Below are 57,671 nucleotides of genomic sequence, written 5' to 3' on the forward strand. Positions count from 1 at the left end.
CCTCGGGGTAGTAGAAGCAGGTATCCGCGATCTGGAGGCCGGCGATCGGAGTCTCGACCGGCGGGATCTTCGCCGCAAAGCCCGGCTCGCAGACCGGCTGGGCGTGGCGGAGGCGACCGACCTGGGTGGCGATGACGTCATCCTCGGTGAGGGCGGGCTGGATCCGCTTGAGATAGCCGAAGGCTTCCTCGGCCAGGCGCGCGTCCGGCCAGGAGAATTTGGGATGCGTGACGGGCATGTAATAGGGCACGAACACCACCGTCTCGCCGACCGGCCGAAGGTTGGAGAATTCGATGATCCCCGGGATCTCGATATCGGGCTCGACGATGTTCACCCAGAAATGCGGAGTGACCTGCTTGCGCAGCTTGAAGAGCAGGCACGCCACGCCGATGTTCTCGATCGCATCGTACTTGTCCTTCCATTCCTGGGGCAGCGCGGGGACCATGCGCGAGATCAGCGGCGTCGGCACCGTGGAGATCACTGCGTCCGCCGGAAGGAATTCCTCTCCCACGCGCACGCCGGTCACCTTGCCGTCGGAAGCGGTTATCTCGCCGACCGGGCTCGAGAGGCGCACGGTGCCGCCCAGGGCCTCGATCCGGTCGACCAGGCGATCCACCAACGTCTGGCTGCCGCCTTCGATATAGCCCAGTTCCTCCTGAAAGATCGACTTGCGCGACCGGCCTACACGCTTGACGCGCGTCCATATCCAGGCGGCGGAGACATTGTCCGCATATTCGAAGAACTTGAGGTCGAAGAGCGGCTTCCAGAGTCGGTCATAGACCTTACGCCCGCTCCATCGCTCGATCCATTCGCGGGCGGATTGCTTCTCCAGCGCATCCCAACGCTCGCGCCGGGTGGAGACGAAGGCAAGCAGACCGTATCGCAGGCGCGAGATCAGATCGATCCCGGGGTAGCGCAGCAGCGCGAGCGGATTCCCCCAGGTGTGGAGGCGACCGCCGGTGAACAGGCCCATGCTCGTGTCGCGCCAGCGCATGCTGTCGCCCAGCCCGAGTTCCTCCATCAGGTCGAAGGTCGGCTGATCGGCCTTGCACACGAAGTGGTAGAAGCGCTCGATCGAAAGGCCGTCGAAATCGAAATGCGCGGCCATCCCGCCGGGCTCGGCTCCGGCTTCCAGCACCGTGACGCGGTGCCCCGCCTTGGCGGCATGGTACGCGGCGGCGAGCCCCATGGCTCCTGCGCCGACCACAATGACAGATGCCATCCCGCCCTTCCTGGCCTAAATGCGTTGTCGGCTGCCCGCCTATCGGCACACTCGGTGCCGGTTTCGGCAAGTCCATAGCCGGATTATTCCGCATTGCAACCGAACTGGTTGCGCAACGTCAGCAATAAAGGCAGGAACCCCAGGAAGATATAGTCGGCCGACGGTCACAAATTCGTGCGCAGCCCGAGAGGCCCGGCGGGCTTTGCGTGGCTGCTGCATGAGCCGCGGCGTCCTTGGGGGGCTTGATGGAGATTTTGGCAGGAAAGGCTCCGCGCGGGGCGGTGCTGACCTTGGTGGCGTTGGGGCTGCTGCTGCAGCTTCCGGCGCCCATGTTGCCGAGCATGGACCTGGACCCATCGTGGATGCTCGCGGTCGAGCATGCCGCACGAAGCGGGGCGATATTCGGCCGCGATTTCATTTTCAGCTACGGCCCGTTCGGCTTCCTCGCCTCGCGCTTCTACGATCCGCAGACTTACGCCTTTACCCTCCTCGGCGACTTCCTGCTGACGCTGCTGTTCTTCGTTCCCTTGCTGTGGAATCGCAGCTGGGCAGTGCTCGCCTTCTATCTCGCAGCGATCGTCGCCGTGGCGCTGGACCGGCTAAGCATCGACGCGCGCTTCACAGCGGCGCTGCTGGGCATCTTCCTCTGGAGCCTGCGCAGCCGGCGCATGGGGCCGGTAATCGCGACCGCGCTGATCGCCCCCTTCTTCCTCTCCAAATTCTCCTACGCCATGGCCGCCCTGCCCTATCTGCTGCTCGCGGACGCCTACCGGCTGCTCGCCTTCCGGCGGTTTCCCCTGCTCACGATCGTAGCGGCGCTGGTGGTGCTGGCGGGGGCGCTGCTGACTGGCCACACGCTATCGATGCTGCCGGCGCTGCTGGCCAACATCGGCGAGATCGTCGGCGGCTATGATGGCGCGATGCAGTCCGATTTCGGTGGGATATATCCGATGCTCGCCGCTTATGCCGCGATCGCCGTGATCTCCGCGGCGTTGGGGTGGCTCTGGTTCCGGCGCCGTGACGGTTGGAATTCGACCGAGCGCGCAGTCGCGCTGCCGGCGCCAATCGCGGCGCAACTCGAATCTTTGTTCCTGGCGGGCGCCGTGGCCTGGACGCTGTTCATCGCGTTCAAGATGGGCCACGTCCGCCAAGACCTGCACATCCTCAACACGTGGTTCACGCTGGTGCTGATGACCCCCATGCTGCTCGCCTATCTCGGCGCGGTGCGGCCATTGGCGAAAGTCGAGCAACTGGTGTTCGCAGTACTGTTCGCGGGAACGCTGGTGCCTGCCGCCGGCGTCAACGCAGCGATCTATTTCCATCGGAACGGCCTGAAGCCGATTGCATATGCCGGACAACTCGCCAGCCGGCCGTTCGAAACGCTTGCCTGGCTGCTACCGAGCCATTGGAACGCCACAACCGAGGCGCGCCGCGCGGCGGAGCGCGCGATCGCGAACGAGCTGCCGAGCGGCGTCAGAGGCTCGGTCGACGTGATCCCGACCGAGATCGGCCCCGCCGTCCTCGGTGGCGCGCACTATCAGCCGCGCCCGGTTCCGCAGAGCTATTCCTCCTACACGCCGCGCCTTCAGGCTCTGGATGCCGGGCATTTCGCGAACCCGGCAACGGCGCCCGACACCGTGTTCCTCAAGATCGGCGACATCGACAACCGGTTGCCCACGCTCGCCACCGGGCCCACGCTCCCGGTGCTGGTGCGCTGGTACGACGCAGTCGCCACGAGCCGGCTGGGACTGGTGCTGCGACACCGCGCCGCCCCGCGCAAGGAAAGCGCGATCGACCTCGGCAAACGCGCGTTCTCGCTGGGCGAATGGGTGCCGGTGCCGAAGGCGGAAGGCGCGACGATTACCGCCAGCATTGCAGTCGACCGCACGCTCGCCGGGAGGATCATCGCCTTCGCGGGCCGCGAACCGATGCTGACGATCACGCTGCGCTACGAGGACGGCAGCGAAGCCGGCTTCCGCTTCGTCCCGGGGATGGCGCGCACCGGATTCGTGATTTCGCCGCTCGCCACCGACCTGAGCCCGGACAATCTCGCAGGTGCCGCGGCGATGTTGGAGCCGACCCGCGCTCCCGGCGCGGTTCGCCGGGTGGTGGCGTTCCGGATCGGCGGAAGCAGCATCGCGGCGCCCGCCTTCCGCGCGGATCAGGTGGCGTTTCGCGCGATCCGCTTCGAACCGGGGTTCGCCGCGGCGCTGGCCAGGTGATCCCGGCCTAAAAGCGCAGAGTCACGCTCGAATAGACCGGATGCTGGAAGGTCTCTTCCAGCGCTTCGGCGAGCGGCGTTGCCCGTACGCCGAAGATCCCGGGCCAGTCGATAACCTCGAACACGTCGGGCGTGGCGAGCGCCTCGAGTTGCTTTGCGGTGAAGGGAGGATTGCTGCTGAAGAGCGCATAGGTCTTCAGCAGCAGCCAGAACGCGCGATAGGGAATGCGCACTATCCGGGTCCGCGAGCGCACCGCCCGCTTCACCGCGCGCACGAGATCGATATAGTCGATCTTCTCCTGGCCCGAGATGTTGTAGCTGCCCGTGACCCGGCGATCGAGCGCCGCGATGATGATGTCGCAGAAATCGCCGACGTAGAGCGGCTGACGGAGATAACGGCCGCTGCCCGGCACCGGGAAGACGGGCGAGCGCTGCATGAAGCGCGCCAGCCAGCCCAGATGCTTGCGGTCGAACCAGCCGAACATCAGCGTCGGCCGCAACACCACCTGCTCGATGCCGGACGCCAGGACGAGCGCCTCCTGCGCCTTCTTGGTCTCGGTGTAATTGTCGATCGCCTGCGAATTGACCACCGAGGAGGAGATGTTGACGAGGTAGCCGATGCCATTCGCGCGGGCGGCCTCGATCACCAGCCGGCTCGCGTCGATGTTGTTCCGGATGAACTCCTCCGCCTCGAGCCCGCCGATCTGCGCGTGGCAGGAAATCAGCGCCTCACACCCGGCGAACCGCTCTTGCCACGGCCCGGACTCCGCCAGATCGGCGACCACGACTTCGACCTGCGGGTGCTGCTGCGCGAGGATGGCGGCATTATGCTCGTTCTTGTCGATCGCTACGATGTCGATCCCCCGCTGGAGCAGCCGGTGAACCAGATTTTGGCCGACGAGACCTGCTGCGCCGGTTATCACGACTTTCCGAACCTGCTGCTCCACGCCGATCTCCAGATTGTTACGCGTGCCCTCTAGGACGCCAGTCGTGCATCGGCTAGAGGCTGCCCTCCGGATCTTCCGACCGCCCCGGCACTGCCGGCGACGTTCGGCGCTCAGCCGCCCTTGTGAGGAGAAGATGACTCAAGCCCTTGCGCGCGCCGAGCGGCCGCAGACGACGATCCGTTCGATCGCACTGGTCACCAGCTACGGCCTGTCGCTGCCCAATTTCCGCGGGCCATTGATCAGCGCGCTCGTGGCGCGGGGCATCCATGTCTATGCGCTTGCGCCGGACTTCGACGAAAAGACGCGCGCTGCCGTCATCCGCCTCGGTGCGGAAGCCATCGACATTTCGATGGAGCGCACCGGCATGCGCCCGGCGCGCGATTTCATCGATGCCGTGCGCTTGTGGAAGCAGTTGCGCCAGCTCAAGCCGGACGCGACCTTCTCCTACTTCATCAAGCCCGTGATCTACGGCAGCCTGGCAGCGCGCTTCGCGGGCATCCCGCGTCGCTTCGCCATGGTCGCGGGGCTCGGCTATGTATTCACGCCCGATGGAACGCGCGAGACGCTCAAGCGCAGGGTGCTCAAGGTCGTGGCCTCGGTGCTCTACAAGGTCGCCTTCTCTGCATGCCGGCGCGTGTTCTTCCAGAACGAGGACGACGTCGCACAGTTCGTCGACGCCGGCCTGATCGATCCCGATAAGGTAGTGCGTCTCAATGGCACGGGCGTCGATCTCACCGCGCTTGCCGTTTCGCCACCGATCGAATCTCCGCCCACCTTCCTCCTGATGGCGCGGCTGCTGCGCGAAAAGGGCATCTACGAATATGCGGCCGCCGCGCGCATCGTCCGCTCGCGTCATCCCGAAGCGCGCTTCCTGTTGCTGGGGGATGTAGACCCCAATCCCGGCGGCCTCTCACGCGACGAAGTCTCCGACTGGGTTCGCGACGGGATCATCGAATGGCTGGGCCATGTCGACGATGTCAGGCCCTGGATCGCCCAATCCAGCGTGTACGTTCTGCCCTCCTACCGCGAAGGAAAGCCGCGGAGCACGCAGGAAGCGATGGCGGTCGGCCGCGCAGTTATCACGACGGACGCGCCCGGATGTCGTGATACGGTTATCGAGGGCGTCAACGGCTTCCTGGTTCCCGTCCGCGACGCGCAGGCACTTGCTCAGGCGATGCTGCGCTTCATCGAACAGCCGGATCTGATCGCGCGCATGGGTCACCAGAGCCGGGTGCTGGCGGAGGAGCGTTTTGACGTAGTGAAGATCAACGCAGTGATCCTGGGTGAGCTGGGCCTTTCCCCGGAAGTTCCTATGGAATCCGCGACTACCGGCGCGATTGCACCGATCCCGGCGCAAGGCTAACGAGGCCCAATCGTTCGAGTTTTGTGGAGACCAAGCGATGTCCGTGCTGATGCTCGAGCTCAACGAGGTCAACTTCGACCAGGTGCGTGAGTATGCCGATCGAGGCAAGCTTCCCACGCTGGGCAAGATGATCGCGGAGCACGGCGTTACCGAAACAGTCTCCGAGACGCGCTACGACGAGCTCGAACCCTGGATTCAGTGGGTCACCGCACACACCGGGCTGAGCTTCGCGGAACATGGCGTGTTTCGGCTGGGCGATGCCGTTGGCAAGGATCTCCGCCAGATCTGGGAAACGCTGGAGAACCAGGGGCTCAAGGTTGGTGCGATCAGCCCGATGAATGCGCCAAATCGCTGCCGCGACGCTGCCTTCTTCGTCCCCGATCCCTGGACTCCCACCCGGGTCACCGGCTCCCCCGTCCTCACGCGACTGTATGACGCGATCGCTCAAGCGGTGAACGACAACGCGCAGTCACGGTTGACCCCCTCCTCTGCGGCATGGCTGCTGGCGGGCATGGGCACCTATGCCCGACCGGCCAACTATGGCGTCTATCTCTCGCTCCTCGCGTCGGCGGCGCGCCGCCGTCCCTGGGCCCGCGCGTTGGTGCTCGACCAGCTTCTGGCCGATGTGTTCCTCGGCGAGGTCAAGCGCAAGCGGCCGGACTTCGCGTCGCTTTTCCTCAACGCGGCGGCGCATATCCAGCATCACTATTTGTTCAATTCGGCCGTCTATTCGGGACCGCACAGCAATCCTGACTGGTATGTGCCCAAGAACGCCGATCCTGTCCTCGAGGTCTATGAGCTCTACGACCGGATCGTGGGCCAGGTCCGCAACTTGTTCCCCGAAGCGCGCCTGCTCCTTGCGACCGGCCTGCATCAAGACCCCCATCCGGAAGTGACCTTCTACTGGCGCCTCAACGATCACGCGGCCTTTCTGCGGAAGGTCGGCGTGCCGATGGAGCGGGTCGAGCCGCGGATGTCGCGCGACTTCGTCGTATATTGCACGGACGCCGACCAGGCGCTGGCGGCGCAGCGCCGGCTCGAGGCGATCAAGACCAAGGACGGCGTGCCGCTGTTCGAAGTCGACAACCGCGGCAACGATCTTTTCGTCGTGCTCACTTGGCCGAACGACATCGGGGAAGGCTTCGAATACCGGGTCGACAACGTTCCCCATGCGGACCTGCGCAGCGAAGTGTCCTTCGTCGCGATCAAGAACGGCGGCCACAATGGGATCGGCTACATGCTCGATACCGGAAGCCCGAAGGCGACGCCGGAGCGTATTCCTCTATCGGACATTCCCCGCCTGATCGCCAACGCGTGCAATGTCCAATGGACCGCCGCCGCCCACTAGCCTCCCGACGAGGCGCCCGCGTTAACTTTGGCGTCAGGCGGATTTCGCTAACCGCAGCAAATGCATATCCAGCGCCGCACCTTGATCGTCGGAGCCGTTGCCGCATCGCTCGGAGCGGCGGCGAGCGTTCGCACCTGCCGAGCAAGCGTGGGCGCGGCACGGCTTTCGACGTTTCGCGGCGCCGGGGACAAGGACGACAATGCGGCGCTGCGACGCGCCTTGGCGACCGGCCGTCCGGTACATTTGGCGGCCGGTGAGGGGGCAGGTCCAAGCGGCGAATATCTTCTCGGCAGCATCGAGCTCGGCCCGGGGGCAGTGATTACCGGCGACGGGATCGGACGTACGATCGTCCGCCCCGCCGCGACCGAAGCGCTGCGTCCCAACATCTTCTTCTGCGACAGTGGTTCGGGCGCGACGACGGTTCGGGGTATTCAGATTTCCGATTTGACGCTGCGAGGCTGGTCCGTCGAGCGCGGTTTTGCCGAACACGAGCATCTGCTCAACTTCAACGGGGTGGAGGATCTCTCGATCGCGCGGGTCGCCTTCGAGGCATTCCGCGGCGACGCCTTGTATCTCGGCTCGGGCACGCTCCCAGGACAGGAGCGGCACAACCGCGCGATACGTGTGACCAACTGCACCTTCGACGGTGTGAATCACCAGAACCGCAACGGGATCTCGATCATCGATGCCGACGATATCGCGATCGAGAACTGCAGCTTCCGCAACTGCACGCGGCCGGATATGCCCGGCGCAATCGACATGGAGCCGGACCAGACACCCCTCGCGCGCGTGCGCAACATCCGAGTCCGGAATTGCCGATTCGCGCGGGTCGGGGGCAATTTCGCGACGATTGCGCTCAGCACCTCGGCGGCGGTCCGAACGCTTCCGTCGCAGATCCTCATCGAGAACAACATCTTCGAGGATTACGCAGGTGTCGGAGCCGAGATTTCGCTCGATGTCGGCCGGCGGCTGAGCAGCGGCGATCCCGATATGGGCGTTATCGTGCGTGGTAACCGCGGTCGTGGTGGACGCAGCATCTATGCGTTCTACGCGGCCAAGGGCGTACGCGCCGAAGGCAATGAGTGGCGCGACTATGCCGCCGGATCGATCATGGGCTTCGACAAGCCGCACCAGTTGCTACGCAACGCGCGCATCGCCGATCGCTTCATGCGCTGCGGCCTGTCGTCGAAGGTCGGCCTGGGGGTCTTCAACGTCTCCGGCCTTGCGCTGGACGGCAGCGAGTTCGTGGATTGCGGGGACGGCGGGCCCAATGCCTATGCGATCGATTTCGATCGGGGGGCATCCGAGTCCGTCTCGCTCCGCGGCGTGCGCGTGCTTTCGCCGACCGGTCGCACACGCCACGCCGTGATGCGCGAGGCCGCGCACCGGTTCAGCCCCCGAAGCAATGTCGAGAACGGCAATGATTTCGGCGGCCTATCAGCGATCTCGATCTCCAGATAGGCTATTTCGCGCCGAAGCCGGTCAGCACCGTCATGAAGGTCTTGCCCAGGATAAGCAGGTCGAGCGAGGCCGAGAAATTCTTAATGTAATAGAAGTCGTAATGCAGCTTCTCATTCACTGCATCGAGTTCTGCGACATGGCCCTGATTTACCTGGGCCCAACCGGTGATGCCCGGTCGCACGATGTGGCGATAGGTGTAGAAGGGTAGCTCCGCCGCATACCAGTCGGACAGTTGGAGCGCCTCGGGACGCGGGCCGATCCAGCTCATCTCTCCGCGGATGATGTTCCAGATCTGGGGCAGTTCATCGATGCGGGTACGCCGCAGAAACTGGCCGAACCGAGTAATGCGCGCGTCACGAACAACGGTGATCGCCTGGTCCTTGCTGTCCTCGGCAGAATCCGGCCGATGAGTCATCGTCCGGAACTTGATCACTTCGAAAACTTCCCCGCGATAGCCGCGGCGGCGCTGCCGGAACAGCATGGGGCCCGGACTCTCCAGTTTGATCACGATTCCGACGATCAACCCCAGAACCAATATCAAAGGCAAGGCGAGCAGGGCGCTGGCGAGGTCCACCAACCGCTTGACCGACCGATAGCTGAGATTCGGCACCAGTGACCCGAAGCTGTTCTCAGACAGATGCTCGATCTCGACCCGACCGGTGAGGGACTCGCTGATCTGCTTCACGTGGTAGACTGGGAACCCGGCGACGGCAGCTTCGGCGATCAGCCGTTCCCAGGCGTCGCCGAGATCGGCGCGCAGATCGGCAATGAAGACGGCATAGGGATCCTGAGGAAGTACGGGTTCCGAAAGCACCATCCATTGGGTCGAGGGGTCTGCGAGCAGCGTCTGGGTTGCCGGCGATGGAACCAGGTAGAAGCGCTGCCCTTGGCTGCGCCGGAGATAACCGCCGACGAGGAACAGGAACATCACCGTGCCACCGAAGCTCGCGAGGAAGGTGAGCCGGCTGTAATCGAAGCGGAATGCGAAGAAGACCGCGACGATCGTCCCATAGCTAGCGACGCTCGTCGGAAGGACGTGCCCCAGCACGCCCACACCGGGAAAGGTTGCCACCCGTCGGAACAAGTAGAGGCTCGCGAGGAAGGCGAGCAATGTCCCAACGAAGGTCCAGACACTGCTCGGCTGGGACGCTGCATCGCTCAGATGTGGAAGGTTGTACACGATGGTCGGGCAGATGACCCCCACCGGAAGGCCGAACAAAAGTTGATAGCGGAGCCGGGCGAGGAAGCGTTTCGGCTGAACCGAATGCAAACCGCTGTTCACGGTACGCTTCCGGGATACCGTCGCACCCGATCCGGCGGTACCCGCCGCCGAAGCGGGGGACGTCCGGCTGTTCTTATAGGCGGTTCGGCCTAGCGGAGTGCGCGCGGACATGTTTTTTCCACCCATCGTAATAACTGGCCGCTTCGCGGCGTTAATGCTCGCCACCGGCGAAGGGACGAGCCGGCGGGTTCGCCCCTATCAAAACGACCATCGTTGAACACTGGCAGGCAAGGCGCGATCGCGCCAGACGCCCTTGAGGTCGGCCAGCAGCCCGCCTTCAGCCACCAGTCCCGCCAACGCCTCGTCCGCGATCCCCCGATATGCATCGTGCGCGACTGCACAAACAACGAGATCGTAGGTTCGATCCAGCGCATCCGCATCGAGTTCGAGTTGATACTCGTGACGCACCTCCTCGGGATAAGCGAGCGGGTCATGCACCGTCACGTCGAAACCCTTCGAGCGCAACCCCTCGACTACTCCTATCACCTTGGAATTGCGAATGTCGGGCACATTTTCCTTGAACGTCATGCCCATCACCAGAGCGCGGCGTGCGGATCCGGCGTGCCTCTCGGCCAATTGCTCCACGATCCATCCGCTCATGCCGTCATTAATGTTTCGGCCGGCAAGAATGACGTGCGGCTGATGACCGAGGGCCTGGGCTACGTGGCTAAGATAGAAAGGGTCCACTCCGATACAGTGCCCGCCTACCAAGCCGGGCTGGAAGCGCAGGAAATTCCACTTTGTTTGGGCGGCTTCCAATACGTCCCAAACCGAAAGGTCGAGCTTGGCGAAGATCCGGGTGATCTCGTTCATGAAGGCGATATTGATGTCGCGCTGCGCATTTTCGATCACCTTGGCGGCTTCGGCCACTTTGATCGAAGCGGCGCGGAAGACACCTGCTGACGTGACCGCCGAATAGATCGCCGACAGCGCATCGGCGACCTCGGGCGTCTCGCCTGCCACAACCTTGACGATACGATCGACCGTGTGTTCCCGATCGCCGGGATTGATCCGCTCCGGACTGTAGCCGAGCCAGAAATTGGTGCCGCGAACGAGGCCATGGCTCTCGAGGATCGGGCCGCAGACATCCTCGGTCACACCGGGATATACCGTACTTTCATAAACCACGATCGCCGGTCGCTCCGGGTCGATGATACGGCCCACGGTGTTGCTCGCGGAGACGATCGGGCGAAGGTCAGGCTCATTGTCTTCGCGCACCGGCGTCGGGACCGTGACGATATAGATGTCCGCCCCCCGCGCCTCCGCCTCATCTGCGGTGTAGACAAGGCGAGACGCAAGCAGGCGCTCTGCGGTCACTTCCCGCGTGCGGTCATGCCCTTCGCGAAGTTCGCGCACCCGGTTTGAATCGATATCAAGGCCGATAACATCGAAGCGTTCCGCCAGAGCAACGGCGAGCGGCAACCCGACATAGCCCAATCCCACCACAACAATCTTTGGGTCAGTAGCAAAATTCATGACTGGTCCGGTTTCGTATCTGACGAGAATCTAGCGGAGAGAACAGGAAAACAGACCCTCCTGTGCGCGGCAAAGATGCCGCCAGACTTAATATCTTATCTTCACTTCAACGATCACGAACAACACTCCTTGAACTATTCTTTCCGCACCTCGGCAGACGGCAAGCGGCGTCATTTTGGGCAAGTTCGCTTCGGACGAGGTCCGGTTCGCACGCTCCGCCTATGGTGGCAAGTTTTTTTGCAACCGCACATGGTCAGCAAAATCAATGCCTATCCAGGGCATGACGGTAGTCCAAAACTCGCATTCGTGCTGCACGCGCTTAGGCAATCCCGACACGGCCTGCCCCACCGGGGGAGCTTCCGAAGTTCCTTGCGGCGGCTATAGTGTCCACAATGCACGAATTCAGATCCGCCCAAGGCCACCGCCTCCGCTCCATCCTCGGCGGTTCCGCCGGCAACCTCGTCGAGTGGTACGACTGGTACAGCTATGCGGCCTTCACGCTCTATTTCGCGCCGCACTTCTTTCCCAAGGGCGACCAGACCACGCAATTGCTGAACACCGCCGCGGTGTTCGCGGTCGGCTTCCTGATGCGGCCGATCGGCGGCTGGCTGATGGGCGTCTATGGCGATCGCTACGGGCGCAAGGCCGGGCTCACGCTTTCGGTGTCGCTGATGTGCGCGGGCTCGCTGCTGATCGCAGTGACGCCCGGCTATGCGACGATCGGGGTGGCGGCGCCGGCGCTGCTGGTGCTCGCGCGGCTGATGCAGGGGCTGTCGGTGGGCGGCGAATATGGTGCGAGCGCCACCTACCTCTCCGAGATGGCGGGCAAGAGGCACCGCGGCTTCTTCTCGAGCTTCCAATATGTGACGCTGATCTCAGGCCAGCTCATCGCGCTGCTGGTGCTGCTCGTGCTGCAATCGACGATGAACGAGGCGGCGCTGGAGGCATGGGGCTGGCGCATCCCCTTCGCGATCGGCGGCGTGCTGGCGGTGCTGGTGTTCTGGATGCGGCGGCGGCTGGCCGAGACCGAGAGCTTCCACAATGCCAAGGCTTCGGGCCGCCGGTCGAGCTTCTGGGCGCTGTTCACCGAGCATCCGCGCGAGGCGGCGGTGGTGATGCTGCTGACCGCGGGCGGCACGCTCGCCTTCTATGCCTATTCGATCTACCTGCAGAAGTTCCTGGTCAACACCTCGGGCTTCAGCCGCGAAGTGGCGTCCCAGATCAACGCGGGCGCGCTGTTCGGCTTCATGCTGCTCCAGCCGATCGCCGGCGCGCTGTCGGACCGGATCGGGCGCAAGCCGCTGATGGTGGGCTTCGGCGTGCTGGGCGTGCTGCTCACCTATCCGATCTTCACGGCGCTGGAAGGCGTGCGCGACCCGTGGATCGCCTTCCTGCTGATGCTCGGGGCGCTGGTGATCGTGACCGGCTATACGTCGATCAACGCCGTGGTGAAGGCCGAGCTTTTCCCGGCGCATATCCGCACCCTGGGCGTAGCGCTGCCTTACGCGATCGCCAATGCGTTGTTCGGCGGGACTGCCGAATATGTCGCCTTATGGCTGAAGAACGCCGGGTGGGAGCGCGGCTTCTATTGGTACGTAACCGCGATGATCGGCGTGTCGCTGATCACCTATCTGAGGATGCGCGACACGCAGAAGCACTCGAAGATCGCGGAGGACTGAGCCCACGCCCCTCAGGCGAGGATGCCGCCGCCGCGGATCGCGAGCACGCGACCGATCGAATCGAACAGCGCGTCCATCGCCACCGGCTTGAACAGCACGTCGTCGGCCCCGATCGCGAGGCAGCGCTCGCGCAGGTCGATGGCGGTGTCGGCAGTGACCACAATGATCGGCAACTCGCCCTTGGCGTCGCCGCGCGCGCGGATGCGGCGGATCGTCTCGAAGCCGTCGGTCCCCGGCATGCGCAGGTCGACCAGCACCACGTCGAAGGTGTCGGCGTCGATCATCGCCAGCCCCTCCTCGGCCCAGCTCGCCTCGGCCATCGTCGCGCCCGCGACGTCGAGCATGTCCTTCACGACCCGACGGTTCATCGGGTCGTCTTCGATGAAAAGCACGTTCATCGCGCGCCGCCGGAGCGGTTGGAAGAGAGCGAGGCGACCATATTATTCATATATAGTGTGCTATCGCGCTAAGCCGCCTGCGAGACAAGCGAGTCTGCGACGTTCGGAGCCAAATTTTGTTGGTCATCCGGAACAAAAGCGGCGAGCAGCGCTACCGACGCGACAGGCTTTTGGAGCACCCGCACGCGACCGCACGCTTCCAACCGGCCACGGGTTTCGGCGTCGGGCGCTGCCCACAAGACCGTCACTTCGGAGCCCGACGCCGCCGCGGCGAGCGCCTGAAGCGCGGCGAGCGCATCCCCGGTGCTCACCTTGAGCGTCGCCTCGTCGGCGAGCAGGCGCGCGGGCGGGTACGCGGCGATCATCGCCAGCGCCTCGTCGAGCGAGGCCGCGAATCGCGGTTCGAGATGGGGCTGGAGCAGCGTGCGGATCATGCTGCGCGCGATCGGGTTGCGCTCGACCACGAGCAGCCCGGCGGCACCGTTCGAGGTCTCGCTGGCCGCGTGCGGCGGGTCGGCGCGCTCGAGCGGGAGATCGACGATGAAGCGGCTCCCCTCGCCTTCGCGGCTCTCCACTGCGATGCTGCCGCCGAGCGCCTCGGCGAGGTTGCGGCAGATGGTGAGGCCGAGGCCGGTGCCGCCGAAGCGGCGCGTGGTGCCGGCATCGACCTGGCGGAAGGATTCGAAGATCTCGCCGAACTTGCTCGCGGGGATTCCGATTCCGCTGTCCTGCACGACCAGCCGGAGCCGCCCTCCTTCTTCGGCGGCCGTGACGGTGATCGCACCCTTTTCGGTGAACTTGATGGCATTGGAGAGCAGATTGAACACGACCTGCCGCAGCCGGCCGGCGTCGCTCACGATCCAGTGCGGCGCGCGGTCGAGATCGAGCGTGAAGCCCAGCCCCTTGGCCCGCGCCTGCTCCTCCCACAGCCGAGTGACTTCGCGCATCGTCTCGCGCAGGTCGAGCGGCGCGGCGTCGACGGTGAGGTTGCCCGTCTCCATCTTGGCGACGTCGAGGATGTCGTCGACGAGGCTGCGCATCGTGACGCCGGCGCCGTGGACGACACCGATGCGGTCGCGGACGCGCGGGTCGAGGCCTGAATCGGAGAGCATGACCTGCGTCATGCCGAGGATGCCGTTGAGCGGCGTGCGGATCTCGTGGCTGGTCGTCGCGAGGAACTCGGTCTTGGCCCTGAGCGCCTTTTCGAGCGCGACATTGGTATCGCCGAGCACGACGTTGGCGGCACGGACCTGGTTGCGGCTGCGCCGGATCGTGACGAGCGCGATCACCAGCAGCACGAGGACGACCAGCGCGGCGCTGCCGATGCTGACGAACAGCGTCCGCTGGGCGGCGGCGGTGCGGCGCGCTTCCTCGGCACGCAGGTTGGCGATCTTGGCCTCCTGCTGCGCATAATCGAAGCGCGCAGCCATCAGCGCGGCATTGGTGGTGGTGGCGACCTTGGCGGCCTCGTCGTCTAGGCGCTTGAGAGCCTCGAGGTGCGCGAGGGCGAGGCGCGGGTTGCCGATCTTGGTGTAGATTTCGTGGGCGTAGAAATGAGGGCCTCGGAATTCCGGCGACGTCTTCGTCAGGTCCAACCCGTCGAAGCACAACTCTATCAACCGTGCTGCGCGGGCATATTGCCCCCGCTCAACGGCAAGATACGCCGCTGCCGCGAACAGATATTTTTTTTGGGTCCCGGTATCTACATTCGAGCCGATCGAAAATGCCCTTTTTATCGCGGCGTCCGCGGCTGCAAAATTCTTCATGTATATTCGATTTCGCGCGATATTGGCCAGCACCCTTATCTCTAACCTGGGGTCACCTATACCCCTCGCGGCCTTTATAGCTTTTATATATTCTACATCTGCCTCACTATACCTCTCAAGAGAGAGCAAAACGTTTCCACGATTATTATGGAGAGCCAGAGAAAGCATTAGGTCTCCGCTGAATATTTCGGCGGCCTGTTGGTAATATTGTTCAGCTTTTTGGCCATTATTTGCGGTGTAATATAAAGCGCCGATATTCTGAAGAGCTATAGCCTGTGAGCGACGCTCATCGGCGAGACGGAATATCTCAAAGGCCGCCTGGTATTTCGCCAGCGCTTCAGCAGCGCGGTTTTCAACCGCTTCGAGGTTCCCAAAGGACATCAATATATCCCCTCGAAGCTTGAGGGGCTCCCGCATTGCCTCAGCTGCAGACAATGCTTGAGTTAGGAGAGGTCGCGCATGGGCAGGCTTGCCGACTCGAACCAGCGCCTCAGCCCGCATCCACCGAAAAGTGACGATCGCCTGTTGGCGCTGCCTAGGGTCGCTGATCCCCGCGGCTGCGCGCTCACCTTTGACCGAAAGCATTTCCGCATCAGCCGGGGCGGCAACCATCGCAGCACGAACCTGTGCCGTAATGCTGTCTACTTGCCTCAGCTGAGGGTCACTCGCGTAGGCAGGAAAGGCGAAGAATGCGGCGAAAAATGCCAGCAGCTGGATAAGGCGGACGCGCATCATGCGCGCTTCCAGAAGCTTTCGGGCCGGTGGAAAAGCGTGTTGACGTTCGACGCGGGCGCGGCGTGGCCCTCTTCGGCGAGATAGGCGCGCAAAGCTCCGATGCCGAGCGGGCGCGAGATCAGAAAGCCCTGCACCATGTCGCAGCCCATGACGCTGAGCAGCGCCAGCGCCGAGGGAGTCTCCACGCCTTCCGCGGTCACTTCCATTTCCAGCGCGTGCGCAAGATCGATGGTCGAGCGCACGATCAGCGGATCGCGATTGCTGCTGGTGAGCTGAAGCACGAACATCTTGTCGATCTTCAGCTCCTTCGCCGGCAGCTGCTTGAGATAGGCGAGCGAAGAAAGACCGGCGCCATAATCGTCGATGGCGAGCGACACGCCGATGTCGGCGAATTTCTGCAGGTGGCGGATCGCCGTGCCGGGATCGCGGATCACGGCCGTTTCGGTGATCTCGAAGCCCAGCCGCGCCCCGCTTTCGGAGACGATCGCGCAAGCCTCTTCGACGAACCCCGTATCCGCGAGCAGCGTGCCAGAAATGTTGATGAAGAGCGTGAGATCGTGTCCGTCGGCGGCGAGCAGCTTCTGATCCGCGATCACCTGCCGCAGCGTCCATAGCGTGAGCGAAGCTATCGCACCTGCCTGTTCGGCCGCGGAGACGAAGTCGCCGGGCAGGATCAGTCCCCGCGTAGGATGCTGCCAACGGACCAGCGCCTCGGCACTGGCGACCACCTGCCGGCGGACGTTCACCTTGGGCTGATACTGCAGGAACATCTCACCGCTGGCGATCGCGCGAGGCAGCTCGCGCATCAGCGCCAGCCGATCGAAAGCGAGATCGGTCCGCGAAAGATCGAGCATCACCAGACGGCGCTCCGTCCGCGCCTGATCGAGCGCCGACTCCGCGGCCTCGCTCAGCCGGACCTCGTCGTGCTCCTCTGCAGGCGCCGCGGCGGCACCGAACTGCACATCCAGCTCGAATTGCTCGCCTTCGCAATCGAAAGGCGCGCTCATCGCCTGGCGAAGCGTTTCCAGATCGGCCGAGGCCGCATCCATCGTCTCGCGCTCGAACGCGATCTCCACCAGGTTCCGTCCCACCGAGACGATACGGACGTCAGCGCATTGCTCGAGCACACGGCCCGCGACGTCGCCGGCGAGCAGGTCGGCGCGGGGACGGCCCAGATGCCGGCGGAGCGCCGCGAAATTCGCCACCTCGCAGAGGCAGAGGATTCGCCAGAAGCCCGTCGCTTCGGTTTCTGTGGTCGAGCGTCTTGCTTTGGGACGCGGTGTCATGCTGCGCCGGCGCAGCGCACGCAGGCTGGCGGGGATGGTGATCCCGACGGTTGGGCGAGTCAGCGGCTGCGGATTCGATTCCCCCTCCCCGGAGAATTGCACAGATTCTCCAGAGCTTACCGCTGCATCCGCAACGGTGTGCGCTCCATGCGCCCGGGGGCCGCTTCGTGCCGACATCGACCGAAAGCCTAGGTGCGACCCTTGAAGGAAGGGTTAAGCACGGCCCCGAAACAGGGCGGCGGACGACGGAAACTCCGCAGAAAACCTGATTGATTCGTATTTAACACGCCCTTAACCACCGGAGCGCGCCTTTCGCGGCGCACGACGGGAGAATTCAAATGTTCGTGTTCCAGGTCCTTTTCCGCGGCGGCATCGGCGACGACATTCGTCCCTTCTGAGCCCATCGCTCTTCCGGGCTGGCGGCTGCGCTGACCGGCCCGGACAATTCGCTAGGAAAGCGGCCCTCGCGGCCGCTTTTTTATTGCCTGCGCGGCGCAACGCCCGGCGTGTTCACGCCGCCCTCTTGCCCGCGCGGCGCGCTACGCTAAGGCGAGTGCAACATTCACCCGAAGGGGATTTGCCTTGCGTATCGCGATGATCGGCACCGGCTATGTGGGCCTGGTTTCCGGCGCCTGCTTCTCGGATTTCGGGCATGAAGTGGTTTGCGTCGACAAGGACGCGCGCAAGATCGAGCTGCTGCACCAGAATGTGATGCCGATCTACGAACCGGGGCTGGCCGAGCTGGTCGCCTCGAACGTGCGCGCGGGACGCCTGTCCTTCACCACCGATCTGGCCGAGGGCGTCAAGGACGCCGATGCGATCTTCATCGCAGTCGGCACCCCCAGCCGCCGCGGCGACGGTCATGCCGACCTGAGCTACGTCTTCGCCGCCGCGCGCGAGATCGCCGAAAACCTGACCAAGCCCAGCGTGATCGTCACCAAGTCGACCGTGCCGGTGGGCACCGGCGACGAAGTCGAGCGGATCATCGCCGAAGTGGCCCCGCAGAGCGGCGCCAAGGTCGTCTCCAACCCCGAGTTCCTGCGCGAGGGCGCCGCGATCGAGGACTTCAAGCGCCCCGACCGCGTCGTGGTGGGCACCGAGGACGAAGGCGCGCGCGAAGTGATGCGCCAGATCTACCGCCCGCTCTCGCTCAACCAGAACGCCCCGATCGTCTTCACCGGTCGGCGGACCAGCGAGCTGATCAAATACGCGGCGAACGCCTTCCTGGCGGTCAAGATCACCTTCATCAACGAGATCGCCGATCTGTGCGAGGCGGTGGGCGCGGACGTGCAGGAAGTGTCGCGCGGCATTGGGCTCGACAATCGCATCGGATCCAAGTTCCTCCACGCCGGCCCGGGCTATGGCGGCTCGTGCTTCCCCAAGGACACGCTTGCGCTGCTCAAGACCTCGGCCGACAACGAGACGCCGCTGCGGATCGTCGAGGCCACGGTGCAGGTCAACGACGCCCGCAAGCGCGCAATGGGCCGCAAGGTCATCAAGGCGATGGGCGGCGATGCGCACGGCAAGACCGTCGCGGTGCTCGGCCTTACCTTCAAGCCCAACACCGACGACATGCGCGATGCGCCGAGCCTGTCGGTGATCGCGGCGCTGCAGGACGCCGGCGCCAAGGTCCGCGCCTATGACCCGGAGGGCGTCGAGCAGGCCAAGCCGCTGCTCAGCGACGTCGAATTCTGCCCGAGCCCCTATGCGGCCGCCGAGGGCGCCGACGCGCTGGTGATCGTCACCGAATGGGACGAGTTCCGCGCGCTCGACCTGGGCCGGATCGCCAAGGCACTCAACGAGCCGCTGCTGGTCGACCTGCGCAACATCTACCCGCCGGCCGAAGCCGAGCGCGCCGGGCTCCGGCTGGTCGGCGTGGGCAAGCCCAAGCGGGGCTGATCAACCGATCAGTCGCGCTACCACCGGCTCCAGCGCCGCACGCCACTCAGGCGAGCGCAGGCCGAAGGTGGCGGCGAAGCGGCTGCTGTCGAGCCGCGAATTGGCCGGACGGCGCGCGGGGGTGGGATAGGCGCTGGTGGGGATGCCGCGCACCGCCGCGCTCGGCCCGCCTCGATCTCCGCTGATCGCGAAGATCGCACGGGCGAAATCGGCCCAGTTTGTCTCGCCGCTGCCGGCGAAGTGATAAATGCTGTCGGCGCCCTTGCCCGGCTCCGCGGCCCAGCTGTCCGCCACACGCAGCATCGCGTCGGCGATGTCGAGCGCCGAGGTGGGGCAGCCGTGCTGGTCCTCGACGACGCTGAGCTCGTCGCGGTCGGCGGCGAGGCGCAGCATGGTCTTCACGAAATTATGACCGAAGGGGCTATAGACCCAGGCAGTGCGCAGGATGGCATAAGTGGCACCCGAAACCTGGACCGCCTGCTCGCCCGCCAGCTTGCTCTCGCCGTAGACGCCGATCGGGCCGACGGGGTCGTCCTCACGATAGGCGCGCCCGCCCGTGCCGTCGAAGACATAGTCGGTGGAAAGATGGACGATCGGCGCGCCGAGCCGTGCGGCCGCGCGCGCGAGCACGCCCGGCCCCTCCCCGTTCACTGCAAAGGCCAGATCGCGTTCACTCTCGGCCTTGTCGACCGCAGTATAGGCGGCGACGCTGAAGACGATGGCGGGACGGACCTGCTCGACGGTGCGCTCGATCGAAACGGGGTCGGCGAGGTCCAGCCCTGGCCGGTCGGCGAAGACGAACTCGTGACCTGGTCCGGAGCGCTCGGCGAGGCTTTGCGCGACCTGGCCGTTCCGCCCCGTAACTAGAATCTTCACGCCTTGGTGCCGAGGCGCTCGCCGGCATAGCTGCCCGAGCGGATCGGCTCCCACCACCAGCGATTGTCGAGATACCAGTCGATCGTCCGGGCGAGACCGGTGTCGAAATTCTCCTCGGCCTTCCAGCCAAGCTCGGTCTCGAGCTTGGTGGCGTCGATCGCATAGCGGCGATCGTGCCCGGGGCGATCGGTGACGAAAGCGATCAGCTCGCGGCGCCTGCGCCCGTCGGCGAGCGGCACGCGCGCGTCGAGGATATCGCAGATCGTCTCTACCACTTCGAGATTAGTGCGCTCGTTGCGACCGCCGACATTGTAGCTCTCGCCCAGCTTGCCGGTGGTCAGGATCAGCCACAGCGCCTTGGCGTGGTCGTCGACATAAAGCCAGTCACGGACATTCTCGCCCTTGCCATAAACGGGGAGAGGTTTGCCCTCGAGAGCATTAAGAATGGTAAGCGGGATCAGCTTCTCGGGGAAGTGATAGGGGCCATAGTTGTTCGAGCAGTTGGAGAGCACCACGGGCAGGCCGTAGGTCTCGTGCCAGGCGCGGACGAAATGGTCCGAAGCCGCCTTGGACGCCGAATAGGGCGAGGACGGCGAATAGGGCGTGTCCTCGGAGAAGATGCCGCTGTCGAACGGCAGGTCGCCGAACACTTCGTCAGTGGAGATGTGGTGGAAGCGGAAGCCGGCCTTGGCCTCGCCCTCTAGCTCACGCCAATATTCGAGCGCGGCCGAGAGGATGCGGAAGGTCCCGACGACGTTGGTCTCTACGAAGGCCCCCGGACCGTCGATCGAGCGATCGACATGGCTTTCCGCCGCGAGATGCATGATGCCCTCGACCTTTTCCGAGCGGAGCAGGTCGAGCACCAGTGGCACGTCGGCGATGTCGCCCTGAACGAACCGATGGTTGGGCGCGTTCTCGATTGCCTTGAGCGAGGCAGGGTTCCCCGCATAGGTCAGCTTGTCGAGATTGATGACGCGTACGCCATTCCGCACCAGGTGACGCACCACCGCCGATCCGATGAATCCGGCACCACCGGTGACCAGGACAGTACGCATCACGCAGCCTCGTAAGCGAAAGGAGAAATGAAATCCGCGAGAAGCGGCGCCGCTGCATCCTTCTCGGAAAGGATCGCCTCGCCGGCTCGCGGCCAGGCGATCGCGAGATCGGGATCGTCCCAGCGAATGGCCCCTTCGCTCTCGCGCGAATAAGGCGCGCTCACCTTGTAGATCACCTCCACGTCCGACGTGAGCGTCATGAAACCATGCGCGAAGCCCGTCGGGATCAGCAGCTGGTTCCACTTCTCGGCCGAAAGCTCGGCGGCTACCCAGCGGCCATAGGTTGGCGAACCCTTTCGGATGTCGACCGCCACGTCGTAGATCGCGCCCCGAAGCACGCGGATCAGCTTGGCCTGAGCGAAGGGCGACGCCTGGAAATGCAAGCCGCGCACCGTGCCCGCCTCGGCGCTGAAGGACTGGTTGTCCTGAACCCAATCGATCGCGATCCCCTCTGCCTCGAATGCTGAGCGCTTGAAGACCTCGGAAAAGAAGCCGCGATGATCCCCGAACTTGGGGGGGACGACCTCGATCACTTCAGGAATCTGGAGGCGGCGGAATTCGGTCATGCCTGGGCCGCCACGAGCTTCTTGAGATAGTCCGCGTAGCCGGTCTTGCCGAGCTTCGCGGCGCGGGCAAGCACGCTGTCAGCGTCGAGCCAGCCGGAAAGCAACGCAATCTCCTCGGGACAGGCGATCTTCACGCCGGTGCGGTGCTCGATCGTGCGCACGAACGAGCCCGCCTCGTGCAGGCTCTCGTGCGTGCCGGTGTCGAGCCAGGCATAGCCGCGGCCCAGCCGCGTGATGTGGAGGTCGCCCCGGTCCATATAGGCACGGTTGACGTCGGTAATCTCGAGCTCGCCCCGCGCGGAGGGCCGGATCGAGCGCGCGATGTCAGTCACGTCCTTGTCGTAGAAATAGAGGCCGGTGATCGCCCAGTTGGACCTGGGGTGGGCCGGCTTCTCCTCCACGCTGGTGGCGCGCCCATTCTCGTCGAACGACACCACACCATAGCGTTCGGGATCGTCGACATGATAAGCGAAAACATTGGCGCCGCCCTTCGCCGCCTCGGCGGCCGCGAGCTGGCATTTCTCACCCATCTTGTCGCCGTGATAGATGTTGTCGCCTAGTATCAGCGCGCTCGGCTGGCCCGCAACGAAGTCCGCCCCGATGATGAAGGCTTCCGCAAGCCCGTTGGGCTGGGGCTGCTCGGCATAGGAGAAATTGACTCCGAATGCCGACCCGTCGCCCAGCAGCGCTTCGAAAAGCGGGAGGTCGCGCGGGGTGGAGATGATCAATATGTCGCGAATGCCTGCGAGCATCAGCACCGACAAGGGATAATAGATCATCGGCTTGTCGAACACGGGCAACAGCTGCTTCGAGATCGACAAGGTTGCCGGATACAGGCGGGTGCCGCTGCCGCCCGCCAGAATGATGCCCTTCATGCGCCCCTTATCTCGCTCCGCAACATGGAGCGCGCCGTGTAGCGAATGCCCGAAAGGTTGGACACCCCCTGCACGTGGTATTTGCCGATAAACATTTCCTAGATCGTCGGAATGGCCGTGCGTATCTAGATCGCTCGCCATGCTGCACCCCAACACCATTGCCGGCGAGCGGAAAGGTTCGGCGGCGGCGGGCGACACTGCCCCCGCCCCCCTCACCCATCTCCAGCGGCTCGAGGCCGAGAGCATCCACATCCTGCGCGAAGTGGTGGCCGAGGCCGAGCGGCCGGTGATGCTCTATTCGGTCGGCAAGGACAGCGCGGTGATGCTGCACCTCGCCAAGAAGGCCTTCTACCCCGCGCCGCCGCCCTTCCCGCTCCTCCATGTCGACACGACCTGGAAGTTCCGGGCGATGTACGACCTGCGCGACAAGGCCGCCGCGGACGCGGGCATGGAGCTGCTCGTCCACCGCAACCCCGAGGCCTTGCGCCAAGGCATCAATCCCTTTGACCATGGCAGCCTCCACACCGACATGTGGAAGACCGAGGGACTCAAGCAGGCGCTCGACCATTATGGCTTCGACGCGGCCTTCGGCGGCGCGCGGCGCGACGAGGAGAAGAGCCGCGCCAAGGAGCGCGTGTTCAGCTTCCGCACGGCCTCGCATCGGTGGGACCCCAAGAACCAGCGCCCCGAGCTCTGGCACCTGTACAACGCCCGCAAGCACAAGGGCGAGAGCATGCGGGTGTTCCCGATCTCGAACTGGACCGAGCTCGACATCTGGCAATACATTCTCGCCGAAGGCATCGAGATCGTGCCGCTCTACTTCGCCGCGCCGCGGCCGACGGTCGAGCGTGACGGGTTGATCCTGATGGTCGACGACGAGCGCTTCCGGCTCCGCCCCGGCGAGACTCCGGTCGAGCGCTCGATCCGCTTTCGTACGCTCGGCTGCTATCCGCTGACCGGCGCCGTGGAGAGCGAGGCCGGTACGCTCGAGGCCGTGATCCAGGAGATGCTGCTCACCACCACCAGCGAACGCCAGGGCCGTGCGATCGACCACGACCAGGCGGCGAGCATGGAGAAGAAGAAGCAGGAGGGGTATTTCTGATGACCTCCTCTTACCGCCCCGATGCGCTGATCGCGTCGGACATCTCCGCCTATCTCGCGCTCCATCAGAACAAGTCGCTGCTGCGTTTCATCACCTGCGGATCGGTCGACGACGGCAAGTCGACGCTGATCGGGCGTCTGCTCTACGATTCGAAGATGATCTTCGAGGACCAGCTCTCGGCACTAGAGGCCGACAGCCGGCGCGTGGGGACGCAGGGCGGCGAGATCGACTTCGCGCTGCTGGTCGACGGGCTCGCCGCCGAGCGCGAGCAGGGCATCACAATCGACGTCGCCTATCGCTTCTTCGCGACCGAGAAGCGCAAGTTCATCGTCGCCGACACCCCCGGCCACGAGCAGTACACGCGCAACATGGTGACCGGCGCCTCGACCGCCGACCTGGCCGTGATCCTGATCGACGCGCGCAAGGGCGTGCTCACCCAGACGCGGCGCCACTCCTATCTCGCGCACCTGATCGGCATCCGCCACATCGTGCTCGCGGTGAACAAGATGGACCTGATCGGCTATGATCAGGCCGCGTTCGACGCGATCGTCGCCGATTACCGCGCCTTCGCCGACGAGATCGGGATCGCGGAATTCACTGCCATTCCGTTGTCGGGGCTGAAGGGCGACAATATCGCCGCGAGCAGCGACGCCATGCCCTGGTATTCGGGGCCGACGCTGATCGAGCATCTGGAGACGGTCGAGGTCGACACCGACGCCGATCGCACCAAACCGTTCCGCCTGCCGGTGCAATGGGTCAACCGGCCGAACCTCGACTTCCGCGGCTTTGCCGGGATGATCTCGAGCGGCACCGTGCGGCCCGGCGACGCAGTGCGCATCCTGCCTTCGGGCCGGACCACGACCGTTTCGCGGATCGTCGCGTTCGGCGGCGACCGAGAGCAGGCCGTCGCGGGTGAATCGGTGACGATCACGCTGGCCGACGAAGTCGATTGTTCGCGCGGCGACGTGATCGCCGCGGCCGACGCGCCGCCGCAGGCCGCCGACCAGTTCCGCGCCACCATCGTCTGGATGGACCCGGGAGAACTGCTCCCCGGCCGCGCCTATTGGCTCAAGCTCGGCACGCAGACGGTGAGCGCAGTGGTGCGCGAGCCCGAGCACACGATCGACGTCAACACGCTGACCAAGGCGCCCGCCAAGACGCTGGCGCTCAACGACATCGGCGTCGCCGAAGTCGCAACCGACCGCGCGCTGGTATTCGAGCCCTATGCCGACAGCCACGATCTCGGCGGCTTCATCCTGATCGACAAGGCGAGCAACGCGACGGTTGCGGCGGGCATGCTCGACCATGCGCTGCGCCGGGCGCAGAACGTCCACTGGCAGGCGATCGAGATCACCCGCGAGGCGCATGCCGCGCAGAAGGGCCAACAGCCCAAGCTGCTTTGGTTCACCGGCCTTTCGGGATCGGGCAAGTCGACGATCGCCAATCTGGTCGAGAAGCGACTGCACGCCATGGGCAAGCACAGCTTCCTGCTCGACGGCGACAATATCCGCCACGGATTGAACCGCGATCTGGGCTTCACCGATGCCGATCGCGTCGAGAACATCCGCCGTGTGGGCGAAGTCGCGCGGCTGATGACCGACGCGGGGCTGATCGTGCTCACTGCCTTCATCTCGCCCTTCCGCGCCGAGCGCGAGCTGGTGCGCGCGATGCTGCCCGAGGGCGAGTTCTTCGAAATCTTCGTCGACACGCCGATCGAGCTCGCCGAGGCGCGCGACCCCAAGGGACTGTATCGCAAGGCACGCGCAGGCGAGATCGCCAACTTCACCGGCATCTCGAGCCCGTACGAGCGGCCCGAAAAGCCCGAGATCCGAGTCGACACGACGCGCGAGACGCCCGAAGAAGCGGCCGAGCGGATCGTGGAGACCATCATGGGAACGTGGAGCCCGGTGATTTGACCGACGCAGCGCTGGCGCGGGAGATCGCGCAAGAGGCGGGCGCGCTGCTCCTCGCCATCCAGTCCGACGGTGCCGACGGTGCGCGCGGCGACCGCGAGGCCAATGCGCTGATCATCGAGCGGCTGCGCGCCGCGCGGCCCGAGGACGCGATCCTTTCGGAGGAATCGGCCGACGACCTGAGCCGGCTCGAGCAGCGGCGCGTGTGGATCGTCGATCCGCTCGACGGGACGCGCGAGTTCGCCGAAGGCCGCAGCGATTGGGCGGTGCATGTCGCGCTGGCGATCGACGGCGTCCCCGCGGTCGGCGCAGTCGCGCTGCCGGGGCTCGGCGTCACGCTGGCGACCGACGCCCCTCCCCCGCTCGCCGCGCCGCACGATCCGCCGAGGATGCTGGTGAGCCGCACGCGCCCGAGCCAGCTCTGCGAGAACGTGATCGAGCGGATCGGCGCCGAGTCGCTCGGCATGGGATCGGCGGGCGCGAAGGCGATGGCAGTGGTGCGCGGCGAGGCCGAGATCTACCTGCACAGCGGCGGCCAGCACCAATGGGACAATTGCGCGCCCGCCGCGGTGGCGCTGGCGGCGGGGCTGCACGCCTCGCGGATCGACGGCAGCCCGCTCGTCTACAACCAGCGCTCGACCAGCATCCCCGATCTGTTGATCTGTCGGAAGGAGTTGGCGGGCACGGTGCTCACCGCCGTCGCCGGGTGTGGCGAGGCGGGTTAGGCGATAGGCGCGCCTGTTGCTCCTCTCCCTGAAAGGGAGGGGTTGGGGTTGGTGCGCGCGTCGGCGCGCTCAAAAGACTCAATAGCGATCCGATGAACAGCGGCGGACGAGGCATCGAGCCCCGCCTGTCGCTACATCCACCCCCTTGCCCCTCCCTTTCAGGGAGGGGAAATCAGTCTCGGGCTCAGAACCGCACGCGGACGCCGCCGTTGACGCGCCGGCCGAAGGTTTCGATGATCGTGCGCCGGTAGATGCTGTTGGCATTCTCCGCGCGCACGGCGTTGAACAGGTTCACGCCTTCGAGGAACAGCGAGACATTGTCGTTGAGCTTGAGGCCGGCCGAGGCGTCCCACTGGCCATAGGCCTCGCCGAACTCGGGGTTGTTGCCGCGCCCGCGCGACGTGATCAGATATTTGGAGCGCCAGTTGTACGAGATGCGCGCGTTGAACACGCTGTCCTCGTAGAAGCCCGAAAGGTTGTAGCTGTGCCGCGACAGGCCCGGGAAGCTCAGCGGCCCGCCGGTGAAGACGTCGCGGTCAGCATAGCCCGAGTCCTTCGAATAGGTGTAGTTGGCGATCACGCCCAAGTGGCTGAGCGGCCCCGGCAGGAAATCGAGCACATATTGGCCGCCGACCTCGACGCCGTTGATCGTCACCTTGCTCGTGCCGTTCACCGGCACCGTCACCGTATAGGTGGTGCCGCTGTTCGGATCGACGTAAGCCTCGCTGCCGTTCTGGATGAACGAGCTGATTTCCTTGCGGAAATAAGTCGCGGAGAGATAGCCGGTGCGGTTCGGATAATATTCGATGCCCAGATCATACTGGCGCGCGCGATAGGGCTCGAGGCCCGGGTTGCCGCGCGATCCGGTGAGCCCCACCGCGTCGAGCGCGAACCGCGGCGCGAGCTGCGCCGGCGACGGGCGTGCCAGCACTTCGGTGGCGGTCGCGCGTAGCTGGAGCTTGTTGGGGATGATCTGCGCCTTGAGGTTCAGCGAGGGCAGGAATTCGGTGTAGTGCCCCTCGAAGGAGACCGGCGTCACCGTGCCCGACTGCACCTGGAAGCCATCCGAAGTGGTGCGCGTGTCCACCACGCGCGCGCCGATCACGCCGCTCACCACGACGCCGAGGTCTGCCTCGAACGCCGCCTGGGCGTAGCCGGCGAAATTCTTCTCGGTCACTTCCCAAGTGTCGAGCGGCACCGGGTTGACGAAGGGATCGGGGATGCCGACCGCGTCGGCGACTTCCATACCGAGGTTGAGCCAGCGCTCGATGCCGCCGTCGAACCCGCGGTTCGCACCGCGGAAGAAGTCGTGGTCGCCGAGCGTGGCGTTCGCGCCGACCAGGTCCCGGATCTGCTGGGTGAGCTGCGCCGGCGGCACGGTAGAGACCGTGACGTTGGTGCTGACGCCGGTCGCGTAGGTGTTGTCGAGCGTGACTCCGTTATAGCCGTTCAGCGTCGTCGACCGATCGAAATAGCGGCTGTCGGCAGTGAGCTCGCGGCGCTGGACGCCGGCCTTCAGCGAGGTGAACAACCCACCTTCAGGCTTGAACTCGGCATCGAGCTTGAGATCGACTTCCTCCTGGTCGTTGTAGCGAGGGCGGCGCAGCACGATGAGCTGGTTGAGGCCTGCGGTCGTGGTCTGGTCGATCGGCAGGGTGATGTTGGGGGCCTGCTGATCATTGTCATAGTCGATCGTCAGCGACGAGATGCCGAGCGCCGCTGCAGTGGCGTTGATCTCGTTGTTGTAGGCGCGCGACTTGGCATAGCCGGCGCGGGCCTGCAGCGTCAGCCGGCCGACCGTATAATCGACGCCGGCCTGGCCGTTGAAGGTGTTGCGGTCCTGCGTGCCGAGGATGTTGCGATAGCTCGCCGAGAGGCCGTTCGGCGCTGCAAGGACGCCGTTGAAGGTGACGGTCGAGACGGTGTCGTCGGGGCCGATGGTCGTACGGGTGCGATCGACGCCGCCATCGACGACGTTCTGCACGGTACCGAGCTGGAGGAACTGGCTGTCGAGCGTCAGCCGCGATCGCGTGTAGGTGCCCTCGAGGAAGGCGCGGAAATTGTCATCGGGGCGATATTCGATGATGCCATTGATCGCGCCGCGCTTGGTCGACTCGCGGTTGATGATCGGGCGCGGGATGTCCGGGTAGAAATCGCCCGAGCCGTCGCCGTTCAGATCGAGCGCCTGCATGCCGGCCGTAGCGGGATCGGCATCGATCTGGCGCCAGCCGGTGGTGCGGAGCTGGTCGTACCAGAGGCTGCGCTGCTCATAGGTGGCGGAGACGAGGACACCGATCGTGTCGTTGGCGAAGAGCTTGCTGCCGATCAGCGCGAACTTGGGGTCGAGCCGGTCGGAGAGGGTGCCGTAGATGCCCTGCGCCGATCCGGCGATGAAGGAGCCCTTGCTGTCGAACGGCCGGCGCGTGATGATCCGAACGGTGCCGCCAAGGCCGCCCTCGGTCATGTCCGGGGTGGCCGATTTCACTACCTCGACCCGCGAGACGAATTCGACGGGGAGGTCGCGGAATTCGACTGCGCGCGAGCTGCCGACGACGGTGGAGAGGGCGGTCTGACCGTTGATCTCGACGCGGTTGAGCGCCGGCTCGGCGCCGCGGATCGAAATGTTCTGCCCCTCGCCCGCGGCGCGCGTGATCTGCACGCCGGTGACGCGCTGGAGCGCCTCGCCGATGTTCTTGTCGGGGAACTTGCCGATGTCCTCGGCCGAGATCGCGTCGAGCACCTGCGCCGAGGTGCGCTTGGCGTTCTGCGCATTGGCAAGGCTCTGACGGATGCCGGTGACGACGATCTCGCCGTCTTCGGCCTGCGGAGCGGCCGCGGGAGCCTCCGTTTCAGGCTGGGGCTGAGTCTGGGCTTGCGCCCCGGTTGCCAGCACCAGTGCGAGCGTCGCGATGCTCGAAGTCTGCGCCCATTCCCTCACACGTCCAGCGACCATTGGATATCCTCCCAACTCGTACAACCGCGCCCGTTGGCGTCGGGAGGTACAGGATAGCGCGTGCAGCGAACTTAACAAGTAGGATGCGCTCTCATAATATGAGATATTCTGCACGCTTTACCCCCGCGCGGCCGGTCCTTAAGCCTGAGGCCGAAAACAGGAGGATGTCTTGACCGAGCCGCTCGTTGCGCGATCGCTGCTGTTCGCCCCCGGGGATTCCGAGCGCAAGCTGGCCAAGGCCGGCGCGAGCGGCGCCGATCTGGTGCTGCTCGACCTGGAGGACGCGGTCGCCGAGGCGAGCAAGGGCGAGGCACGTCGGCTGGTCGCCGAGCACCTACGCGGCACCGAGCGCGCGCAGCCGCAATGGGTGCGGATCAATCCGCTCGGCAGCGGCCATGCGCTCGCCGACCTGGCCGCGGTGGTGCCGGCGCGACCGGACGGGATCATGCTGCCCAAGGCTACGCGCGCCGAGGCGGAACGGCTCCACCATTATCTGACCGCGCTCGAGGCCGCGGCGGGGCTACCGCAAGGCGGCATCCGCACCATCGCCATTGCCACCGAAACGGCGCCCGCGCTGTTCGGGTTGGGCGAATACGCCGGCTGTCCGCGCCTCGCCGCGCTCACCTGGGGCGCGGAGGACAGCGCGACGGCGCTAGGCGCGACCGACAACCGCGACGAGAACGGCGAGTACGACTTCCCCTACCAGCTCTTCCGCGCGCTCTGCCTCGCCGGTGCGGCGGCAGCGCAGGTGACGCCGATCGAGACGATCCATGGCGATTTCCGCGACCTGGCAGGGCTGGAAAAAGTGGCGGTGCGGGCGCGGCGCGCGGGCTTCCGCGGCATGATGGCGATCCACCCGGACCAGGTGCCGGTGATCAACCGCGCTTTCTCCCCAAGCGAGGCCGAGATCGCGCATGCCGAACGGATCGTCGCCGCCTTTGCCGCCAATCCGGGCGCAGGCACGATCGGGCTCGACGGCGCGATGCTCGACATGCCCCACCTCAAGCGCGCCCAGGCGTTGCTCGCGTTGCGACGCTTTGACGCAAGTTAGTTGATTCAGAGAAGGTTGCGGCTAGGGTTTCGAACCCGATCGATGCCCAGGGGGGCCAGTATTCAATGATCGAAGCGCAGGCTGCAGACGAGACGCTTCCAGTCGGGGAGGATGAATTCCGCCTCATCGCGGACAGCGCCCCCGTTGCGGTCTGGGTGACGCGGCTCGATCGCACACGCAGCTTCGTCAACCGGGCCTATGTCGAGTTCCTGGGCGTTCCCTATGACGAGGCGCTGCGCTTCGACTGGCGGCAGATCATTCATCCCGACGACGCAACGCGGATCATCGCGGAATCGGTCGCGGGCGAGGCCAGCCTCCAGACCTTCGAGCTCGAAGGACGCTATCGCCGATCGGACGGCAAGTGGCGCTGGCTCCACTCGACCTCGGCGCCGCGGCGCGACGCGCAGGGCCGGCACAGCGGCTTCATCGGGGTGGCGCACGACATCACCGACGCCAAGGAAGCCGAACTTTCGCTGCGCGAGCGCGAAGCCCAGCTCTCCGGCTTCATCAACCAGGCGACCGCCGGCTTCGGCCAAGTCGATCTCGACGGCCGCTTCACGCTGGTCAACGACCGGTTCTGCGAGATCGCCGGCTGGAGCCGCGAAGAGCTGATGCGGAAGCGGATGCAGGACATCACGCATCCTGAGGACCTGGTCGCCAACATCCCGCTGTTCGAGCGCGCGGTGCGAGAGGGCACGCCCTACACGCACGAGAAGCGCTACATCCGCAAGGACGGCAGCATCGTGTGGGTCAACAATTCGGTCTCCGTGATCCGCCGCCCCGACGGCGAGCCGTTCGGCGTGCTGGCGGTCGCGCTCGACGTCACCCAGCGCCGCGAGGCCGAAGCACGGCTGCGCAAGAGCGAGGAATCGCTGCGCCTCGCGACCGAGAGTGCGGGCATGGCGACCTGGGAACTCGACCTCGAGACCATGACCGGGCAATGGTCGCCCAACCGCTTCGACCTGTTCGGGCTCAAGCGCAGCCCGGACTGCCGAGGCAGCTTCGAGGACTGGCTCGACCGCATCCATCCGCACGATCGCGAACGGGTGCGCCAAGCCGCCGAGCGCTGTTTCGAGCAGGGCGTGCCCTACACGATCGAGTATCGCATACTGCGCGCCGACACCGGCGAGGAGCGCTGGCTGCAGAGCCACGGCCGGCGCATCGACTATGACGACCGGCGGCCGAGCCGCTTCGTCGGCGTGTCGTTCGACATCACGGCCCGCAAGCGTGCCGAGGACGATCTGCGCGCCAGCGAGACGCGCTACCGTTCGATCTTCGAACAGGCCAACGACTTCCTGATCACCACCACTGTCGACCAGGTGATCACTTCGGTGAACCCCGCCGTGCTCGCCGCGCTCGGCTATAGCGAAGAGGAGCTCGTCGGGCATCACGTCCGCGAGTTCATGGACGCCGATCAATATGAGATCAGCCGCGCCGCGCTCCAGCAGAAGCTGGTCGAGGGCGGCACGACCCGCACCACGCTGTGCGTGCGCGCCCGCGACGGACGCGAGCTGATGTGGGAGATCAGCTCCTGGCTCAGCATGGACGAGCATGGCCGGCCGCAGGCGCTCCACGCCATCGGCCGCGACATGACCGAGGCCAAGCGCTCCGAGGCGCATCTGCGGCTGCTGATCGACGAGCTCAACCACCGCGTGAAGAACATGCTCGCGATCGTCCAGGGAATCGCCCAGCAGAGCTTCAAGGGCGAGGTCGACCCCGCGGCCGCGCGGCGCGCGTTCGAAGGGCGGCTCGCGGCGCTCTCCAACGCGCACAATCTGCTGACGCGGGAGCATTGGGGCGCGGTCTCGATGACGCAGATCATCGAGGATGCCGTCGCGCCGCACGGCGGCGACAGTGGGCGGTTCCAGCTGGAGGGTCCCGACCTGTCGATCCAACCCAAGACCGCGATCAGCCTTGCGCTCGCGATCCACGAACTGGCGACCAACGCCGTCAAGCACGGCGCGCTGTCGCGGCCCGAGGGGCGCGTGCGCATCCACTGGACGCGCAGCGGCGCCGACGGCGCGTCGCGCCTCTCGCTGGCCTGGGAGGAGCACGGCGGGCCCGAGGTCGAGGCACCAAGCCGCCGCGGTTTCGGCACGCGCATGATCGAGCGCGGACTGGCAGCCGAGCTCGCCGGCACGGTCAAGATCGACTTCCGGCGCGAAGGGCTGGTCTGCACGGTCGAGGCGCCGCTGCCGGAGGGGGCGTGATGGGCGCGATCGCAGGCAAGCGCGTGCTCCTGGTCGAGGACGAGCCGATCGTCGCGATGGCGCTTGAGGACATGCTCGACGCACTCGGCTGCACGGTGCTGGGTCCGGCCACCCGTCTGGCGGAGGGAGTCGCTCTGGCCGAAGGCGAGCCGATCGACGCCGCGATCCTCGACATCAACCTGATGGGCGATACGAGCACGCCAATCGCCGACGTGCTGCGGCTGCGCGACGTGCCTTTCGCCTTCGCCAGCGGATACGGCACCGTCCCGGAGGGCTATGAGGAAGCCCCGCTGATCGAGAAGCCCTATCGCGAGCAGGACGTCGCGGCGGTGCTCGAAGTGCTGCTCAGCCGCGGCTGAAGGTCCAGCGGCTTGGGCCGCTCGCCAGCAACAGCTTCTGCCCCTGGAAAGTCATCGCATAGCGCTCGGTGGCGGCGGCGATCGTGCCGCTTCCCTGCTTTCCGCACGACGAGCGCCAGCTCTCGGTGCCGCCGCTGATCGCGAAAAGGAGCTGGCCCGGCTCCAACTGCACGTTGCCCTGCTTGTGCTGCACCGTCGTGCGCGTGCAGCCGCCGCTCTCGGCATGGCGGCGCGTGATCGTCCAGTCGAAGCGGCCATCCTGCCCGATCACCAGCGTCATCGATCGCGCGACGTCCATCGGCACCGGCTCGGTCACGATCGCGGTGCGAGTCATCGAGCCATAGCCGACCGATCCGCCGAGGCTCGTACCTGCGCCGACACCGAAATTGGGCTGGAGCTTGATCCGCGGCACGAGCACCAGCTCCTTGCCCTGGCTCGACTGCGACCACCGGCCAGCGAAGGGCGCAGTCGTGGCCGGGGCGTTCGCCAGGGCAAGTCCGCTCGTCGCCACGGCAAGGAGGGCAGATCCGGTCTTGAGCAGCATCGGGCAGGTCTCCTTCGGAGGCGCGCCTCTGGCCAGCGATCAGGCGGCGCGCACCGACGCTGCGACGAACCCCGCCCTCGGATCGGCCAACCGCGCTCTTCGGTCAGCGGAGCCGGCGGCCCTCGGCGTCCCAGACCTCGACATTGCCCCAGCCGAGCCCGCGCACCTTCTGCTCGATCTTGGCGAGGTCGCCGACCACCACCCAGGTGAGCGCGTCCGGCCTGAGCGTGTGCGCCGCGGCGGTGACCGTCTCGGGCCGGATCCGCGCGTAGCGGTCCGGCAGGCCGGTGACATAGTCATAGGGCCGCCCGAGCCGGTCGGTCGCCTGGAGATAGCCGACCATCGCCTGGTTGGTCTCGAACTGGCCGGGAAGCGAGAGCACCTCGCCCTTGGTCAGCAGCTCGATCTCGCGGGGCTCGACGGGCCGGTCGGCCCCGATCGCGCGAACCTCCGTGGCGATCTCGGCCAGCGCGTCGGCGGTCTTGTCGGTCTGGATGCTGGTCGCGATGCCGAACACCTGCGGCCCGCGCGCTTCGTCGACATAGGAGTTGGCGCCATAGGTCCAGCCCTTGCCTTCGCGCAGATTCATGTTGAGGCGGGCGGTGAAGCCCCCGCCCAGCAAGTCGTTCATCGCGTGCAGATCGAAATCGTGGGCGTCCGATGCGGGCGGGGCGACCTGGCCGACGCGGATCACCGACTGCGAAGCGCCGGGCTTGTCGACCAGGATGATCCGAGCGGTGGCTGCTGCGGGAACGGCGTCGAGCGTCTTGCTCCCCTTGGCGCGTGCTGGCGCCTTCCAGTCGCCGAATGCCTTTTCGAGCGCGGCGAGCAGTACGGGAAGCTCCACGTCGCCCGCGGCATGGATCACCGCATTGTCCGGGCGGATCCAGCTTTCGTGGAAGGCGACCACATCGTCGCGCGTGATCGATCGCAGCGCGTCGGCACGCCCGGCGAGGCTGGTGCCATAGGCATGGTCCGGGCCGTAGAGGAGATTGGTGAAGACGCGCTGGGCGATGTCGTTGGGATCGGACAGCGACTGCTGCAGCCCCGACAGATGCAGCGCCCGTTCGCGCTCCAGGTCAGCGGGTCGGAAGCCGGGGTTGCGGATATAGTCCGCCCAGAGCGCGATCGATTCCGGCAGCTTCCGGGTAAGCGCGGAGAGCGCGAAGTCGGTGGTGTCGGAGCTGCCGCTCGCCCACATGCGCGCGCCGAGCATTGCCTGACGCTCGGCGAACTGGCGATCGTCGAGCGTGCGGGTGCCGTCGTCCATCAACCCGAGCGTGAAGCCGCCCAGCTCGCGCTTGAAATGCTGCTCGGCGGCGCTGCCCGCGTCGAAGGCCATCGCCAGGTCGATGGTGGGCGTGCCCGGCCGGCGCGTGAAGCGCACGCGGATGCCGTTCGAGAGTTTCGCCTCTTGCAGCTCGGGAAGCTTGAGCGCCGGGCTGGGTCCGAGCGGCGGAATCTTGGTGCGATCCGCGGCGTCGACGGTCGCGCTGTGCGCGCCGTAAGGCAGGACGGTGAGCTGGTACGCCGGTTTCGCGAGCCATGCGCCCGCGGCGCTGCGGACCTCCGCTGCGGTTACCGCGGCGAAGCGACGATCGTCCTCGGCATAGAGGCCGGGATTGCCGTCCTTGAGCGCGCCGTCGGACAGCGCCATGGCGCGGACGAACAGCGACTCCATCGCCCGGACCGAATCGCCATAGGCGGTGACCTTGGTCCGCTCGAGCTCGGCCGCGGTCGGGCCCTTTTCCAGGAAGCTGCGCAGCACTTCGGCGACGGCCGCCTCGGCGCGCGCCGGATCGACGCCGTCCTTCAACCGCACGTCGATGGTGAAGGTGCCGGCGACCGCCGAGCCCGCATAGCTGGCCGAGGCATAGGTCGCGATCTGCTGCTCCTGGACCAGTGCCTGGTTCAGCCGCGAGGTCTTGCCGCGGCCGAGGATCTGCGCGGCCATCCGGAGCGCCGGCGCCTCGGGCGTGCCGCGCCCGGGCACCGCCCAGCTCCGCGCGACCGCTGCCTGGGGCACGTTGTCGCGCATCACTTCGCGCTTCTCGCGATCGAGCGCGGGTACCCAGGCGGTGACCCGGCTGACCGGCGGGCCGGCGGCGACGCTGCCGAAATATTTCCCCGCCAGCGCCTTCGCCTGCGCCGCCGTCACGTCGCCGGTCAGCGTCAGCACGGCGTTGCCCGCGCCATAATAGTCGCGGAACCAGTCCTTCACGTCCTCGAGCGAGGCGGCGTTCAGATCCTCCATCGAGCCGATGACGGGGTGATGATAGGGGTGGCCGATCGGGAAGAGCGCGGCGGCCGCGCGCTGGTCCATCAGCGCATAGGGCTGGCCCTCGCGCGTGCGCTTCTCGTTCTGGACCACGGCGCGCTGCTCGTCGAGCTTCGCCTGCGTAACGGCGCCCAGCAGATACCCCATGCGATCGGATTCGAGCCACAGCACCCGCTCGAGCCCGCCGGTGGGCACGACTTCGTAGTAATAGGTCTGATCGGACGCCGTGGCACCGTTGACCGCCGACACACCGACTTCCTGCAGCGGCGGCATATATTCCTTGTCGTGGTGCTCCGAGCCGTTGAACATCAGGTGCTCGAACAGATGCGCGAAACCCGACTTGCCCTGGGGCTCGTTCATCGAGCCGACGTGGTACCAGACCGCGACGGCGACCTTCGGGGTCTTGTGATCCTCGTGCACCACCACGCGCAGCCCGTTGGGCAGCACGAATTGCTCATAGGGAATGGCTTCCTGCGCTGCGACGGGCGTGGCGAGGCAAGTGGCGGCGGCGAGGGCCGCCTTGAGCAGCCGGGAATGGGACATCGGATTTCCTGGAGAAAACCGCCGGCTCCCGCGCGGGGAGCCGGCGAGGTTGGGTCGATCAGAAGCTGGCGGAGGCGCCAAGCTTGAACTTGCGGCCGCCGAGATAGGTGGCGCTCAGATAATTGCCGCCGATGAGCGACTGGACGTCGGGGGTGCCGGTGCCCTTGAGCAGGTCTGAGCCCTCCAGATAGACGCGGAACCTACGGGCCCTGTCGATGTAATATTCGGCACGCAGATCGAGCGTCTGGACGCCCTTGTCATAGACCGACAGCCCGCGAGGATAGAAATTGTTCAGCTTGCGCGACTGGAAGCTGTAGGCGAGCGTCGCGTCGACTCCGTACTTGTTGTAGGTGAGCGCGACCGTTCCCGAATGCTTGGGCTGCTGATTGAACGGAATGCCCGAGAATTCGTAGATATTGTCCTCGCCGGGGGGCGCATAGGCCCAGCTGTACTGCTGCCAGCGCGAGCTGTGGGTGTAGGTGTAGTTGGCGAAGATGCCCAGTCCGCTGAACGCCCCCGGCAGGAAGTCGAACTGGCGCTCGACCTGACCCTCGACGCCCCAAAGCTCGGCCTTGTGCTCGCTGTTGATCGGCGAGCCGCCGTTGATGAAGACATTCTCCGGATGCGCCGGATCGAAATAGGGCGCGCCCTGGAAATAGGGGTGATCGGGCAGCGTCAGATTGGCCAGGTTGGCCGGGCCGTTGGTCTGGGTGGCCTGGAGCAGATTGTTGATCCGCTTATAGAAGGCGCTGAGCTTGATGATGCCGATCTTGTGGTAATATTCGGCGCTCACGTCGAAGTTGTGCGTGACCGCGGGCTTGAGGTTGGGATTGCCCGAATTGATCTGCAGGACCGGCTTGACGCCTTCGGGCCCGGGAATCGGGAAGTTGATGAAGGTGATTTTCGTCTGCTGCGACAAGTCGTTGATCTGCGGCCGGGCGACCGAGAGGAAATAGCCGCCGCGGAAGATCAGATTGTCGCTCTCGCGATAGTTGAACAGCACGCGCGGCAGGAAATCCTCGGCGGTCGCCTTCTCGGTGACCAGCTTGCTGAACTCGTTCTGGAAGTTCAGGTCGGGACCGATTCCGGTCCCGTCCAGCCACGGGCCGATATAGGTCGGGAAGTTGAGGTTGGTCGCCTGGAGGTCGGTGCGGTTGTAGCGCACGCCGCCGATCACCTCGAGCTTGCCGAATTGCAACCGGGCCTGGACATAGGCGGCGTAATTGTCCTCCCGGGTGTTCTGCTCGTTCTGCCCTTCGGCGGGCGCGATGGGCATCAGCACCAGGTCGGTCGTGGCGATGTAGTTGTTGATGTTGTCGAGGAAGCCGATCAGCGTGCTCTCGCTCATCGCCGTGAAGTTTGCGCCCCGCACGCCGATCCGACCGAGATCGGTCGGCTCGAAGGGCAGGCCGAGCGCCGCCACAGTCACGTCACCGCCGAACTGGGTGCGCACCAGATCATGCCTGAACTCGGTCCGCTCGTAGCGCGCGCCGAGCTCCAGATATTTGAAGAACCCGGCGTCGAGGTCCCAGCGCAGGCTGACATCGGCGGTGTAGCGGTCGTTGCTGCCCGCAGTGGTGTCGATCTGCCCCGTGCCGGTGTCGATCGTGTAGCGTGACGGATCATTGACCAGCGCCCAGCCGGCATCGCTCAGCAGCGGAAGCGGGATGCCGTCGCCGGCGCGCCGGCCGAAGGGCGAGACGATGTAGCCGAGCGTCGCATCGGTCGCGCCCGGCTGGAAATAGCCCGGCTGCGCAAGGCTGTCGGGCATGCGCAGGTCGAGCGTGGTGTAGCGGCCCTGCGTCTCGCTGCCATGCGCATAGCCCGCGAGATAATTGAGAGTCAGCTTGCCGAACGTCGACTTGCCGTTGAAGCTGTAGGTGTCGGTGACCGACTTGGCGTTCGGGTTGTAGCCATAGACCTGCTCCCGCTGCAGCGCGAGGAACTCGGGGTCCGGCGCCGCGGTCGGATCGGCAGGATCTGGCGTCCAGAACGGCAGGTGCAGCGCCGCGATCGCCTGGCCGCCGGGCACGTCCGAATAGATGCTCCCCGCGCCGAAGACGTCGGTCATCCAATAGGAGGTGCGGTCCGCCTCGGCGTGCTGGAAATCGAACTTGAGGTTGGTCTGGCTGTCGATCTGCCATTCGGCCGAGAGCGTCGCGGCCAGCGTCGACTGCTTCACATGGTTGAAGCTCGTGTCGAGCTTGACGACGTAGGCACCGTCGTCGCCCTCGATATAGGGAAAGGTCGCGAGCGGATCGACGGCGTCCCCCGATTCCAGCGTCGGCGTGCCGTCGGGCGCGTCGGGCAGGAACGCGCCGAACTTGGTCGACGTGCCGTAGGAGATGTTGCGCACCGAGTGGCGGCGGTACTGGACCGAGGCGCTGAGCCCGAAATTGTCCTGCGCGCCGAATTTGCCCGCCACGGTCCCCGAGACCAGGAAGTCGCGGTTGAATCCCTTGCCGGCGAGCCCGCCCTCGACCTGCACCGCGGCATAGCGGCGCGGCCGGTTGAGCGGCGACAGCGTCTCGATCTCGATCAGGCCGCCGGTGCCGGCGCTGTCCTGGTTGGGCATCAGGCTCTTGTGGATCGTGATCTTGCTCACCGAATCCGCGAGCAGGTTGCTGAGGTCGGCCGAACGCCCCATGCCGTTGCCCACCGGCAGTTGCAGGCCGTTGAGCTTGACGTTGTTCATGTCCGGATCGAGGCCGCGGACGATCACGTTGGTGCCGTCGCCGGTCGTCCCGTCGCGCTGGAACGAGACGCCGGGCGCGCGGCGCAGCGCGTCGGAAAAGGTCGTGCCGGTGAAATGGCCGAGATCGTCGGCCGAGATCACGTCGGAATTGTTTTCGGCGGTGCGCTGCAGGTTGAGCGCGTTGGCGCGCGCGCTGAGCGATCCGTAGACGACGATCTCGGCCGGGGTGCTCGCCCCCTCGCCCATCGACAGCTCGACACGCGCATCCGAGCCGCGCCGCACCTCGACGGTCTGGCTGACCGGCTCAAAGCCGAGAAAGGTGATCTCGAGCGTGTAGGTGCCGACGGGCACCGACGGGAAGCGGAAGTTTCCCAGGTCATCGGCAGTGGTGGTCTGCCCCGTCTCGCGGATGCGTACCAGCGCACCGGCGACGTTGCGGCTGCCGTCCTCCTGGCTCACCTGTCCAGAGATCGAGCCGGTGCCGCTGCGTTCGACCGGTGCCTCCTGGCCTCGCCCTACCACGAATGACCCCCCGCTCGTCACCGAAAGCGTGAGCCCCGATCCGCGCAGCAGCGTCTGGTACGCGGTGCGGGCCTCGTACTGGCCGTGGAGCGCGGGCGCGGAGCGGCCCTGCACGGCATCGGGCGAGAAGACGACGTTCGATCCGGTGCGTTCGGCAACCGCGCGCAGCGACTTGTCGAGCGACTGCGCCGGGAGATCGAAGGAATAGCGTACCTGGGCGTGCGCGATCGGCGCGACGAAAACCCAGGCGGCAGTGGCAACAAGTGCGGAAAGCGTAGTTTTAGCGACCATCGATCCCCCTCTGGGGACCGCACCGGTGCCGCCCCTCAGCCTCCTAGACGATGCTGCAGCGCAAAACCGACACGAGCGAGTAACAAAAATTTCATGGCGCCCTAGCTCAACGCACGATCCGAAGCTGATCGCCGCTCTGCACGACACGAAGGCTATGCAGCGCCGCGACTGCCTGGGCGAATTCCCCGGTGTCGTTGGTCGCAAATACGCCCGACACGCGCAGCGACGCCAGCCGCGGGTCCTCGATCGCGACGTGCTGCCCGCCATAGCGGTTCATCTCGGCGACCGCGGCGGAAAGCGGCGTGTCGCTGAACACCGCCTGGCCGCGCCGCCATGCAGTGACTGCCTCGATCGCCGGTCGATCGATCGTAGCGGGGTGGTCGGGTCCAGCAGTGAGCCGCTCGCCGGGGGTGAGCACCGTAGGCTTGATCGCCTCGGCGCGACGGCCGGCGCGCAGATCGGTGATCGAGACCTTGCCGGTAACCAGCGTCACCACCACGCCCTCGGGCGCGTAGCGGACCGAGAAGCTGGTGCCGAGCGCGCGCACCTGCTTGTTGCCTGCCTCGACGATGAACGGGCGCACGCGGTTGTGCGCAACTTCGAAGAACGCCTCGCCATGATCCAGCCGAATCCGACGAACATTGGGGGCGTAGCGCACTTCCACCTTGGTATCGGTGTTGAGCGCGATCCGGCTGCCGTCGTCGAGCGTCGCCACAGTCTGCTCGCCGACGCGCGTCGAATAGGCATCGGGCGCGCGCTGCACCCACCAGGCCACGCCGACGCTGAGCAGGAGCAGGATCGATGCGGCGAGCGCCAGCACGCGGTGGTCCCGCTTCGGCGCATGACGAGCCGCTGGGGTCGAAAGGCCGCGGCTGGCCGCAGCGCCGGGCAGGATCGACCAGATCTCGTTGGCCCGCTCGAATGCGTCCTCATGCGCGGGATCCGCGCACAGCCAGGCGCGCAGTGCGCCCTCGGTCGCCTCGGTACGCGAGGGCGACTGGAGCCGCGCCACCCACGCAGCTGCTTCGGCATCCGCCGATCGCTCCCGCCGGCTCACCATTCCGCCATCCACTGCATGAGTTGCAGCGTCGCGCGGGCGACCTGCTTCTCGACCGCGGCTACGGACATGCCCTCGGCCGCCGCAATCTCCGCATAGGAGAGCCCTTCCAGCCGGCGCTGGAGCAGGATGCGGCGGGTGCGCTCGGGAAGCTGCGCCAGCCCTTCGCCGGCATGGCGCAGCCGCGCCTGCTGCTCGACCACTTCGGCGGGATCGGGCGTCATGTCGGCGATAGAATGTACGTCCGCGCCGTCGACGAAGGGTGCGCGCGCCCGGCGGCGGGTGCGGTCGATCGACAGGTTGACCGCCGCCGTGACGAGCAGCGCCTCGCGCGAGCGCGCTTCGTGGCGGCGCTCATATTGCTCGATCTTCAGGAAAGCGTCCTGCACCAGCTCGTCTGCATCCTCTTCGGAGACTCCGCGCCGAAGCACTGCCCGTCTGGCTTTGGCCAGCATCTCAGCAAGGCTCGGCATGCGGTCCGGGTCTCCTTCACTCCCTAGACGAACTGGAACGCCAGGACCGACATTTGCAAGATATGTTTGTTGGAACGCCCCGCTATTTTGGCTTGGGCTCCCGCTCGCTGGCAGCGAATTCGGCGACGATGTCGGTGAAGCCGTCGGTGTCGACTTCGGCGAACGGATCCTCCTCGCCGGTCATCGGGATGCCGTCGGGTTCGCGCCCGGCCAGCGCATCTACGCGCCCCTCCTTCTCCGGCGGCTGCTGCCGGTCGCGGGCGAGCGTCTCTCGCTCGTCTTGCTTGCGTTCGTTGCCCGGGGTCTCGCGCATGGGACGTCTCCTGTCCTGAATCGAACGAGCCGATCGCCGCCGCGTTCCGGGCCGCTTTCGTACTGCCAAGCAAAGCGATCGTGACGCGGGGCCGCGAGCGGTGGAGAGAGCGCGGCCATGGCAAACCAGACAGTCTTCACCGAGCCGAGAGTCGGATGCGGCGCCGCGATCATCGTCGATGGCCGCATCCTGCTGATGCAGCGGAAGACCGCCCCCGAAGCCGGATGCTGGGGCCTGCCCGGCGGCAAGATCGAACTGTTCGAGACGGCGCCCGCGGCGGTCCGGCGCGAGGTGCGCGAGGAGCTGGGCGTGGACATCGAGCCCCTGGACCTGCTCTGTTTCGTCGACCAGATCGACGCCGCGACCGGCACGCACTGGGTCGCGCCGGTCTATCTGGTCGAGCGGATCGGCGGCAAGCCCGCGATCCTCGAGCCCGAGAAGCACGGCGGGCTCGGCTGGTTCGCCCTCGACGACCTGCCGGCCGAGCTCACTTGCGCCACCGTTGCCGCCGTCGAAGCCTGGCGGCGCAGGCGCGCCTAGCGCGCGGCCCTGCCCGCATCATAGGCCTGAATCACCCGCCCCGGCCCCGCGCCGAACCAGCTGTACCCATTGCGACGCTCGAGGCTGACGGCGTTGACATCGGTCTGGATCGACCGGTCGCGGTCGCCGAAGATCGGGCGCATCGTCGCAATGTCGTAGAAGCGTGCCCAAATCGGCCCTGCGCCAGGCCGTGCCACCAGCCTGCGGCCTTCCGCGGGCGTGGTCGAGGTCCATGCCATGTCGCGGATCGCGACACTGCGCAGCCAGGCGATGCCCGCTTCGATCGCAGCGTCGACGCGTGGGGAGCGCTCCGGGAGGCGCATCAGCAGCGCGAGCAGCCCGGCGCTTTCGTTGCTGGAGAGCGACGTCGGCTCGAAATTGCGCGCACCCGCCGGGGCGAGCGTCAGCATGTCGTGCTGCTGCCCCCAGCCGGTCCGCTTGCCACCCACCACGACCTGGGTCGCGAGGATCACGTCGACTGCGCAATCGACCGCGGTCTTGGCCTGGGCTGCGACCTCCGCCGGCACGAAGCCATAATCGCCCTGCCGCCGCGAGACGTCGAGCAGCAGCCCGATCACGTCGGCCATCGCGTCGTCGTTGAAGGTGATCGCGTCGTGGTAGCCGCCCTCGACCGGATAGATCTGCGGCCAGCCGCCGTTGGGATATTGCGCTGCGAGCAGATAGCGCACGCCGCGCAGGAAGGCCTGGCGATAGGCCTCCCCCTGCGCACCCGGCCACGCCTGCTGCGCGCGGGCGAGGAAGCGCATCTCCGTGGTCGTCGCGCCATTGTCGATCGTGCCGACATAGACCCATTTAGCGTCGCGCGCCTGGATGTCGCCCTTGGCCATCGGCGGCAGATGCTCGACGATGACGTAATGCTGGCGCCTGGCGCGGGGCGGCCCGCTGCGGTCCTGGTTCTTGCCCCAGCCGCCCGCCGGGGTCTGGAAGCTGACGATATTGTCTGCGATGCGGCGTGCCTCCTCGCCTGCGTACCAGCTCGCCTGGCGATCGAGCGGCATGGTGCGCGTGCTGCCCTCGGGCGGCGGCGCCGGGATCGCCGCGGCAGCAAGGCCTGCGCGCTCGGCGGCGAGCGCTGCCTGGTCCGCCTGCATCTGCGCGCGCGATCTGCGGAGATAGGCGAGCCAGGGCCCGCGCTCGGTCGCCGGAAGCGTGGCGATCCGCGCCTCGGTGAGTGGTTCGGCGGGAGTCATGTGGCCGATCGCCTGCGCGACCGCGGGGGCGCTCGCCCCGATGCAGACGGCAACGGCCGCCAAGCCAAGCATACGCATCAACGCTCTCCCCTTCCCGATCCATCGCCCTCGGCGAGCCAATGGACTGCATTTTCCAGAAACCGCCGCTGCAGCGGCGCTACCATGTCCGGCAGGCGGTGGACGAGCACGCGCATGCCCCGGCTGCGCGCGATCAGCGTCGCGGCGCCGTTCCTGCGATCATGGTCGCGGCTGTAGGCGGCGAGGATCTCGACGCCCTCGCCATCGACCAGCAACCCGTTGGAGGGTTGCCCCTCTATCTGGTGGAGCACGCTCGTCGCCTGGTCCGCCGGAATGCCGCCGAATAGCGCGTGCGCGCGCAGGTAATTCCAATTGCCCATCCAGGGGGCGCGGAGGTTGCCGACCTGCCCTTCATAAGCGAACAGCCCGAGCGCCGAGAGCTGGCGCGCTACGCCGTCCGCGAGGCCGTCCTCGGGCACCATCGCAAGCAATGGCGTGCCTGCTTTCACTGCGGCGAGCACGGCGGGCGGCAGCTCGCCCAGCACCAGCTCGGGTTTGTCGGCCTTCCCCGGCTGCGCCTCGAGCCCGGTCTGCTCGCCGATCTGGCGCCGCGCGATCTCGTCGGCCTTGAGCCCCGAGGCGATGATGCCGTCGTAGCGGCGGCCGGCGACGAAATCCTCGAAGACCGCGCCGTCCACGACCTCGAGCTGGCGGCGGAACGACTGGGCCACACCCGATAGCGCGATCCGCGGCGTGCGCCGAGCGCCCCGGCCGGGGCCGACCACCCAGAATTCGCGCTCGAACGCTGCGTCCGAGTGCGCCGAATGGACGAAGCGGACGCGCCAGGCGCCGGCCCTGTCGAACGCCGGAAGCGCCACCTGCTCGGCGAGCAGATAGCGGAAGACATCGGCCTCATGCGCGGGCACCGCATAGCTGCCTACGGCGCGCGCGCCGCCGTCAGGGTCGATCAGCGAGAGGCTGAGCCCGCCCGGCGCCGGTACACCGGTGTCATTGAACAGATAAAGGTCGAGCAGCGCTCGCTCGCCGAGCGCATAGACCAGCCGCCGCTGCTTGGCGCAGGGCCGCACCGGCGCCAGGCTGCGGCGGACGATCTCGGGATCGGCCTTGAAGTGGCGGAGATTGTCGACGATCCCCGAATGGTTCTCGATCGCAGTGCTCTCCCACCCGCTGATCGCCGCTACGTCCACCTCGTCGCCGATGCGGATGTTCTCGTGGTAATTCTCCCACGCCTCATAGCATTTGCGGCCGATCGAGAGGTACAGCGCCTCGGCGGTCGGGAAGGCCTTGCGGAAACCCCATTTGTCGAGGAACGCCTCGGTCTCGCGCAGGATCGCGCGGTGATCCTCGATGTCGTAGGACTTGCCGCCGCGCGCCTCGATCTCGGCGACCATCTTCGCGTGATTGTCCGCGACCGCGCAGCCCTGCATCTCGCCGAACTCGACGATGAAGGGCTTGCCCGTCTGGCGATGGATATACGCGTCCTTCGACTGGTAGAATTTGTCGTACCACTGGTCGCCGGCGCCCTGGTGATTGACCCACCAGCCGCCCCATTGCTCGACGTCCGAGCGGTAATAATGATCGCTGTAGGGCAGGTACATTGCCTGCGCCGCGCCGCGCTGGACGAAGCCGTCGTTGAGGATCACCGTCCGGCTCGGGTCGGTGTCATGGACCGCCTTCAATATCCGCTGCACGTCGGGATTGGCGAGGTTGGCGCCGATCTCGTTCTGGATCGTGTACTGGATCAGGCTGGGGTTGGAGCGGAAGGTCCGCGCCATGGCGACGCATTTGGCGACCATGAAGTCGCGGCTGAAGCGGTCGGCGGGCGAGAGCTGCTCGCCGGGCTTGAGGTCGCGACCGATGCCATGGCGGCCCCCCCCGGGCTCCATCACGCGCAGCAGGCCCATGCGGTTCTGCGCGGCGAAGACCTCCTCCTTGCCGACGTTGCGATGGAAGTGAAGGCAGTTGAGCCCCAGCGCCTTGGCCGAGGTCACTTCGCGCTCGGCCAGCTCGCGCGTCGGCCACAGGCCGTTGTAGCCCCAATAGCCCCAGGAGATTGCCGAATAGAGCTTCACCCGCCGCCCGTTGAGGCGGAGCAGCGCGTTGGTGCCGACGCCCTCGGGCGCGAACCAGCGGAAGCCGAACTCGACGCTCCGCTCGTCGGCGCCCCAGCCGAAGCGCAGCCGGTACAGGACGGGCGTCGCGAGGTCCCACAATTGCGCATCAGCGGCGCGCACGCGGAAGACGACGGTCGCGACATTGCCGTCGAGCCGCAACGTCTCGAGCTTGACCGACGCGGGTTGCGCCCTTTCCCTGCCGTCGAGCAGCGCCAGCGTGGCGCGGCGGCGCAGCGCCTCGATGCTCCGCGGCGGCGCGGCGAAGACGACTTCCATGTGCGCGGTCACTTCGCGCGGATCGGGGGTGTTGAGCACCCAGGCGTCGCGGATATGCGCGTCGAGCGGATGCGCGCTCAGCGTCATCCCACGATCGATCCCGCCGAACCCGTGCGAGGCGAACAACTTTACGACGCCCCACATCATCGTAGTAGAATCCCGCCAGTCGAATCGGCCGCCGGGGTTGGTGATACGGATCGCCAGCCGGTTGGGCGCGCCGGGGCGCATCGCATCGGTCAGGTCGCAGTGGATCGGCAGCTCCGACATGATCGAATAGCCGACGAGCTTCTCGTTGAAAAATATCTCCGCCCGAAGCCGCGCGCCGCGGATGTGGAGGAACAGGCGCTTGCCCTTGGCCGAGGCGGGCACGTCGATCTCGCGATACCACCAGGAGACGCCGCGATACGCGCCGTTCTGCGGCACCGGATCGTCCGCCGCGTAGCGATATTCGTCGCCGGTATAGGGGCGCTGGCCGAAGGCGCCCCAACAATGCTCCTCGACCGTTGTGGGGAGCGTCACCGGCAGCGCGGCGGCCTTCCACAGCGCGTCCCAACCCCCTGTCGGCGGGTTGATCGGCAGCGCCGCGAGATCGACCTCGGCGGGCAGATAGATGCGGTCGTTTTCATAGGCGGCGTCGCGATCGATCCACAGCCCCCAACCTTCATCGGGGATCTCACCCAGGACCGGAGCCGCGTGGGTCGACGGAATGAACGAAGCGGCGAGACCCACCCCCGTCGCCGCGATAAAGCCGCGGCGGCTCAACTGATGCATGCATTCCCCTCCTGAACGGCTGCCGGGTTGCTCCCGGGTTCGTCCGCCCTGTTCAAATCTCGACGATCGCCTTGATCACCCCCGCGCCCGGCGTCATCCATTCCGCCATTCGGCCGGGCAGCTCGGACAGCGGCGCGCTGTGGGTGTGCATGGCGGTGGTCGGCACCTCTCCGGCGCGGATCGCCTCGATCACCGCGGCGAAGTCCGCCAGTGTGGCGTTGCGGCTGCCGAGCAGGCTCATCTCGCGGCGGTGGAACTCGGGATCACTGAAGCGGATCGTGTCAGGCACGACCGAGACGAGCACATAGTTGCCGCCATGCGCGACATGCTCGAAGCCGGCCTCGATCGCGGCGGCGCTGCCGGTCGCGTCGAACACCGTGTCGAACCCGTCGCCGCCGCTGGTTTCACGAAGGCGATCTCCGACTCCGTCGTCGAGGACCAGCGCGGCCCGCGCGCCGAGCGTCTGCGCACAGAACGTGGCGCGGGCGGCGTTGCCGTCGATCACCGTCACCTCGGCACCGGCCCGCACGGCGAAGAGCGTCACTGCCATGCCGATCGGCCCCGCCCCCGACACCAGCACCTTCTGCCCGGCGGAGAGTCCCGCGCGCTCGGCCGCGTGGCGGCCGATCGACAGGAACTCCACCATCGCCGCCTGGTCGAGGCTGAGCCCCTGCGCGTCGATCACGAAGCGCGCATCGACCGCCAGATACTCGGCGAGCCCGCCATCGCGGTGGACCCCCAGCACTTCGATCCGCATGCAGCAATTGGTCTTGCCCTTCCGGCACGCCGCGCAGGTGCCGCAGGAGATATAGGGCATGATGCAGACCGTCGTACCGATCGCGAAGCGGCCTTCGTCGTCGGCCTCGACCACTTCGCCCGCCAGCTCGTGGCCGATGACGCGGGGATAGTCGACATAGGGCTGGGTCCCGCGGAAGATGTGATAATCGGTGCCGCACATGCCCACCCGGCGGATGCGGACCAGCACCTGGCCCGGCTCGCGCGAGGGGCGAGCGCGCGCGCCGCGTACCAGCACGCCCGGCTCTGCGCAGACCACCACTTCCATCGTCATGCCCTCCCGAAGTCCCGTGCCTTGAGCCGCACCTCGCGGCCTGGGCGGATCCGGACCTCGCGCCGGCCCTCGCCCAGCCGGACGATCCGGCGCCCCTCGACGCTGCCGCGGATGCGCGCGGACTCGAGCCGGCCGCCGCGCCAGCTGAGATCGATCGTGCAGCCGCCGCGCGTGCGCAGCCCGGTCACCGAACCCTCGGGCCAGGCCTGGGGCAGTGCGGGGAGCAGGCGGATCTCCTCGCCCTGGTTCTGCACCAGCATCTCGGCAATCCCCGCCGCGCCGCCGAAATTGCCGTCGATCTGGAACGGCGGATGCGCGTCGAACATGTTCGGATAGGTGCGCTCGGGGCCGAGCAGGAAGCGCAGGATCGAATGCGCGCGATTGCCGTCGCGCAGCCGCGCCCAGAGATTGATCCGCCACGCGGTCGCCCAGCCGGTCGCCTTGTCGCCACGGATCTCGAGCGAGCGCTGCGCCGCGCGCGCCAGCTCGGGGGTGCGGTCGACGTCGATCTGGCGGCTCGGATAAAGGCCGTAGAGGTGCGAGACGTGGCGGTGGTGGATGTCGCCAGCGTTGGCGTCCCAATCCTCGGGCCATTCCTGGAGCTGGCCCTGGCTGCCGATCTTCATCGGCAGCAGCCGCTTGCGCGCGGCGACGACTTCATCGGCGAAAGCCGCGTCGCCGCCGAGGATGTGCGCCGCAGCAGCGGTCTGGTCGAACAGATCGCCGACGATCTGCATGTCCATCGTCGGCCCGTGGATCAGCGACGAACCATGGCCATGGTCGTTCTCGGGCGAGAGCGACGGGTTGGTGACGAGACGCCCCGTCTTCGGATCGACCTGCAGCGTATCGAGGAAGAATAGCGCCGCGCCCTTGAGCACCGGATAGATCGAGGCGAGATAGGCCCGGTCGGGGTTGTACTCGTAATGCTCCCACAGATGCGTGCACAGCCACGCGCCACCGGTGGGCCAGAGCCCGAACTTGGCGCCGTCGATCGGCGCGGTGGCACGCCACAGATCGGTGTTGTGATGGCAGACCCAGCCGCGCGCGCCATACATGTCGCGGGCCGTACGCGCGCCGGTGACCGCAATCTCGCGCACCATGCGGATCAGCGGCTCGACGCATTCGGGCAGGTTGGTCGGCTCGGCCGGCCAATAATTCATCTCGGTGTTGATGTTCACCGTGTACTTGCCGCCCCAGGGCGGACTGGGCTTGTCGTTCCAGATTCCCTGGAGATTGGCGGGCTGGCTGCCCGGTCGCGACGATCCGATCAGCAGATAGCGGCCATATTGGAAATAGAGCGCGGCGAGCGCCGGGTCGTTCGCGGTTTCCGACTGGCGGATGCGCGCGTCGGTGGGCAGCGCCGCTGCGGGGCTCGAGCCCAAGTCGAGCGTCACGCGGCGGAACAGCCGGCGGTGCTCGGCGGTGGTCGCTGCGGCGATGGTCGCGAAGGAGCGCGACGCGGCCTTGGCGATCTGCGCGCTGGTGATCGCGGCCGGGTCCCCGCTCACATCGTCGAAGCGGCGATAGCTGGTCGCCATCGCGATCAGCAGCGTCAGCTCGTCGGCGCCGTCGACCACCAGCTCCTGCCCCGCGGCGGACACGCGCCCGCCTTTGGGCTGGGCGAGCAGCCGTGCCTCGAAGCGCAGCGCACCGGGGATGTCGCCGTGGCGATCGTTGCGGCCCGCGAGCAGCAGCGTGTCGACGCCCTCGGGCGCGACGGTCCATTGCTTGAGCGGCGAGGCGAAGCCCAGCCGGCAGCTGATCGCGCCGCGGCGGCTGGCGGAGAGATGGACCGCGATCACCTGGTCGATCGGCGAGGCGATCACGCGGCGGCGATAGGTGACGCCGCCGATCGTGAATTCGGTCTCCGCCATGGCGGAATCGATGTCGAGCGAGCGGCGGTAGCGCTCGGGCGCGTCGCCGATCCCCGCCATCGCGATCGCCAGGCTGCCCACCGTCTGAAACGCGGCCTGGCGCAACGGCGTGGCCATCACATTGGCGTTCGCGAAAGCCTCCGCCTCGGGATAGCGGCCGTCGAAGATCAGCTTGCGGAGCTGCGCCATATTTGCCTTGGCCCGGGGGTTCACCGGGTCATAGGGACCGCCCGCCCAGAGTGTGTCCTCGTTGAGCTGGAGCTGCTCGTTCGCGACTCCGCCGAACACCATCGCCCCGATGCGCCCGTTGCCCACCGGCAGCGCCTCGGTCCATTCCTTGGCCGGCCCCTCGTACCAGAGCAGATTGGCATTGCCGGACCGTGTCCGGGGCGCCGCGCGCGCGGCACCGCCGGCCAGCGCCACCCCCGCCGAGAACAATCCCAGCGCGCCGCGGCGCGTGGCTGAGGGAAACAGCAATCGGTTAGACAATGGACCCTCTCCGCTCTCGTCTTTCAGTTCGGTTATCACTTGTAGAATACAATTTCATCTGTAAAATTCCTAGGCGGAGCAAAGTGAGGAACAGATAGTCAATGGGCGTCTTCACGCATTGGCGTCTCCCCGCCCTGATGGTTGTCGCGCCGCTTTCGGCACAGGCACAGACCGCCACTGCTCCGGCCGAAGCACCGACCGAGCCCGTCCGCCGCATCGAACCATCGAAGATCATCCTCGTCGGCGATTCGACCACGGCAGTGATGGGAGGCTGGGGGCCGAGCTTCTGCGCTTATCACGTCACTTCCTTCATGGCCTGTGTGAATCTGGCTCGCGGTGGACGCAGCTCGGGCAACTATCGGACGGAGGGCTCCTGGGAGGTGGCGCTGGCGGAGATGCGCACCAAGGGTTATCGCGACATCTGGGTCGTCATCCAGTTCGGCCACAACGACCAGCCCGGAAAGCCCGGCCGCTCGACCGATCTCGTCACCGAGTTTCCCGCCAATCTCGCACGCTACGTGGACGAGGCGCGCGCTGCCGGCGCGAAGCCGATCCTGGCCACCCCGCTCAGTCGGCGCATGTTCAGCGAGGCCAAGCTCCAGAACGACCTCGAGCCCTGGGCCGCAGCCGTCCGCCGGGTCGCGGTCGACAAGCAGGTGCCGTTGATCGACTTGAATGCGGACAGCGCGGCCGCGTTGCAGGCCATGGGCGAGGCACGCGCCGATCGCTTCGCCCAGCTTCCCAAGAGCTCTGCACCGGTCGAGCCGGTGGCTTCCACGGAAGTGCAGGATCTGCCGATGGCCCAGCGCAAGCTCTCGTTCGACCGCACCCATCTCGGCACCGAAGGCGCCGACTATTTCGCCGCGATGGTGACGCGCGAACTCGCCGCGGCCGTCCCGCACATGCGGCCTCTGCTCCTCCCCTGAGCGGCACGAACACCGATCCGAGCGAATTCTGAATGTGAATAACACTTGTGCTAATAAAAATTACAGACTAGGTAACCGGTAGCAATCCCCGCAACAGACGGGGTGCGATAAAGGGAGCGATCAGGCGAAAGGGGGCCCGCTGCGGGTCAGAGCCACCGCTCCCCAAAAGGGAGAAGGAAAGGCATGATCGTTTCGGAAGCCGTCCACCGTCGACTGCTCAACGGCGTCTCGTTCGGCGCAGTCGCGCTTGCACTCGGCTGTGTCGCATTCCCGGCGGCCGCACAGGAAGCGCCCGCGGCAGTCGCGGTGAGCGAGGACGCTTCCGCGACCACGCAGGACGCCGACACCGCTGCCCAGAGCAACGAGATCGTCGTCACGGGCTTCCGCGCATCGCTGCGCAGCTCGCTGCGCGAGAAGCGGGATTCCAACGTCCAGCTCGACGCGATCAACGCCGAGGACATCGCCAACTTCCCCGACGCCAACCTGGCCGAGTCGCTCCAGCGCCTGCCCGGCGTGTCGATCGACCGCGACAATGGCGAGGGCCGCCAGATTTCGGTCCGCGGCCTGGGCGGCGACTTCAACCGCACCCGCCTCAACGGACTCGAGGCGCTGGCGACCGCCGGCTCGAACGATGCGGGTTCCAGCCCCAACCGCAGCCGCGCGTTCGACTACAACACCTTTGCTTCCGAGCTGTTCAGCTCGCTGCGCGTCCAGAAGACGCCTTCGGCCGAGACCGACGAAGGCTCGCTGGGCGCAACGATCGACCTGATCACCGGCAAGCCCTTCGACTACAAGGACGCGGCGTTCGCGCTCTCCGCTCAGGGCAGCTACCAGAAGAATTCGGAGCGGTGGTCGCCGCGCATCGCCGGGCTCGTCTCGAAGCGCTTCATGGGCGGCGACATGGGCTTCCTGATCTCGGGCGCCTACAGCAAGTCCGACAATGAGCTCGACCAGTACCGCCGCGGCGTGGGCTCGGCCGACTATCTATATCGCGGGGCCGACTTCGCCGGCAACGAAACGCCCCAGCGCGGAGGTTTTGCAGCGCCGACTGGCACCAACCTCGGTACGGCGATCACCAATCCCGACGCCATCGCGCTACTGACCGGGTCGGACCCGACCGCTTATGCGAACCTCTATCCGGGCGCGCCGTTCAACACGCCGGGCCGCTTCGACGATTCACAGGTCCGCATCCCGGCGCTGCCGGCAATCGAGCAGCAGAACGTCAAGAACGACCGCCTGGGCCTGACCGCGGCCTATCAGTGGAAGATCACGCCCCGGACGGAGCTGACGATCGACGGCGTCTATTCGCGCTTCCACAACACCAGCATCTACAACCAGATCTCGCCGGTCGGGCTCAACCGCAACAACACCAACGCGGCCTACAACACCGCGGGCAACAACCTGACCCCTTCCGCGGCGCGTGCGCTCTATCCGGGCCTCTGCACTCCGGCGGCCGAAACGGATCTCAACGCGCCGATGGACTGTGGCCAGCAGCTCTTTGGCACCACGCCTGCATTCGCGACGGCATATGACCAGAACGGAAATCTGGTGCCGGCGGTGCTCGGCGGAGCGGCGGTCGTGCCCGGCGGCACCAGCCCTGCCAACGCCAACATCTTCAGCACCAATCCTAACAACCTCGATCCGTACGACTATTACAACAACCCCAATTCGGTGGGGTACATCCCCTCGACCAACCGCCTCGCCTATCGCGGGCAGTTGATCGGCCGCCCAGCGGTGAAGGTGCTCGAGTCCAACGTGACCAACGGCCTCGCCGACTATCTGGTGCTGCAGAATGTCGACTTCCGTTCGGCGCAGGACCAGAACGAATATACCACCGAGTTCCGCCAGGGCTCGATCGCCCTCACCCACGAATTCAGCGACACCTTCCGCGTCTCCGGCCTCTACGGGCAGTCGCGCTCGACCAACGTGTCCGAGGGCCGGCTCGTCGAGTTCAACCGCATGGATAGCCAGGGGCTGTTCGTCTACGACGAGCGCGACGGCGGCCCGATGCCCAAGATGGACTTCGGCTTCGACGTCGCCGACCCGAACAATTGGGAGACGGTGAAGGGCTTCTCGGCGATCCGCCGCTACGTGCGCCACACCACCAACACCTATGAAGGCGGCAAGCTCGACCTCGCCTGGGACGTGAACCCCGAGTTCACGGTCAAGGCCGGCTTCACGCGCCGGACCTACACTTTCTACACCGACCAGTATGAGCGCGTCAGTGACTTGCTCAATCCGACGCTGAAGGAGGCGGGCGTCACCGCCGGGTCGGTTGCCCAGACGATCCAGTTCGGCCAAGGCCTCAACGTGCCCGAGGGAACGCCGACGAGCTTCGTCGTTCCCAGCATCGCCAAGTTCGACGCGCTATACGACTTCACCTGCAATTGCGTGAACCAGTGGGGCGACTGGCGCATCACCCGCAAGCGCAACCGCACCACCACCTTTGGCGTGACCGAGACTGACACCGGTGGCTATCTGCAGGTCGAGTGGGACACCGACGTGCTCGGCGGCCGCTTCCGCGGTAACGCGGGCACGCGCATGGCAGTGACCGATCTCGTCTCCACCGGCGAGACCACCGCGGGCCGGCCGATCACCGGCTCGAACAACTACACCGACTTCCTGCCCTCGGTGAACCTGGTCTATGAGCCGACCAACAAGCTGGTGCTGCGTGCCAGCGTCTCGAAGGTGATGGCGCGGCCGCTGCTGGGCAATCTCTCGCCTTCGATCTCCGCGATCAGCATCCCCAATACGGGGGATAATTTCGGCGGCACGCTCACCATCGGCAATCCCAAGCTGAGTCCGTTCCGTGCGACCAACATCGATCTGAGCGCTGAGTGGTATTTCGCGCCCGGCGCGCTGATCTCGCTCGCAGCCTTCCACAAGGAGATCGACAGCTTCCCGCAGACGATCCTGTACGAGGCGCAGCTCTCCGAGTTCGCGGACGCCGAGACGATCGAGGCGCTCAAGGCGCAGTTCACCAACGCCAACCAGATCGCCTATCTCAACGGCAACTATCCGTTCCTCGCGCGCCAGTACCGCGATGCGCCCGGCGGCTATGTCCGCGGCATCGAGGCCAATTTCCAGATGGATCTCACCTTCCTGCCGGGCTTCCTCAAGCACCTTGGCGTGATCGTGAACGGCACGTACATCGAGTCGGAGATGACCTACATCCTCGACCCGGGCACTGCGACGATCCCGCAGACCACCGGCAAGGGGCCGTTCCTGGGCGTGTCGCCCAAGGCGCTCAACGCGACGGTCTATTACGAGACCGACCGCTTCCGCATCCGTCTGTCGAGCGCCTATCGCGCAGGCTACAGCACCACCTATCCGCTCGCCGCCGGGTCGTGCTCGCCGGGCATCTCGACATCGCCCGTGCCGACCAACCCCAATACGGCGGTCAGCTATTGCGGAAGCCCGCTGATCAACGACTTCATCTTCAGCAAGGCGACGTTCAATCTCGACGCCTCGGCGAGCTTCAACGTGACCGACTGGTTTTCCATCAACGCGGAAGCGCTCAACCTGACCAACCAGACTAGCGACCGCTACGCCTATCAGGGCCAGGACGTGGTCTCGCAATATGCGAGCTCGGGCACCGTCTATCGTATCGGCGCGCGCGTGCGCTTCTAGCCACGCCCACGCCCCCGGCACCCAACCTCCCCAGGTGGTGTGCGCCGGATCGGATCATGGGAACACCTGGTGTTCCCCCTTCCGGTCCGGCGCTTTTTTTGTTCAGCGGAGGCGGACGGCGTAGAGCGCGCGGTGCGTGAGGGCGAACAGCGTGCGCCGGTCCGCGCCGCCGAGGACGAGCTGGAGCGGGCGCTCGGGCACGTCGATCCGGCCGAGCGGCCTGCCGTCGGGCGCGTAGACGAAGATCTGCCCGTTCGCGACGTAGACGCGCCCCTGTGCGTCGGCGACGGCGCCCTCGCCGCCGCGCTCGGCGAACGGCTTCAGATCGGTGAGGGCCCCGCCCGGGCCTACCTTCGCCGAATAGGTGCGGTTCTCCGATCCGTTGGTGACGAAGACCCGTGCGCCGGGCTCGCCCTGGATCAGGCCATAGCTGTCGAGCGAATCCGAGAAGCGCAGGCCACGGTGATCGGGCGGGCCCTGGTGGAAGACGCGCCATGCGGGGAGCACGACGCTGCCGTCGGGCGAGACATATTCCTGCGCCTTGGGCACCGCAACGTCGCGCGCGAACATCTCCGCGAGGGTGGTGAATTCGTAGGTCTTGGGGTTCAGCTGGTCCTTGAACTCCCCGTTGTTCCACCAATTGGCCGGCATTGCCACGCGGGCGCCCGGGTGTGCGGCGGCGGGGGTCGGGGTAATCACCGTCAGCTCCTGGTCGGGCGCGCCCGGGCGGAAGCTGTAGACGGTGCCGCTCTGCCCCCAGGACGACAGCACCAGCAGATTGCCCGAGCGGTCCACGGTCAAGTTCACCGGATCGAGCGCGGCGTCGCGGACGATCTCGAGCCGGCGGTCGTCGGACCAGCGATGGATGCGCCTGAAGAAGCGGTCGATGAAATAGAGGCTGCCGGCCGCGTCCACCGCGCCGCCGCCGATCGAGTGGAAGCCGTCGGCGAGCTTCTCCACCGTCGCGCCCTCGAATGTGACGGGCGTAGCCGGGGCGGGCTTTGCCGGCACGTCGAGCACGGCGAATTCGCGCTCGCGGACGTCGAGGCCGTGGGTGACGTCGCGGATCGCGTTCTCGAACGGGAATTTGGTGACGCGCAGGAAGGTCGCGCAGCCATTCTCATCGCAAGTGCCGAAGCCGCTCTCGCCGTTCACATGTACGTTGCGGAAGCGGATGTCATGCGAGTTGTAGAGCGTGACGGCGGCGGGCGCAGGCTTGCGCGTGCGGGTGACGCGATAGCCGTGGAAATTGGCGACTAGGATATTGCGCGAATCCCGGATCTCGAGCGCGACCGTATCCGGCCCCTCTCCCGCCTCTTCCTCGGTCTGGGGCGCGAGCAGCTCCCAATTGGCGACGCGATTGAGCCCGATCTCGGTGCGGACATGGTGCTCGACCGAGGCCTGGATGATGCGCCCGGGGGTCTCGGTGTCCGAGACGAGAATACCGGGATTGGCGAAGGTGCTGGGGCTCCAGATATTGGCGAAGGTGCCGCCGCCGCCCTGCGTCACCCACAGGCTGGCATATTGGCCGTCCCAGCGACGTGCCGCGTCGGGATCGGCGGAGGCATTGTTGTTGTAGGGGACAAGGCGGGTGCCGTCGTAGCGGTTGGTGCCGTGGCCGCCCTGGAACTTGACGTCGTTGACCATCGAGGCCGCCCCCGCCTTCCACAGCAGCGCGGTCGCGCGCGGATTGGCGCCGTTGGTGTCGAGCCCGAGGCCCGCGACGATCGCATCGCCGCCCGCCGCGCTCTCGACCAGCGCCTTGGGCGCGCCGATGCCTTGATAGGCAGACGATCCGTCGGGGAGCACGATCTGGGTCAGGCTGGGGTGCAGCCCTAGCAGCACGGTGTCGGGGCGCAGGCGCAGCGTGTCGCTGACGCGGTAGAACCCCGCCGGAAGATAGACGACGCGGTGGCTGTCGATCGCCTTCTGGATCGCGGCGGTATCGTCCGTCTTGTCGTCGCCCTTGGCGCCGAGCGTGCGGACGCTAACCCAGTCGGAGACCGGCGGCAGCGCCCGGATCGCTGGGCCGCCCGGAGACGGCAGCGCAGCGATCGGCTCGGCCTGGATCGCGGTCTTGTACTCGCCCATCTGCCCGACGCCGGGCAGCGTGAGGCCGTGGGTGAACGAGGTGACCTTGTAGGTGGGGCCTGCGCCCTTCACCTCCCGGCCGCTGTCGCTGAAGCGTGCGAAGATGGGCGTGTTCGCGGCGACCAGGTTCTGGAAGCCGACCTGGGTATAGACGTCGCGCTCCTGCGAGATGATCACGCCGGCCTTCGAGACATTCTCGAAGCGCACGTCCTGGCCCCACAGCCAGTCGCCATAGCCGCGGTCGATCTCGATGCCGACGGGCACGTTGCGGAACGCGACGTTGAGCAGCGTCAGCCCCGCCTCATGCTCGCGGATCGCGGCGTCGCGCTGGCCCTCGAAGCTCGAATCGACCAGCGCGAAGGGCCAGGCGGGCGAGGTCTTCTCGGCGAGGATGCCATAGCGCCCGCCCCGGAAGTGGAGGTCCTCCGCTTCGTTGGCGACATGGTAGAGGCCGGCGAGGCCCGAACCGATGTCGAAATCCGCATGGCTGACGAAGCTGTGCTGCGCGGCATGGAAGCGGATCGCGGTCGCGGCGGGGTTGCCGTCGAGAATGCGGAAGTCGATGTTGCCGAGCGCCGAGTAGAAGGTGCCCGAATTGGCGTCGGGCAGGTCCTTGTCGAAATGCACGCTGCCGGGCGGCGGGAAGGCGACCGGACCGGCAGGCCGGTTGTCATGCCCGGGTCGCCCGCCGGCGAAGATCAGCATGTGCGCGACGCCCTTCTGGAACCCGGGCGTGTTGGCGCCAAGCAGGATCACCGGGCGCTTGGCGCCGACGCCGAAGATGCGGACGCCCGGCCAGAGCTTGATCGTGCGCGTGATGCGATAGGTGCCCTGCGGCAGGAAGACGATACCGCCGCCGGGCTTGTCGGCCGCCGCGTCGATCGCACGCTGGATCGCGGTGGTGTCGTCCGCCTTGCCGTCGCCGACGCCCGAAACCCGGACTGCGGCAGGCTCGTCGGGTGCCGTGAGATAGACCGATTGCGAAGCTTCCGCGGGAAGCGAAGCCGCCAGGAGCAGCAGAACCGCTGCCGCACCACCCATCAGTCTTCGACGCATGTCACTCCTCGGGAAAAAAGATCGTCCCGGTCTTGCGACCGGGACGAGTTCAGGGGGGCGTAAACTTGATTGCTCAGAAGTTGAGGCGGACGCCGATGCGG

At 66.3% G+C, this 57,671-nt stretch carries 39 protein-coding genes and 1 pseudogene (2 of these 40 running past the window's edge); 15 read left to right on the forward strand and 25 right to left on the reverse strand.

All coding sequences use genetic code 11. The features are described 5' to 3' along the window. A protein-coding gene (locus J7500_RS06875; RefSeq protein ID WP_294060887.1) for an NAD(P)/FAD-dependent oxidoreductase crosses the window boundary here: on the reverse strand, window positions 1-1,222 show its 5' portion. The gene continues 77 nt to the left of window position 1, outside the view; only the first 1,222 of its 1,299 coding nucleotides appear in the window; the start codon lies at window positions 1,220-1,222; the stop codon falls past the left edge of the window. A 245-nt stretch (window positions 1,223-1,467) separates the two neighbouring features. On the opposite strand from J7500_RS06875, the gene J7500_RS06880 reads away from it, so the two are divergent. After that, window positions 1,468-3,444 carry a hypothetical protein gene (locus J7500_RS06880; protein WP_294060888.1) on the forward strand — a complete coding sequence of 659 codons (1,977 nt, stop codon included), beginning with the start codon at window positions 1,468-1,470 and terminating at the stop codon, window positions 3,442-3,444. Window positions 3,445-3,451: 7 nt separating this feature from the next. Here J7500_RS06880 and J7500_RS06885 read toward each other — a convergent pair whose 3' ends face one another. After that, complete coding sequence (locus J7500_RS06885) at window positions 3,452-4,390, reverse strand: NAD(P)-dependent oxidoreductase (RefSeq protein ID WP_294060889.1); 939 nt, start codon at window positions 4,388-4,390, stop codon at window positions 3,452-3,454. Window positions 4,391-4,433: 43 nt separating this feature from the next. On the opposite strand from J7500_RS06885, the gene J7500_RS06890 reads away from it, so the two are divergent. From J7500_RS06890 to J7500_RS06900, 3 genes are read left to right on the forward strand one after another with little or no spacing between them, the layout of a single operon-like run. After that, window positions 4,434-5,753 (forward strand): glycosyltransferase family 4 protein, encoded by a 1,320-nt coding sequence (locus J7500_RS06890; RefSeq protein WP_294060890.1) that lies wholly within the window; start codon window positions 4,434-4,436, stop codon window positions 5,751-5,753. A gap of 37 nt (window positions 5,754-5,790) precedes the next feature. Beyond that, entirely contained in the window at window positions 5,791-7,101 is a 1,311-nt protein-coding gene (locus J7500_RS06895; protein WP_294060891.1) for an alkaline phosphatase family protein, read from the forward strand. A gap of 60 nt (window positions 7,102-7,161) precedes the next feature. After that, on the forward strand, window positions 7,162-8,562 hold the full coding sequence (locus J7500_RS06900; protein WP_294060892.1) for a right-handed parallel beta-helix repeat-containing protein: 1,401 nt from the start codon (window positions 7,162-7,164) through the stop codon (window positions 8,560-8,562). 1 nt (window position 8,563) lies between these two features. Here J7500_RS06900 and J7500_RS06905 read toward each other — a convergent pair whose 3' ends face one another. Beyond that, complete coding sequence (locus J7500_RS06905; protein WP_294060893.1) at window positions 8,564-9,844, reverse strand: sugar transferase; 1,281 nt, start codon at window positions 9,842-9,844, stop codon at window positions 8,564-8,566. A 198-nt stretch (window positions 9,845-10,042) separates the two neighbouring features. After that, on the reverse strand, window positions 10,043-11,287 hold the full coding sequence (locus tag J7500_RS06910) for a nucleotide sugar dehydrogenase (protein WP_294060894.1): 1,245 nt from the start codon (window positions 11,285-11,287) through the stop codon (window positions 10,043-10,045). A 425-nt stretch (window positions 11,288-11,712) separates the two neighbouring features. On the opposite strand from J7500_RS06910, the gene J7500_RS06915 reads away from it, so the two are divergent. After that, on the forward strand, window positions 11,713-12,999 hold the full coding sequence (locus tag J7500_RS06915; protein WP_294060895.1) for an MFS transporter: 1,287 nt from the start codon (window positions 11,713-11,715) through the stop codon (window positions 12,997-12,999). Between the two features lie 11 nt (window positions 13,000-13,010). On the opposite strand, the gene J7500_RS06920 is transcribed toward J7500_RS06915, so the two are convergent. From J7500_RS06920 to J7500_RS06930, 4 genes and pseudogenes are all read right to left on the reverse strand, one after another. Then, on the reverse strand, window positions 13,011-13,397 hold the full coding sequence (locus J7500_RS06920; protein WP_294060896.1) for a response regulator: 387 nt from the start codon (window positions 13,395-13,397) through the stop codon (window positions 13,011-13,013). A 68-nt stretch (window positions 13,398-13,465) separates the two neighbouring features. Next, window positions 13,466-14,992 carry an ATP-binding protein gene (locus J7500_RS06925; protein WP_294060897.1) on the reverse strand — a complete coding sequence of 509 codons (1,527 nt, stop codon included), beginning with the start codon at window positions 14,990-14,992 and terminating at the stop codon, window positions 13,466-13,468. A 363-nt stretch (window positions 14,993-15,355) separates the two neighbouring features. Continuing rightward, a pseudogene (locus J7500_RS18535) lies at window positions 15,356-15,898 on the reverse strand (tetratricopeptide repeat protein); the annotation flags it as partial. Continuing rightward, a complete protein-coding gene (locus J7500_RS06930) occupies window positions 15,895-17,286 on the reverse strand; it encodes a GGDEF domain-containing phosphodiesterase (protein WP_294060898.1) in 1,392 nt (463 codons plus the stop codon). The gene J7500_RS06930 and the pseudogene J7500_RS18535, both read right to left, overlap by 4 nt. Window positions 17,287-17,766: 480 nt before the next feature. Between J7500_RS06930 and J7500_RS06935 the strand changes: the two genes are divergently transcribed. Beyond that, on the forward strand, window positions 17,767-19,083 hold the full coding sequence (locus tag J7500_RS06935) for a UDP-glucose/GDP-mannose dehydrogenase family protein (RefSeq protein ID WP_294060899.1): 1,317 nt from the start codon (window positions 17,767-17,769) through the stop codon (window positions 19,081-19,083). Here the strand turns inward: J7500_RS06935 and rfbD are convergent, their stop codons facing one another. Genes rfbD through rfbA form a run of 4 tightly spaced genes read right to left on the reverse strand, consistent with a single transcriptional unit; the run spans window position 19,084 to window position 22,455 of the window. Next, window positions 19,084-19,959 carry a dTDP-4-dehydrorhamnose reductase gene (gene rfbD / locus J7500_RS06940; RefSeq protein ID WP_294060900.1) on the reverse strand — a complete coding sequence of 292 codons (876 nt, stop codon included), beginning with the start codon at window positions 19,957-19,959 and terminating at the stop codon, window positions 19,084-19,086. It abuts the gene before it with no gap. Then, window positions 19,956-21,014 (reverse strand): dTDP-glucose 4,6-dehydratase, encoded by a 1,059-nt coding sequence (gene rfbB, locus J7500_RS06945; protein WP_294060901.1) that lies wholly within the window; start codon window positions 21,012-21,014, stop codon window positions 19,956-19,958. The genes rfbD and rfbB overlap by 4 nt, the downstream gene beginning before the upstream one ends. Then, on the reverse strand, window positions 21,014-21,580 hold the full coding sequence (gene rfbC / locus J7500_RS06950) for a dTDP-4-dehydrorhamnose 3,5-epimerase (protein WP_294060902.1): 567 nt from the start codon (window positions 21,578-21,580) through the stop codon (window positions 21,014-21,016). Before rfbC ends, rfbB begins: the two co-directional genes overlap by 1 nt. Continuing rightward, window positions 21,577-22,455, reverse strand: coding sequence for a glucose-1-phosphate thymidylyltransferase RfbA (rfbA, locus tag J7500_RS06955; RefSeq protein WP_294060903.1), 879 nt, complete (start codon window positions 22,453-22,455; stop codon window positions 21,577-21,579). The genes rfbC and rfbA overlap by 4 nt, the downstream gene beginning before the upstream one ends. Window positions 22,456-22,594: 139 nt before the next feature. Here rfbA and cysD point away from each other — a divergent pair, with 139 nt between their 5' ends. Genes cysD through J7500_RS06970 form a run of 3 tightly spaced genes read left to right on the forward strand, consistent with a single transcriptional unit; the run spans window position 22,595 to window position 26,195 of the window. Next, entirely contained in the window at window positions 22,595-23,557 is a 963-nt protein-coding gene (gene cysD / locus J7500_RS06960; protein WP_294060905.1) for a sulfate adenylyltransferase subunit CysD, read from the forward strand. Continuing rightward, window positions 23,557-25,473, forward strand: a complete 1,917-nt coding sequence (gene cysN, locus J7500_RS06965) for a sulfate adenylyltransferase subunit CysN (RefSeq protein ID WP_294060906.1) — start codon at window positions 23,557-23,559, stop codon at window positions 25,471-25,473. The genes cysD and cysN overlap by 1 nt, the downstream gene beginning before the upstream one ends. Next, complete coding sequence (locus J7500_RS06970; RefSeq protein ID WP_294060908.1) at window positions 25,470-26,195, forward strand: 3'(2'),5'-bisphosphate nucleotidase CysQ; 726 nt, start codon at window positions 25,470-25,472, stop codon at window positions 26,193-26,195. The genes cysN and J7500_RS06970 overlap by 4 nt, the downstream gene beginning before the upstream one ends. Before the next feature lie 184 nt (window positions 26,196-26,379). On the opposite strand, the gene J7500_RS06975 is transcribed toward J7500_RS06970, so the two are convergent. Next, window positions 26,380-29,148: a TonB-dependent receptor gene (locus tag J7500_RS06975; protein WP_294060910.1), complete on the reverse strand. Its 2,769-nt coding sequence runs from the start codon at window positions 29,146-29,148 to the stop codon at window positions 26,380-26,382. 169 nt (window positions 29,149-29,317) lie between these two features. On the opposite strand from J7500_RS06975, the gene J7500_RS06980 reads away from it, so the two are divergent. The 3 genes from J7500_RS06980 (at window position 29,318) to J7500_RS06990 (ending at window position 32,768) form a co-directional block, all read left to right on the forward strand. After that, window positions 29,318-30,199 (forward strand): CoA ester lyase, encoded by an 882-nt coding sequence (locus J7500_RS06980; RefSeq protein WP_294060911.1) that lies wholly within the window; start codon window positions 29,318-29,320, stop codon window positions 30,197-30,199. Window positions 30,200-30,264: 65 nt separating this feature from the next. Further along, window positions 30,265-32,409 (forward strand): PAS domain S-box protein, encoded by a 2,145-nt coding sequence (locus J7500_RS06985; protein ID WP_294060912.1) that lies wholly within the window; start codon window positions 30,265-30,267, stop codon window positions 32,407-32,409. After that, complete coding sequence (locus J7500_RS06990; RefSeq protein ID WP_294060913.1) at window positions 32,409-32,768, forward strand: response regulator; 360 nt, start codon at window positions 32,409-32,411, stop codon at window positions 32,766-32,768. Before J7500_RS06985 ends, J7500_RS06990 begins: the two co-directional genes overlap by 1 nt. Here J7500_RS06990 and J7500_RS06995 read toward each other — a convergent pair. From J7500_RS06995 to J7500_RS07020, 6 genes are all read right to left on the reverse strand, one after another. Then, window positions 32,755-33,312, reverse strand: a complete 558-nt coding sequence (locus J7500_RS06995) for a hypothetical protein (RefSeq protein WP_294060914.1) — start codon at window positions 33,310-33,312, stop codon at window positions 32,755-32,757. The genes J7500_RS06990 and J7500_RS06995 overlap by 14 nt on opposite strands. A gap of 103 nt (window positions 33,313-33,415) precedes the next feature. Next, complete coding sequence (locus tag J7500_RS07000) at window positions 33,416-36,133, reverse strand: pitrilysin family protein (RefSeq protein WP_294060916.1); 2,718 nt, start codon at window positions 36,131-36,133, stop codon at window positions 33,416-33,418. A 58-nt stretch (window positions 36,134-36,191) separates the two neighbouring features. Beyond that, window positions 36,192-39,641: a TonB-dependent receptor gene (locus J7500_RS07005; protein WP_294060917.1), complete on the reverse strand. Its 3,450-nt coding sequence runs from the start codon at window positions 39,639-39,641 to the stop codon at window positions 36,192-36,194. Window positions 39,642-39,747: 106 nt separating this feature from the next. After that, complete coding sequence (locus J7500_RS07010; protein WP_294060918.1) at window positions 39,748-40,701, reverse strand: FecR domain-containing protein; 954 nt, start codon at window positions 40,699-40,701, stop codon at window positions 39,748-39,750. Then, entirely contained in the window at window positions 40,695-41,171 is a 477-nt protein-coding gene (locus J7500_RS07015; RefSeq protein WP_294060919.1) for an RNA polymerase sigma factor, read from the reverse strand. Before J7500_RS07015 ends, J7500_RS07010 begins: the two co-directional genes overlap by 7 nt. A gap of 82 nt (window positions 41,172-41,253) precedes the next feature. Beyond that, window positions 41,254-41,484 (reverse strand): hypothetical protein, encoded by a 231-nt coding sequence (locus J7500_RS07020; RefSeq protein WP_294060920.1) that lies wholly within the window; start codon window positions 41,482-41,484, stop codon window positions 41,254-41,256. A 117-nt stretch (window positions 41,485-41,601) separates the two neighbouring features. Here J7500_RS07020 and J7500_RS07025 point away from each other — a divergent pair, with 117 nt between their 5' ends. Further along, complete coding sequence (locus tag J7500_RS07025) at window positions 41,602-42,024, forward strand: NUDIX domain-containing protein (protein ID WP_294060922.1); 423 nt, start codon at window positions 41,602-41,604, stop codon at window positions 42,022-42,024. Here the strand turns inward: J7500_RS07025 and pelA are convergent. From pelA to J7500_RS07045, 4 genes are read right to left on the reverse strand one after another with little or no spacing between them, the layout of a single operon-like run. After that, entirely contained in the window at window positions 42,021-43,313 is a 1,293-nt protein-coding gene (pelA, locus tag J7500_RS07030) for a pectate lyase (protein WP_294060923.1), read from the reverse strand. The two genes, J7500_RS07025 and pelA, sit on opposite strands and share 4 nt — an antisense overlap. Next, entirely contained in the window at window positions 43,313-46,435 is a 3,123-nt protein-coding gene (locus tag J7500_RS07035; RefSeq protein ID WP_294060924.1) for a sugar-binding domain-containing protein, read from the reverse strand. Before J7500_RS07035 ends, pelA begins: the two co-directional genes overlap by 1 nt. Before the next feature lie 52 nt (window positions 46,436-46,487). Next, window positions 46,488-47,504, reverse strand: coding sequence for a zinc-binding alcohol dehydrogenase family protein (locus J7500_RS07040; RefSeq protein ID WP_294060925.1), 1,017 nt, complete (start codon window positions 47,502-47,504; stop codon window positions 46,488-46,490). After that, entirely contained in the window at window positions 47,501-49,867 is a 2,367-nt protein-coding gene (locus J7500_RS07045; RefSeq protein ID WP_294060927.1) for a glycoside hydrolase family 95 protein, read from the reverse strand. Before J7500_RS07045 ends, J7500_RS07040 begins: the two co-directional genes overlap by 4 nt. Before the next feature lie 101 nt (window positions 49,868-49,968). On the opposite strand from J7500_RS07045, the gene J7500_RS07050 reads away from it, so the two are divergent. Together J7500_RS07050 and J7500_RS07055 are read left to right on the forward strand one after the other, a co-directional pair. Further along, entirely contained in the window at window positions 49,969-50,793 is an 825-nt protein-coding gene (locus tag J7500_RS07050) for a rhamnogalacturonan acetylesterase (RefSeq protein WP_294060929.1), read from the forward strand. Between the two features lie 183 nt (window positions 50,794-50,976). Then, entirely contained in the window at window positions 50,977-54,423 is a 3,447-nt protein-coding gene (locus tag J7500_RS07055) for a TonB-dependent receptor (protein ID WP_294060931.1), read from the forward strand. Window positions 54,424-54,525: 102 nt separating this feature from the next. Here the strand turns inward: J7500_RS07055 and J7500_RS07060 are convergent, their stop codons facing one another. Both J7500_RS07060 and J7500_RS07065 read right to left on the reverse strand, forming a co-directional pair. Beyond that, on the reverse strand, window positions 54,526-57,570 hold the full coding sequence (locus J7500_RS07060) for a glycosyl hydrolase family 28-related protein (protein WP_294060932.1): 3,045 nt from the start codon (window positions 57,568-57,570) through the stop codon (window positions 54,526-54,528). A 73-nt stretch (window positions 57,571-57,643) separates the two neighbouring features. Continuing rightward, window positions 57,644-57,671, reverse strand: the 3' portion of a protein-coding gene (locus J7500_RS07065; protein WP_294060934.1) for a TonB-dependent siderophore receptor. Its footprint extends 2,966 nt past the window's final position; the window shows 28 of its 2,994 coding nt (coding positions 2,967-2,994); its start codon lies off the right edge, out of view; it ends in the stop codon at window positions 57,644-57,646.

Origin of the sequence: Sphingomonas sp., from assembly GCF_017744835.1 — a bacterium.
Lineage (GTDB): Bacteria > Pseudomonadota > Alphaproteobacteria > Sphingomonadales > Sphingomonadaceae > Sphingomonas.

Bases quoted from the DNA above. Each gene is read 5' to 3' on its own strand.
- J7500_RS06880 (WP_294060888.1), top strand. From the start codon at position 1,468: ATGGAGATTTTGGCAGGAAAGGCTCCGCGCGGGGCGGTGCTGACCTTG.
- J7500_RS06895 (WP_294060891.1), top strand. From the start codon at position 5,791: ATGTCCGTGCTGATGCTCGAGCTCAACGAGGTCAACTTCGACCAGGTG.
- J7500_RS06900 (WP_294060892.1), top strand. From the start codon at position 7,162: ATGCATATCCAGCGCCGCACCTTGATCGTCGGAGCCGTTGCCGCATCG.
- J7500_RS06915 (WP_294060895.1), top strand. From the start codon at position 11,713: ATGCACGAATTCAGATCCGCCCAAGGCCACCGCCTCCGCTCCATCCTC.
- J7500_RS06920 (WP_294060896.1), bottom strand. From the start codon at position 13,397: ATGAACGTGCTTTTCATCGAAGACGACCCGATGAACCGTCGGGTCGTG.
- rfbB (WP_294060901.1), bottom strand. From the start codon at position 21,014: ATGCGTACTGTCCTGGTCACCGGTGGTGCCGGATTCATCGGATCGGCG.
- rfbC (WP_294060902.1), bottom strand. From the start codon at position 21,580: ATGACCGAATTCCGCCGCCTCCAGATTCCTGAAGTGATCGAGGTCGTC.
- rfbA (WP_294060903.1), bottom strand. From the start codon at position 22,455: ATGAAGGGCATCATTCTGGCGGGCGGCAGCGGCACCCGCCTGTATCCG.
- cysD (WP_294060905.1), top strand. From the start codon at position 22,595: ATGCTGCACCCCAACACCATTGCCGGCGAGCGGAAAGGTTCGGCGGCG.
- cysN (WP_294060906.1), top strand. From the start codon at position 23,557: ATGACCTCCTCTTACCGCCCCGATGCGCTGATCGCGTCGGACATCTCC.
- J7500_RS06975 (WP_294060910.1), bottom strand. From the start codon at position 29,148: ATGGTCGCTGGACGTGTGAGGGAATGGGCGCAGACTTCGAGCATCGCG.
- J7500_RS06985 (WP_294060912.1), top strand. From the start codon at position 30,265: ATGATCGAAGCGCAGGCTGCAGACGAGACGCTTCCAGTCGGGGAGGAT.
- J7500_RS06990 (WP_294060913.1), top strand. From the start codon at position 32,409: ATGGGCGCGATCGCAGGCAAGCGCGTGCTCCTGGTCGAGGACGAGCCG.
- J7500_RS06995 (WP_294060914.1), bottom strand. From the start codon at position 33,312: ATGCTGCTCAAGACCGGATCTGCCCTCCTTGCCGTGGCGACGAGCGGA.
- J7500_RS07000 (WP_294060916.1), bottom strand. From the start codon at position 36,133: ATGTCCCATTCCCGGCTGCTCAAGGCGGCCCTCGCCGCCGCCACTTGC.
- J7500_RS07005 (WP_294060917.1), bottom strand. From the start codon at position 39,641: ATGGTCGCTAAAACTACGCTTTCCGCACTTGTTGCCACTGCCGCCTGG.
- J7500_RS07010 (WP_294060918.1), bottom strand. From the start codon at position 40,701: ATGGTGAGCCGGCGGGAGCGATCGGCGGATGCCGAAGCAGCTGCGTGG.
- J7500_RS07015 (WP_294060919.1), bottom strand. From the start codon at position 41,171: ATGCCGAGCCTTGCTGAGATGCTGGCCAAAGCCAGACGGGCAGTGCTT.
- J7500_RS07020 (WP_294060920.1), bottom strand. From the start codon at position 41,484: ATGCGCGAGACCCCGGGCAACGAACGCAAGCAAGACGAGCGAGAGACG.
- J7500_RS07025 (WP_294060922.1), top strand. From the start codon at position 41,602: ATGGCAAACCAGACAGTCTTCACCGAGCCGAGAGTCGGATGCGGCGCC.
- pelA (WP_294060923.1), bottom strand. From the start codon at position 43,313: ATGCGTATGCTTGGCTTGGCGGCCGTTGCCGTCTGCATCGGGGCGAGC.
- J7500_RS07035 (WP_294060924.1), bottom strand. From the start codon at position 46,435: ATGCATCAGTTGAGCCGCCGCGGCTTTATCGCGGCGACGGGGGTGGGT.
- J7500_RS07040 (WP_294060925.1), bottom strand. From the start codon at position 47,504: ATGACGATGGAAGTGGTGGTCTGCGCAGAGCCGGGCGTGCTGGTACGC.
- J7500_RS07050 (WP_294060929.1), top strand. From the start codon at position 49,969: ATGGGCGTCTTCACGCATTGGCGTCTCCCCGCCCTGATGGTTGTCGCG.
- J7500_RS07055 (WP_294060931.1), top strand. From the start codon at position 50,977: ATGATCGTTTCGGAAGCCGTCCACCGTCGACTGCTCAACGGCGTCTCG.
- J7500_RS07060 (WP_294060932.1), bottom strand. From the start codon at position 57,570: ATGCGTCGAAGACTGATGGGTGGTGCGGCAGCGGTTCTGCTGCTCCTG.